Here is a 57,671-nt window from a genome sequence, read left to right on the forward strand (position 1 = left end):
TTTTGATAATTATTTAATTACCGATTTAAAAAACAAACTTAGAGATCAACATGTTGAAATAATTCTTTTCTTAACCGAAGGAACCATTTTTAAAATGGACGAATCGGCGCAAGATTACGACCGCTCAAACGATGATTTTTTCAACCTCAATTATGATGCTTTCGAGCCGATTTATATCATTGGACAATTAGAAGCAAAATGTTTAAACTGCCCTGATGAAGATAAGGATGAAGAAGAAATAAATGTAGAAAACCAAACAATCGACACGATTGTTAATTCGAACAAAGAAATTAAAGAATTGAAAATTAACAAAGACGGTATAATCATAAAAACCAATTAATTATGCTAAGAACTTTTAAACATAGTTTACTATTTTTCAGTGTCCTTTTGTTATTTTCTTGCAAAGACATAAATCATTTTACAATTGAAGGTAATGGCACTATTACTACTCAAAAAAGAGCGATAAATGAAAGTTTTAATAGTATAGAAACCAGTAACGGAATTGAAGTTATTGTCGAACAAGCAAAGAATTCATCGGTCAAAGTAGAAACGGATGAAAACCTTCAAGACCACATTGAGACTAAAGTTGAAAATGGAGTACTGGTAATAAGCCACAAAAATGGAAGTTATACTAGTTCACACAAACAAAAAGTTTATGTAACCAATCCAACTTTTGAAGAACTTTCCGCTAATAGTGCTGCCACCATTAGAACAAAAGGAAACATCAAAGGAAATAATTTAAGTTTAAATACTTCAAGTGCTGCAAAAATAGAAGCTGAACTATCCATAGACAATATAAAAGCTAATAGCAGTAGTGCAAGTATGATTATCATTAAAGGACTGGCTTTAAATCTTGATACCGAATCCTCAAGTGGTAGCACTATAAATGCCGAAGAATTACTAGCTAATAATATCGTTGCCGAAACATCTAGTGGTTCAAAAACCATTGTTCATCCGAAGGTAAATTTAGAAGCTGATGCCAGCAGCGGAAGCAAAATTGAATACAAAAACAAACCAAAACATATTGATATAAATACTAGTTCTGGTGGAAGTATTCAAGAAAATTAAGCCCGAATTAATCATTGGAAGTTATGATAATATGACACCAATGATTCCATGAGGGCTGAGCCCGATTTAGGAAATCTTCACTGTTTTTTCTAAAACATTAATTAGATTTACTTTTTAGATGCCGCAATTTCTAATACGGAATTTGAGTTAACGATTTTAGTAGTAAACAACATAAAAAGGAGCTTTACGCTCCTTTTTATGTTTATCAATTATTTAGAATTACTTTCAAAATTATTATCCTAAAAACGCTTAACAAAAGGCTTCTACGGTTTGTATTTCTTCTTTAGACATTACAATTTCTTCTTTAAAATCTAATTCCCATCTATCTAAGCCTTTGTATTTATACAACTGATTATTTTGAGTTGGATCAAGAACCATTAGATAAATCCATTTATTATCTAATAAATTTTTCAAATTTGAATTTCGATTCAAAATGTCTTGAATTCTATTTATTGGAGCGTGAATAATTACAGAAAGCCTAAGTGGTTTATGGTAAATTTGCGCATCATTCGAAAATAAAGATTGAATAGGTAATCCCATTTTTAAATCGCCTCCATTACCTTGGACTACACCAAATTTACCCGTAACATTATGGGTTATTTTAGTTCCGCCGCCAAATCTTTGATTGTCTACCGAAGAAAAGTAATAATGATTATTAATCCATTGTGTAACCACCATTGGACCTTGCATAATTCCTTCCAGCGCTTTTCCTGAAGTATCTAGTTTCCAATTGTACGAATGTAAAAAACTGCGACTTTCAAGATTCGAATTTACAGTAAGTTCTCTTGAGCCTACTACAAAAGCGGCATTTCTAGCTAAGCCCCATTCAGGTCTTGTGATACTCCAGTTGCTTGCTCTATTAAAAACTTCTGAAAGTGATGCCTTTTCTGATTCTAACCTTTCTGAAATAGCATCTAATTGCGCTTGTTTCAGATTATTTTTGATTCTTTTTAGCGCTTCACTATAAAAAGAAGGAGTATTAGCATCAAAAAGTAGAATTTCATCGGTTGTAGTATTATGCTCTGCTCCTATAAAAATGGTGTAATCTGGAATTAATATTTGGTGCTGCGCTGCCAATTGTTTTCTAACTTCTTTCGAATTAGCCAAACTAGCTAACATTCTAGCATTATGTCTACCTGGACTTGCGGCACAAGCTCCACAATCTAGACTTGAACTAAAAGGGTTGTTTGCAGAATGACTACCATGCCCTACAAATAATACTATGGGTGCAAATTGTTCCCAACCCATCAACATAAATGCCGATTTCACAATAGCAACCTTTTCATCAAGAGAAATAGTTATATCAATATCATTTTTAATGAGTTCTGGCTTAAAAATGGACTCAACACTATTATTTTCTTTTAATGAATACTGGTATTCAAATTTAGAAAACAAGGATCTTTTTACAATTTTAAAACCATACACCAAACCAGATCCCTCCACAAAACCAAAAGCTGAAGGCAACATGTTTTTCATTCTTTTCAAAAAATGATTCGAAAACTTGGCGTATTTCTTTTTCTTTTTAAAATCTTTATGAGCTTCGTTATTACCTTCTCGTACTACTTCACAAGCTGTATAGGCCGAATTCACAATTGGAGGGCAAGCTTTTCTAACAATATTGTCTTTTGGATCCAAATAATCCATGGCAATTCCAAAAAAACCAGCATAACCAAATGTCTCATAATTTCCATTTGCCTCAACATGTCTTCGTATCAATTCTGACCTAGTATCGATGCAAAAAACCATTTGAGCATCAACAACTTTAGTTTCCTTTGTCGTTTGTTCGGCTGAATTTTTGCTCAAAATTTCTTCAACTAGTTTTTTCTGTAAACTTGTCTCCCATGCTTCAAGCCACAAATATTTTAATTGAATATTTTCATCCAAACTATTTTGACTTTTATCCTCTGGTTTGATAGAAATATTTAATCTTTTACAAATCCATAATCTAACCGCCAAATAATCTTTTACACTAAGTGGAAACTCAATACTCCATTGCGTAGCGTTATCATTTCTGTATTTAATATAACCTACCCAACCAGGTAAAGCTGCGAGTTGGTTCTGAAAAATATTATTATACATTGCTTCAGGATAATCAACCAAGACCGATTTTAAAGCTTCATCACTTGTTTTAGGAATATCTTTTAATTTTAAAATACCTAATTCATCGTCATAAATAGCTAATAATCGCCAAGCAAAATAAAAGCCTTCCGATTTATAGGGCATCTCCCATTCGGCTTGTCCTTCATCTAAAAAGCTAGACAACCATTTAATCATTAAATTGTCTACTACTGCATATGAATTAGAAAGTTGCTTCTTAGCATCGGAATGTAATAACTCAAAATATTCTTCTATCTCTTTATCAAATCCATTTTCTTTTAATAGAAGTGCGAGTGTTTCTCTACAGATTTCTCCCGTTTCTAACGCTTGTTGAAAAGTACTACCTGAAGGTAAAACAGTAGCATTATAAAGTGTATTAACTTCTTTCAAAGCATTCAGAAACGATTTGTTTTCAAAACCACTTAACTGATTTGATGCTACAAAACTATATAGAGGCCAAGTCGTTCCTATAACTTTAGAAGCCTGATCGATATGTTGTTGAATATCTAAATTCATAATAATTGATTGGTTTAAATGGTTTTTCTATGAGGTTGAGACAAATTCAAAAGTTTCACATACAACCAAGGCAGCTTTTTATAAACCCCTAATTTCATAATGAAGAAACCGATAAGAAATAGTAATCCAAAAATGATTTGCGGCCATGATATTCTGGTAGGTACATCTACCATTGGCATATCCTCTAATAAATGAGTTACTCCCACATAAGTAATTGAGTATAGCCCTATCCCGAGTATAAAAAGTATTGCTGGAAATACCATTTTTTGAAAAACCGAAAAGCTTTTTTCTTTAACAATATTATAGGTAATCTGACCTACCGTTATGGCAACCACTAATGTTAAAAACAATCCACTATTTAAGGCCAAACCTTTTCCTGTCCAAGTAACAAAAAGTAAGGCTCCCATTAATCCAAAAAGAAGAACTAATATGGCTTGCAATGGTTTTATTTTTAATTGTTTAAGATCCTTTGGATTTGATTTTTGAACTTCTTCACCTGAGGACATGAACAAGTAGGCTTTATAAAATCCGTGTAAAATTAAATGGGCAACAGCTGCATTAAAAAAACCTAATCCGCATTGCATAATCATAAACCCCATCTGAGCAATGGTCGAACAAGCTAATTTTTGCTTAACATTAACTTGAATTAATTTAGTAAACTGAGCGATAACAGCCGTAAAACCACCTATAATAAACAATGTGGTCAATAAATTAGACTTAAAAAAGAGCGGAGCAAACAAGGTAAGCAATATTCCTGCTCCATTTACAAAACCAGCGTGCATTAAAGCAGAGGCTGGAGTGGGTGCAGTCATTGCAGATAACAACCATTTGTGAAAAGGATACATCGCCGATTGCACAACTGCAGCTAGAATAATACTAACTGCCGAAATGATTAAAATATATTTAGGAAAAGTAGGTATCAGCGCTACAATTTCCTCTAAGTAATATTCATTACTGTAAAAAGCCAGATTTAAAACACCGATGGTTAAAAAACAAAATCCCGTTATAAAATACTTTCTGGTATAACGCAAAGCTGCTTTCGCCTCTTTCCAATCCTTATCTATCCCAATTAGTTGCGACATTAATAAGCCCATAAGTAACCAACTGAGTAATAACACAACGATATGATTCGCTATCACAAGCATCATAACGGATAAAGTAAATACCAAACATAAAATCATGAATCGCTTTTGATACTTGAATCCTTGAAGATAATTTATAGCATACTTACTAACAATGGAGCTAAAAAAAGTTACGGTTGTCCAAATTAAAAAGCTAAAGCCATTAATTCTAAAAATATTTTCAAAATAATAGTCTTTAAAACCGTTAAAATGAATTACTAATAATGATAAACTACCTAGGAAAAGAATACTAATTATCGAAAAAATAAACTTTGGGAAAAATAAATTAGTAGTGGACTCTACCTCTTTGCTAATTGTTGAATAGATGCTATGATTAGATTTTTGATTCATCACTTATTTTTAATGCCTACTAATTTTTATTACTCGTTATCTATTGTAATTTCAACAATACTTTTAATATTTAATTGATTTACAACCCCTTTCTTTTGATTAAAAAATTGAATTAGTTTATTTTTTTGAGATTCTAATTCTTCAATTCTTTTATCAGTAGCATTAAGATCATAATCATGATTTTTTTCCCATTTTTGTAATCGAAGCTTTTTTTGAAAATTAATTTTCTCATCAATTAAATTCAAAAGAATATTAGAGGCTTCTTCACATTCAAAATCACCATTAATTAAGTCAAACTGATACTTCTCTTGTTCTTTCATTAGTAGTTCCAAATCTTGAGTTTCTAGTTTTTCCATTTTTTATTATTTTAAAATTACTATTGTGTTAAATTTTCAGGCAGCAAAATTCTAAATAAATAAGCATTAATTTTTATTTATATTTATTATACAAACCATAAATATTTTTTATATAAAGAATAATTATCTAAAAAAAAACGACCTAAAAACAATGACAATCAATCAATTAAAAACATAACACATAGAAATCGATTTAAGTTAATCTCAAAAAAAAGAGGACAAAAAAAAAGCTGTTTCGAAAAATCGAAACAGCTTTAAGCAAATTTTAAAAAAATTATTAGGCTTCTTTAGCAGCTAAATATCTTTCCGCATCTAATGCAGCCATACAACCTGTACCAGCAGCAGTAATAGCCTGACGATACACATGGTCTGCAGCATCACCTGCTACAAATACACCTGCCACATTAGTTTTAGCAGTTCCAGGCGTATTAATAATGTAACCCGTTTCATCTAAGTTTAGGTAATCTTTAAAGATATCTGTATTTGGTTTATGACCTATTGCCACAAAGAAACCTGTAGCTGGAATATCATAAACTTCCCCAGTTGTTTTATTTTTCACTTTAATCGCCTCAACTACCTGATTATCACCTAAAACTTCTACAGTATCATGGTTCATTAAAATGGTAATATTTTCCGTTTTACGTACGCGCTCTTCCATGATTTTAGAAGCTCTAAATTTCTCGCTTCTCACTAACATCGTTACTTTTTTACAAAGTTTTGATAAATAGTGCGCTTCTTCACAAGCTGAATCTCCAGCTCCAACAATTACCACTTCTTGATTTCTATAGAAAAATCCGTCACAAACAGCACAAGCAGAAACCCCACCTCCCATTTTTAAATAATGTTGTTCTGATGGTAATCCTAAATATTTAGCCGAAGCACCTGTAGAAATAATTACCGTTTCACAGTGTAATTCGATAGTATCATTAATCCAAACTTTGTGAATATCTCCAGAAAAATCAACTTTAGTAGCCCAACCATCACGGATATCCGCCCCAAAACGTTGCGCTTGCTGTTGCAACTGAATCATCATTTCAGGTCCTGTTACCCCATCAACATAACCAGGAAAATTTTCAACTTCGTTAGTTGTTGTCAATTGTCCACCTGGTTGCATTCCTTGGTATAAAACGGGATTCATATTAGCTCTTGACGCATATATTGCTGCTGTGTAACCTGCAGGTCCTGAACCTATAATAAGGCATTTAATTTTTTCAATTGTATCTGACATTTTACTATTTCTTTAAATTTTTAACAAGACAAAAATAAGTTTTTATTATTGGAATACTCCAAATAATACCATCAGTTTTTACTATTCCAAAATAGACAAACTAAAAAAGGCTGACGGAAAATTTCTTTTCTGTCAGCCTCTTGGTCGGGGTGGCAGGATTCGAACCTGCGGCCTCCTGCTCCCAAAGCAGGCGCGATAACCGGGCTACGCTACACCCCGTAACGCGGCTGCAAATATACAACACTTTTTATCTTATGCAAACATTTCATAAAAATAAATCAAAAATCTATTTTTAATAAAAAAACAGACCGTTTCGACAAATAAAAGCTCAAAATGAGGCTTTAACAAATGTTAACAAAATAGATTTTTAGAAACCATAATAAATTGTATTTTTACAGTTCAAAATTTAGATATATAAATGGGCAAAATCATTGCGATTGCTAATCAAAAAGGAGGCGTTGGAAAGACTACATCATCTGTAAATCTTGCCGCTTCCCTAGGAGTTTTAGAAAAGAAAGTATTATTAATAGATGCCGATCCTCAAGCGAATGCTAGTTCTGGTTTAGGTATTGATGTAGAAAGTGTAGAAATTGGTACTTACCAAATTCTAGAACACAGCAATACACCAAAAGAAGCAGTAGTGAAATGTTCGGCTCCAAACGTAGATGTCATTCCGGCTCACATTGACCTTGTGGCAATCGAAATCGAATTGGTAGACAAAGAAAACCGTGAATACATGCTCAAAAAAGCATTGGAAAGCGTTAAAGACGAATATGATTTTATCATAATTGACTGTGCGCCTTCACTTGGTTTACTAACTTTGAATGCATTAACAGCTGCTGATTCAGTGGTTATTCCTATCCAATGTGAGTATTTTGCCTTGGAAGGACTTGGTAAACTTCTAAATACGATTAAAAGTATCCAAAAAATCCACAATCCTGAATTAGATATTGAAGGCTTATTGCTTACTATGTACGATTCAAGATTGCGTTTATCAAACCAAGTGGTAGAAGAGGTTCAAAAACACTTCAATGATATGGTTTTTGAAACAATAATCCAACGCAATGTAAAATTAAGTGAAGCCCCAAGTTTTGGCGAAAGTATCATCAACTATGATGCAACCAGCAAAGGAGCTACTAATTATTTACACCTAGCACAGGAAATTATTAAGAAAAACGACATCCAATAATTTTTTATGACAAAAGCTATAAAAAAACAAGCCTTAGGAAGAGGATTATCTGCATTATTAAAAGACCCCGATAACGATATCAAATCTGTTGAGGACAAAAATGCCGATAAAGTTGTTGGAAATATTATTGAGCTTGAAATTGAAGCTATTGAAATAAATCCATTTCAACCTCGAAGCAATTTTAACGAAGAATCTTTAAAAGAGTTAGCTACTTCTATCAAGGAATTAGGAGTTATCCAACCTATTACTGTTAGAAAATTAGACTTTAATAAATACCAATTGATTTCTGGAGAACGTCGTTTGCGTGCTTCAAAATTAGTGGGTCTTACTACTGTACCTGCTTATATTCGTATTGCTAATGATAATGAATCTTTAGTTATGGCTTTAGTTGAAAACATTCAACGTCATGACTTAGATCCAATCGAGATTGCACTTTCGTACCAACGCTTAATGGACGAAATTCAATTAACGCAAGAGCAAATGAGTGAACGCGTAGGAAAAAAACGTTCTACGATTGCCAACTATTTACGACTTTTAAAACTAGATCCAATTATCCAAACGGGTATTCGTGATGGTTTTATTAGTATGGGTCATGGTAGAGCGATCATCAACATTGAAGATTTAGATGCTCAAACCGAAATTTATCAAAAAATTATAAGTCAGAATCTTTCCGTTCGCGACACTGAAACTTTGGTCAAAAAATATCACGAAAGTTTAAAACCAAAACCTGCAGTTAAAGAAAAGGCAGCTTCTTTTGCTATTGATGAAAGTCAAAAAAGAATTTTCAATTCCTATTTTGGGAATAATGTAGATATTAAAGTCGCCAATAATGGAAAAGGAAAAATTACAATCCCTTTCCAATCGGAACAAGATTTTAATCGAATTATCGAATTAATTAAGGGGTAGTGAGTAAATATATTTCCATAGTACTATTTCTTATCTTCTTAAGTAACACATCGGTATTAGCACAAAAAACAGCTGAAACCGCTGTTACAAAAGACACATTAAAGTCTATTGATATTGATCCTTTAACACCTGCCAAAGCGGCTTTTTATTCGGCTGTATTACCAGGTTTAGGACAAGCTTACAACAAGAAATACTGGAAAATTCCTTTGGTATATGGAGCCATAGGAACTAGTTTGTATTTTTATTTAGACAGTAATAAAAAATACCACCAATTTAGAGATGCTTATAAAAGAAGATTAGAAGGTTATACAGATGACGACTATTCCTATTTAGATGATAGCCGATTGATTGCAGGACAAAAATTTTACCAACGAAATCGAGATTTATCTTCTTTATTTGTAGTCGGTTTTTATGTCTTAAACATTATAGATGCCAATGTCGATGCGGCTTTAATGCAATTTAATGTTGACGATAAACTCTCTATAAAACCTAATGTATATCAAAACAATTTGAATTACAAAACAAATGTAGGGCTTACCCTAAACTATAATTTTTAATCAAAACAGTAAGAAGAAAACAAAACTTCTTAAAAATTTAAATACGAAGAAAAATGAAAATTGCGCTTTTAGGATACGGAAAAATGGGTCAAGTAATTGAAAGAATTGCTTTAGAAAGAGGTCATGAAATTGTTTTGAAAAAAGATGAATTCAATACCTTCGACGGACTTTCAACTGCTGATGTAGCTATTGATTTTAGCGTTCCTATGGCCGCAGTTGAAAACATTTCGGCTTGTTTTAATAATAATGTTCCTGTGGTATCGGGAACAACGGGATGGTTAGACCGTTATGACGAAATGATTGCTTTATGCAAAGAAAAAAATGGTGGTTTTATTTCAAGTTCCAACTTTAGCTTAGGGGTAAACTTATTTTTTGGTTTAAACGAATATTTAGCCAAAATGATGGCTAACATCGAAGGCTATAAGGTGACAATGGAAGAAATTCACCATATCCATAAACTAGATGCTCCTAGTGGTACTGCAATTTCATTGGCTCAAGGTGTTATTGAAAATACTAATTACAACACATGGACATTAGAAGAAGCTAAAGAAAATGAAATTCACATTGAAGCGGTTCGTACAGGCGAAGTACCAGGTACACACACTGTGACCTACGATTCAGGCATTGATAGCATCGAAATCAAACATACGGCTCACAACCGCGAAGGATTTGCTCTTGGTGCTGTAATTGCTGCTGAATGGTTAGCAGGAAAACAAGGAATCTACAGCATGAGAGATGTTCTTAATATTCAATAAGCAATCATAAATTAACTCAAATACAAAAGAATTATGGCACTATTTCAATGGTTTGTATTCTTTCTTATTATCCAAGTCGTTCATTTTTTAGGAACTTGGAAACTATACGAGGCAGCTGGAAGAAAAAAATGGGAAGCAGCAATACCAATATATAATGCTATTATCCTAATGAAAATTATCCGTCGACCTACTTGGTGGACCTTATTGCTTTTTATTCCAATCATTAATCTAATTATGTTTCCTGTAATATGGGTAGAAACACTTAGATCATTTGGAAAACGTAGTCAATTAGACACTCTTTTAGGAATAATTACTTGCGGATTATACATCTACTATGTCAATTATACTCAAAAACTAGCCTACCAAAAAGATAGAAGTTTACAACCCGCAACCAAAACTGCAGATACTATTAGTTCGCTATTATTTGCTATTATTGTGGCTACTTTTGTACACACCTATTTTGTACAACCCTACACTATTCCAACTTCTTCATTAGAAAAATCATTATTAATAGGTGATTTTCTTTTTGTGAGCAAAGTAAACTACGGAGCTCGTGTTCCCATGACTACTGTAGCTTTACCGATGGTGCATGATACTATTCCATTTCTAAAAAGAAAATCATATTTAAGCTTCCCGCAACTTCCTTATTTTAGATTACCTGGTATTGAAGATAAAATCAAACGTACTGACATCGTGGTATTTAACTGGCCGGTAGATACTGTCCATTATTTCTTTGAACCAAAAGGGAGACCAGGTGTAATAAAACCTATCGATAAGGAATCAAATTATGTAAAAAGATGTGTTGCTATCCCAGGAGATAGTTTATCTATTAAAGAAGGTATAATCTATATCAACGGAAAAGTGTTAGAACTACCTGAACGTGCTAAACCACAATTCTCCTATAAAATAGTACGAGATATCAATATTCCTATTGATATTAATGCTATTATCAAAGAACTAGATATTACAGATGGAATTAATTATGTTAGTCCACAACAAGACACTATAGGAATTGCAGCATTGACCTCTGAAAATGTAGAAAAAATTAAAAAATATCCAGGAATAAAAGCTGTCATTCGCAATATTTCAAATATTCCAGAAAATGGAGCTTACAGCGTATTCCCTCATAATGTTGACTGGAATCGAGACAATTACGGACCGATTTATATTCCTGAAAAAGGAAAAACAGTAGCTCTTACTTTAGAAAGCTTGCCGTTTTATCAAAGAATCATCACCTCATACGAAAAAGATGATAATGGAAATCCAAATGAATTAAAAGTAACTGGAAATGAAATTCGTTTGAATGGTAAAGTGGTAAATAGCTACACCTTCAAACAAAACTATTACTGGATGATGGGTGACAACCGTCATAATTCTGAAGATAGCCGTTATTGGGGTTACGTTCCTGAAGATCATATTGTAGGTAAACCTGTTTTCATCTGGATGAGTTTAGATCCTAATGGAAAAGGCTTAAACAAAGTGCGTTGGGACAGAGTTTTCACAACCGTTAGTGGCGAAGGTCAACCACAATCTCATTTCAAAATATTCTTAATCTTATTAGCTGCTTTCTTTGTGGGAGATTATTTTTGGAAGAAAAGAAAAGCAAAAACAGATATCTAATCAAACATAGATAAAACCTCATATTTTTTGCCACAGATTACTAGGATTTATACAGATTAATCTGTTCTTAATCTTTTTAATCTGTGGCAAAAAAATATAAAATGAATTCAAAAAACATAGATTTAACTATTTCACGCTGGTACAAATGAAAACCTTACTACATCCATCCTATTTCCCTTCGATTAGCCATTTTGTAGCTTTACTACAAGCCAAAAGCATCGTATTTGAAATGGAAGATAATTTTCAGAAACAAACCAATAGAAATCGCACTTATATCTATAGTCCAAATGGAATCCAACTCTTGAATATTCCAATTAAACATTCTAAGACAAGCCATCAAAAAACAAAAGACATTCAGATAGAAAACGATTTTGACTGGCAAAAACAGCATTTTAAATCCCTTGAAGCTGCTTATCGAAGTTCGCCATTTTTTGAATTTTTCGAAGATGATTTTATTCCTTTTTTCGAAAAGAAACATCGCTTTTTAATGGATATGAATTTTGAAGTTTTAGAGCTGATTTCGAAATGCATGCGAACCAAATTTAACTTTGAAACCACCACAGAATATTTTCATGAAGTAGATCAAAATACGTTGGATTATCGTTATCTGGTAAATGGAAAAAAAGACAAGTCTGTATTCGAACCTTATACTCAGGTTTTTGATGATAAGTTTGGTTTTATTAACAACCTAAGTATTCTGGATTTACTATTTAACGAAGGGAAATTCACAGTTGACTACTTAAAATCCCAGAAACTAATTCTGTAATTTATCATAAAATAGTTTATAAATTACTACTCCATCGATAACTTAGCCATTATAGGAAAGTGATCCGAATTGTCGAATTCAGGAAAAGTCTCAAATTTTTTAACTTGCATTTTTCTATCAGCAAAGATGTAATCTATTCGGGCAGGGTAATATTTAAAACGATAGGTTTGTCCAAATCCTTTTCCAGCCTCCTCAAAGGAATCTCGTAGCCTCCCCTTTATAATACGATACACATAAGAGAAAGCACTATTGTTCATATCCCCGCAAATAATAACAGGATATTCACATTCTTTTAAATTTTCTTTTAAAATTTCTGCTTGTTGCTGTTGTTGTTTAAAAGCTTTGCTAATTCGCATAAACATAGCTTGTGATTTTTCTTTATCAATCACATCAATATTATCTGAAATCTCATTGACATCAGGTGAAATTTTAATGGATTGTAAGTGCATATTGTACACTCTAATAATATCTTTTCCTCGTTTAATATCCGCATAAACAACGTTATTATTCGAATTTGGAAAAACAATTTTACCCTGATCTAATATTGGATATTTTGAAAAAATAGCCTGCCCTGTTTTAATTTGGTCACCATCCATAAATATCGTGCGATGTGGATAGACTTTTAGATCTATGTGAGCCGAATTAGAATATTCTTGAACACATAAAATATCAGGATTTTTATCATTGATAAAGGCTAAAATCGTTTCTGGAATATCAGCCTTATCTTGCCATTTAAACAAATTAAACAGCCGAACATTATAACTCATTACCACAAAGTCGTTCTCGCTTTCTGTGTATTCTTTAGTAGTGAATTTATAAAACTTATTTATAAATGTAATTCCAATTAAAAGCACTAAACCAGACAACATCATTCTTTTTTTAAATTGCAATCCCCAATACAAGAAAAAGAAAGCATTCAAAATGAAAAAAACAGGCATGAATAAGGTTACTACCGATAATAACGGAAAAATTTTAGGTGCCAAAAAGGGCAACACATAAGCGATAAAAGTAACGACTATGAGGATAATGTTTAAAACAAACATCCCTCTGTTGAACCACGAAAGATTTTTCATTTTATTTTATTTAATGTCCAAAGTCCCCACAAACTTCAAACCATTATTTACCTGATTTGAATAAAAAATCCTTCTCCTCTTTTGTTAAACTATCATAACCCGACTGACTAATTTTATCTAAAATTTCATCAATTTGTTGCTGTGTTTTATCTTTTGTAATTATTCTAGAAGTAGTGCGTTGCTCTACTGGTCTATTGTAATTTTTATGTACTTTTTTAAACGGTGTTGCTGGTGTCGTTCTAAAACCATTAGCAAAAAAATCGATGATTTTAGTAACAACAACACTCATATCGGTTCCATTTTGCAGCGTTTTAATATAAATATATCCAAATAAAGCACCAGCCAAATGTGAAATATGACCTCCCATATTATCCAAACGGAGCTGCATCAAATCTAGTATCAATAAAACGGCTGTAATATGCCATAATTTTACCCTACCTATCAATAACAATCTAACTTCCATTAAGGGCTGATAAGTAGTTACAGCCATTAAAACAGCCATTATTGCTGCCGAAGCACCAACAATAGGGGCAACTATATTCATTAGAAAATAACTAGCCATAAAAATTAGACCTGCAAATACTGCACCCAATAAATACAAACCAAAAAACTGTTTTTGTGTAAAAAAGGTTAAAAACAATTGGCTAGCAAAATTAAGCACCAACATATTAAATAAAATATGAAAAAAATCAAAATGGAAGAAAGCATAACTAATAAACGACCAAGGTTTCCACAACAAATCGGCTGGATTAGATGACAAACTAACATAAGGTAGTATCGCAATATCCACACTAAAAATTTTTAAAATCCCAGGTACAACAAAGGAAATTAAGAAACAGGCAATATTCCAATAAATCAACCTATGAGCGATTCCTCCCAATTTATATTGCTGTTTTAAGTCGTCTAAAATATTCATTCTTATTCCTTATAGTTAATAGATATGCAATAAATTAATTCCAACGGTTGCTATTAAACTGATTTTTTTTCCAATACCACATAATCAAAAACCCAAACAATGCACCACCAACATGCGCAAAATGAGCAATTCCTGCTCCTCCAAAAATTGATTGTCCAGATACACCCAAATATAAATCTATTAAAACCAAACCAGGTACAAAATATTTTGCCTTAATTGGAACAGGAATAAACATCAAAGCCAATTCTGCATTCGGGAACATAAATGCAAAAGCAACAACAATTCCGTAAATAGCACCAGAAGCACCAACTACAGTACCTGCAAAAGCTTCTATAAAATTTTGATATTCTGATGGTGATAATATAGTTTGCCAAGCTGTATTAATCTGCCCTTGATTTAATAGCTTCAATATTTCCGTTTTTTGAAAACCATTCTCTCCTAATATTTTTATAGCATCATTAAAATAATAATAATTGATTCCTGTATGCAACAAAGCCGCGCCTAAACCACAAGAAATATAAAAGAACAAAAACTTTTGACTTCCCCAAAAGTGCTCTAATGCCGAACCAAATGAAAAAAGAGCAAACATATTAAAGAAAATATGCATGAATCCTCCATGCATAAACATATGTGATAGGATTTGCCAACCATGAAAATTTTGATTTTCTGGAAAATACATTGCCAACATCTGATAAGCAGGATCTCCTACTATCAATGTTCCAACAAAAAATAGAATATTAATTATTATCAGTTGTTTTACCGTTTCGGTTACATTCATCATATTGCAAATTTTTTATCTATATCTTCCACACGCATCGTAATGAAAGTAGGTTTCTGAAAAGGAGAAACATTAGGATCTTTGCAAGCAAAAAGTCCATTAACTAAATTCTCCTGTTCTTTTATTGTTAAACTCGTTCCTGTTTTTACCGCCAAACTCTTCGCCATCGACTTAGCAATACTATCATTTTGACTAAAGCTATTCTCAGGAATTCCTTCTTGTAAATCACTTAATAATTGTTCTAAAACCATCGAAACTTCACTTTCGGTAACATTAACTGGTATTCCTGAAATCACGACATGTTCATCTGTCGTTTCTTCAAAAACAAAACCTGTATTGGCTAACGATAATTTCAATTCGGCTATTAATTCCATTTCGCTCGACGAAAAATACAAATTAAGAGGGAACAACAATTGCTGGCTCGAGGCTTGATGCACCGTCATATTAGCTAAAAATTGCTCATACAACACCCTTTGATGCGCTCGCTGTTGATCCACAATAACCATTCCTGATTTTATAGGCGAAACAATATATTTTTTATGAATTTGATATACCTGTTGTACACTGTGTTCTACGTCTTCATCATTAAACAATGAAGCCGTAACTTCTTCGCTTTCAAAAGAAATTTCGGCACTTTCTATAGGAAATGCTTCTTGCTCTTGTTTCAATCCAACATACAAACTTTCCCAACTGGCAGTTGCTGCTGGTTTTTTATAATTGGAATAAGAACTGGAACTTGAACTTCCAGAACTTGAAGCCGCATAATGCTTGTTCACCTTATCATCTGCAAAAGGATTAAATGTACTATCTACCTGAATGGTAGGTGTTACGGCATCCATATCTTTATCCTTGTAATGATAAGGAGTATCTAAATTAGCATCACGATCAAAATCTAAAACAGGAGCTACATTAAATTGCCCCAAACTATGTTTGATAGAAGCCCTTAAAATAGCATACAAAGCACTTTCGTCATCAAATTTAATTTCTGTTTTAGTGGGATGGATATTAATATCAATAGTATTCGCAGGAACGGTTAAATACAAGAAATAACTTGGCTGTGTACCTTCTTTCAATAATCCGTCATAAGCAGCCATAACCGCATGATGCAAATAGCCACTTTTTATAAATCGGTCATTGACAAAGAAAAACTGCTCTCCTCTATTTTTTTTAGCAAATTCTGGTTTGCTTACAAATCCTTGAATGGAAACAATCTCCGTATCTTCTTGTACAGGCACTAATTTTTCATTGGTTTTACCCGAAAAAACATTAACCACACGTTGTCTTAAGGTCGAAATGGGCAAATTAAACATTTCGCTTCCATTATGATAAAACGTAAAATGAATATTCGGATGTGCCAAAGCCACACGCTGAAATTCATCAATAATATGACGGTATTCCACCGTATCTGATTTCAGGAAATTGCGTCGGGCTGGTATATTGAAAAACAAATTTTTAACAGCAAATGAAGTGCCTTGTGGCAATACTGCCGATTCTTGAGAAACAAATTTACTTCCTTCGATAACAATTTGCGTTCCCAATTCTTCCTGAGCTTGTTTGGTTTTCATTTCTACATGAGCAATCGCAGCAATAGATGCTAAAGCTTCTCCACGAAAACCTTTCGTATGCAAGCTAAACAAGTCTTCAGCATGACGAATTTTTGAAGTTGCATGACGGGCAAAACACAAACGGGCGTCAGTTACATTCATTCCTACTCCATTATCAATTACCTGAACCAAAGATTTGCCAGCATCTTTGATAATCAATTTGATATCTGTTGATTTAGCATCTACTGCGTTTTCAAGTAACTCTTTCACCACCGAAGCAGGTCTTTGAACCACTTCTCCAGCAGCGATTTGGTTAGCAACATGATCAGGAAGTAATTGGATGATACTCGACATTTTCTTTGTATTCGGTTTAGCGTAATTAGCAATTCAGAAGATAACTAACACGAGCAAATTTAATAAAATTCTATCGGCTTTTACGCCTTTGCTAATCATAAATAAAACAAAAAAACCTATACTATTTTCTACAAACAGCATAGGTTTCATTATGAATTATTTAGTATTTATTCTTTTAATTCTAAAGGTGTTCCTTCCCCTAATTGAGCAGCACCAGAGGTCAATAAATTTTTATTTGCAAAATCATGTACTAATGTAGCCTGCTCACGAATATAAGCCATTTTGATGGCTGCAATTGCCGCTTCAGTTCCTTTGTTTCCATGAATTCCTCCACTTCTATCAATAGATTGTTGCATCGTATTATCGGTCAAGACGCAAAAGATAACTGGAATATCGGTTTGAACATTCAAATCTTTTATTCCTTGCGTCACCCCTTCGCACACAAAATCAAAATGCTTTGTTTGCCCTTGAATAACACATCCTATTGCGATAACAGCATCAACTTTTTGAGTTTGCAACATTTTTTTGCAACCATAAATCAACTCAAAACTTCCAGGAACATTCCATCTAATAATATTTTCAGCTGGAACTTCATTGTCTAACAAGGCATCTTCAGCCCCTTTGTACAAACCTTCTGTGATGTTGTCATTCCACTCCGAAACCACAATTCCAAAACGAAAATTCTTTGCACTAGGAAGTGAACTTTTGTCGTAAACTGATAAATTTTTATTAATCGTTGCCATATTAAATGTATTTATTAAGTCTTTCAATTTATAAATAAAAATTGGTGATTACAAGTAGTTCCTTGCAATCACCAATCCTTATATTTTTATCTATCTTATTGAGATAATCCAATCAAAGCATCTACTGAAGCTGCTTCTGGAGTATTCTCATAGTTTTCTTTAATTTGTGTAAAATATTTCAATGCTTCTTCTTTGTTTCCAATAGCTAAAGCTGTTTTACCCGCTTTCAACAAGAAACGAGGTGTAGTGAAATCATTTTTATTAGACTCAGCCGCTTTTACATAATAGTCAAAAGCTTCCTTATCTTGTTTCTTTTCAGAATAAGCATCACCAATGGCTCCTTTTGCCAAAGCATTTAAAACAATATCATCAGAGCTAAATTTGTTTAAATACTCGATAGCTTCATCAAATTTTCCTGTATTCAAATAAGCTAAACCTGCATAATAATTAGCCAAATTACCTGCTGAAGTTCCTGCGTATTCATCGGCAATTTTAACGAATCCAAATTTACCCTCAGAACCATTCAAAGCTAATTTGTATAAAGAGTCACTTGCTACTCCATTCACAGCTTGTTGAAAGTTTTGTTGTGCCACAAACATTTCACTCGCTGCTTCATCCTCTTTTGGTTCTGCAACTAATTTTTGGTATCCTAAATAACCTACTGTTAGTAAAGCAATCGCTCCTACTACACCAATAATAATTTTTTGGTTTTTAGCAACCCAGTCTTCCGTTTTTGATGCAGTTTCATCTAATTTAGAAAAAACTTCAGCAGTTGTACTGTTTTTTTCATCAATTACTACTTCTTCTACTACCTCTTTTACTTCTTTTTCTTTTGGTGCTTTATATCCTCTTTTATTGTACGTAGCCATTTATAAATAATTTAGTGAACCGCAAAAATAAAATTTTTATTCAAACCCACGCAAAAAATCCTATTTTTTATAACTAAAAGGAAAATATTTTCTATTTATTGAAATAACGGCGATTTAAGCTTGCTTTTTTTCAACAGATTAAATCAAATGGCCGATTATATCGATATTTTTCAATAATTTGCAGCCTTATTTAAGAGCAAAACTAAAACTAGTAATTCCCTCAATAGCAGCCTAGCCTACAATGTATTTAAAAAAAATTTCTTTATTCAACTATAAAAATTTTTCAGAAGCCAGTTTCGAATTCGACGGTAAAATTATTTGTTTTGTGGGTAAAAATGGTATTGGAAAAACCAATGTTCTAGACGCTATTTACCATTTGTCTTATGGCAAAAGTTACTTTAATCCGCTGGCGGTTCAAAATATCAAACACGGAGAAGAGTTTTTTGTTATTGATGCCGAATTCATCAAAAATGACCGAACCGAACAACTCGTTTGCAGCTTAAAAAAAGGACAAAAAAAAATATTAAAACGTAACGGTAAAGCCTACGAAAAATTTTCAGATCATATCGGCTTTATTCCGCTGGTAATTATATCGCCAGCCGACAGGGATTTAATCATCGAAGGCAGTGAAACCCGCCGAAAGTTCATTGATAGTATTATTTCGCAACTCGATTCTTTGTACCTCCAACAATTAATTCAATATCAAAAAGTAATGAGTCAGCGAAATGCTTTGTTGAAATACTTTGCCTTGAACCATGTTTTTGACAATGATACCTTATCGATATACAACGAACAGCTAAACGAATTTGGAAAATATATTTTCGAAAAAAGAAAAGAATTCGTAGCCGAATTTATACCTATTTTCAGTAAGCACCATCATGCGATTACAGGTTCGGAAGAATCGGTACAATTAGTCTATGAAAGTCATTTGTTTGAAAAAGATTTATTGAGCCTTTTACAAGAAAACATCAACAAAGACCGCGCTTTACACTACACCAGCACCGGAATTCATAAAGACGATTTGTCCTTTGAAATTGATAATCATCCTATTAAAAAGTTTGGTTCGCAAGGACAGCAAAAATCTTTTTTAATTGCCTTAAAATTAGCGCAGTTTGAATTTCTTAAAAAACAAAGTGGCGTAAAACCAATTTTATTATTTGATGATATTTTTGACAAACTAGACGAAACGCGCGTTGCAAAAATTGTCGAAATGGTGAATTCAGACACTTTTGGACAACTTTTCATTTCAGATACTCATCCGGAAAGAACTGAAGCCATCGTAAAATCAACGCATCAATCATATAAGATATTCAACTTATAATTTTTTTTACCACAGAGTATAAAAAGATTTTCGCAAAGTACACCAAGTTTTTCTAGCTAAGAAAAAAGGAAAAATCCATTTAAATCAATAAAATCCGTGGCAAAAAAAATCACAAACTAAAGAAAACCTATCCTTTTTGATTATTTTTGATATTATTAAAATTCAAATTCCATGAAATTCAAGCCCTTACTAACGCTCGTTATTTTATTCACCATAATTTCTTGCCAAAGTCAAACTTCAGAATCCATTAAAACAATTAAAGTCACCGCTTTCGCAAAAGAAATAAAGAGTTCAAAAAAGCCACAACTATTAGATGTACGAACTCCTACTGAATATACAGAAGGACACATTGATAACGCCTTAAACATCGATTGGCAAGGAAGTCATTTTGAACACGAAGTACAAAAGCTAGACAAAAACAAAGCTGTTTATGTGTATTGTCGAAGTGGAAAAAGAAGTTTAAAAGCATCTGAAAAACTAGCCGAATTAGGTTTTAAAAAAATCTATAATCTTGATGGCGGTTTTTTACAATGGACTTCGGAAAACCAAAAAAAATAATTTAAAAAAACTTCTCAATGCTTAGCAAAGAATCAATCCAATTCCTTGACGATTTAAGGAACAATAACAACCGTGAGTGGTTTCAAGAAAATAAAAAAAGATACGAAGCATTCAAAAAAGACTACCATCAATTGGTAGCTGCTTTTTTAGATGTAATGAAACCTATGGATCCGGCTTTGGAAATGCTTGAAATCAAAGATTGCACCTTTAGAATCAATCGTGATATTCGTTTTTCTAAAGATAAATCTCCCTACAAAGCGCATTTGGGTGTTTGGTTATCTTCGGACTCTAAAAACCTCAATCGTTCTGGTTATTATATTCATATTGAAAGAGGTGGCTGTTTTATTGCTGGTGGTTTCTACGCTCCTGAAGCTGATGATTTAAAAAAAATACGCAAAGAAATTGCGTTTTTCTATGATGATTTGGAAGCCATTTTAGCGGAACCCAATTTCAAAAAAGAATTTGGCGATTTTTCACGCAACGAAAAGTACCTACTCAAAACTCCTCCAAGAGGCTACGAAAAAGACCATCCTGCAATAGAATTTTTAAAATTGAAAAGTTTTGAAACCCTTCAAAAATTTGATATAAGCGAAGTAACTCAAAAAGATTTTGTTGCCAAAATGAGTCAGAAATTAATAGTGTTAAAACCTTTGAACGAATTCATGAATCGTGCTGTAACAGTCGACGAATAATACGGAATGAAAAAAAGAAAAATACTTTTTCTGGGAGAAAGCTACCGTGCCGATGCCATCACTTGGATGAACGGCCTTAGAGAATTTGGGAATTTTGAAATCATCATTTGGGAATTACAAACACCAAACGATACTTTTTTCAACAGAATCCTAAGAACCCTGGAATTTATTTTCGCTCCTTTTTCTATTCGAAAAAAAATCCGTCAGGAAAAGACTGATATGGTTATTGCCGAACGAACCACTAGTTATGGATTTTTGGCGGCAATTTCCGGAATGAAAGTCATAGCTATTGCCCAACAAGGCAAAACCGATTTATGGCCCGAAGGTGCTATCACTATTCCGTTTAAGAGAATTTTACAAAACTACGCCTTTCAAAAAGCTACACTTATTCATGCCTGGGGTCCAATTATGGCGGAACACATTAAAAATTCGAATGTGGATATGAAAAAAGTTTTGGTTTTACCAAAAGGAATTAATTTAAGTGTTTTTGAAAATCGAAACACTGCTAATCCTGATAAAATTCATGCGATTGTAACGCGTTCGCTACTACCAGAATACCGTCACGAAAGTATTTTACAGGCTTTTTTTATTTTAAGCCAAAGAGGAATTGATTTCACTTTAACTATTGTTGGCGATGGAAATAGACTAGAATACTTGAAAGATTTGGCTAAAAAATTACAAATCAAAGACAAGGTAACTTTCACAGGAAGAATCCCAAACAGCCAACTTCCGGAATTATTACAACAATCAAATATTTACATCAGTATGCCCATAACCGAAGGCGTTTCGGCTTCGTTATTCGAGGCCATGGCTTGCGGTTGCTACCCTATAGTTTCTAACATTGCCGGGAACCAGAGTTGGATTCGTCATCGTAAAAACGGACAACTGATTACCGTTGATGATACTGAAATGCTCGCTGATGAAATCCTATGGGCGTTTGAAAATCCAATTATTCGAAATAAAGCCGTCTTGGAAAACTGTCAATTTATCGAAACCCATACAAATTACAAAACCAACATGAAAATCATTGCTGATAAATACCATGAATTGATTGATTGATTTAAAATATAACCACAAAGTTCGCTAAGATTTTCGCAAAGAACATAAAGCTTGGCGAACTTTGCGCAAACTTTGTGCCTTTGCGGTAAAACCAAAAATTATAATTCTTACTTTTGAGCCATCAATTTACGACTTAAAAAGCACTTTCTTTTATGGAAATTCAACATAACTTTTCTTTAAAAAACTATAACACTTTTGACATTGAGGCCAAAGCCAAACAATTTGTGGCTGTTCAATCATTAGCCGAATTAAAAAGCATTTTAGAACAGCACAAAGCCGAAAAGAAATTCATTCTTGGTGGTGGGAGCAATATGTTATTGACTCAGGATATAGATGCTTTGGTGATTCATATTGATTTGAAAGGAAAAAAAGTCATCAATGAAGACGATGATTATGTGTGGATTGAAAGTCAGGCGGGCGAAAATTGGCATGAATTTGTACTTTGGAACATTGAACAAAACTATGGCGGACTAGAAAATATGTCTTTAATTCCAGGAAATGTAGGAACCACGCCTGTTCAAAACATAGGTGCTTATGGTGCCGAAATCAAAGATACTTTTGTTTCCTGTCAAGCCATAAATATTGACACTCAAGAAATGAAAAGCTTTACTAATACCGAATGTAAATTTGGTTATCGTGAAAGCATTTTTAAAAATGAAGTAAAAGGACAATACATTATCACTTCGGTGGTGTTTAAATTGACCAAACGCAATCACAAAATCAATACGTCTTACGGTGATATTTTAGGCGAATTGGCCAAAAATAACATTTCGAATCCAGGATTAAAAGACGTAAGCAATGCTGTAATTGCCATAAGACAAAGCAAATTACCCGATCCAAAAGAACTAGGAAACAGCGGTAGCTTTTTCAAAAACCCAATCGTTTTGAAAAGTGATTTTGAAAAAATCCATCAAAAATTCCCTGAAATGAAATTCTATGAAGTTTCGGCAACCGAAGTGAAGGTGCCAGCAGGTTGGTTAATTGAACAGGCCGGTTTAAAAGGCAAACGTTTTGGCGATGCAGGAATTCATAAAAACCAAGCCTTAGTGTTAGTAAATTACGGAACCGCAACAGGACAAGACATCCTAGAAGTATCCAGAATAGTGCAACGAACTGTTTTTGAAACTTTTGGCATCCAAATCGAAGCAGAAGTAAACATCATTTAAATCAAAAATTAGGGTTGAAAATTTTCTTTTAAAATTCCTATTCTACCATTTTCAAATCCTAATTCTATTTATACCTTTGCACTCTCTTGTAGCGAAGTTTCGGTACAGGAATTACTAACCCATTAAACGCTGATGCTTATACTAATTCTTTACTTTTTTATTGCTATAGTTGCTATTCAAATTGCGTATTATTTAGGTGTTTTTGGGAAATTTGCTTTTGCAAAAGCTCAAAAAATAACCCCTAAAAGAGTACCTATTTCTGTCATCGTTTGTGCCAAAAATGAAGAAGAAAATGTAGCAAAATATGTTCCGCTATTAGCCGAACAAAATTACCCTGATTATGAGATTGTTTTAATCGACGATGCTTCGAGTGATAACACATTAGAATTATTTGAAGCCTTCGAAAAACAATATTCTAACATTCGTCTCGTTAAGGTAGAAAACAACGAAGCCTTTTGGGGCAATAAAAAATACGCTTTAACCTTAGGAATCAAAGCGGCAAAGAAAGAATATTTATTGTTTACCGATGCCGATTGTTACCCAACATCAAAAGATTGGATTACTGCTATGAGTTCGCAATTTACCTTACATAAAACGATTGTTTTAGGTTATGGAGGCTATGAAAAAATAGCCAATTCCTTCCTGAACAAACTAATCCGTTTTGAAACGGTAATGACGGCTATTCAATATTTTTCTTGGGCAAAATTAGGTCATCCTTATATGGGTGTAGGTCGAAATTTGGCCTACAAAAAAGAAGAATTTTTCAAAGTAAATGGATTCATCAATCATATTCAGGTACGTTCAGGCGATGATGATTTATTCATTAACGAAGCGGCTAATGGCGGTAACACCACAGTAGCCTTTATGCCCGAAAGTTTCACTTACTCGGCACCAAAGAAAAGCTTCAAAGAATGGTTTACCCAAAAAAGAAGACACGTAGCTACTGCTAAACATTATAAAACGATTGACCAATTGCAATTGGGTTTCTTTTTCAGCACCCAATTGTTATTTATCATTTTAGCATCTGTTTTATTATCCTTCCAATTTCAATGGATTTTAGTGTTGAGTTTAGTAGGTCTTAGGTACTTATGTGCATGGATTTGCATCGGATTCGCTGCAGGAAAACTAAAAGAAAAGGACATTAAGTTTTGGTTTCCAATAGTCGAATTAGCGCTTGTTTTTACTCAACTCAACGTATTTTTTACTAATATTTTTTCAAAACCAGTCAATTGGAAATAAGTAAACAAATCGAAAAAGCAAAACAAGGAGACCAAACGGCCTTTACCTTTCTATTGAATCAATATTGGAATGAGGTGTATAGCTTTATGCTAAAACGCACCGAAAACGAAACCAATGCCGAAGACATTACCATAGAAACTTTTTCGAAAGCCTTTGACAAAATTGACACTTACAACCCTGAATTCCAATTCAACACTTGGCTGATTTCGATTGCAAAGAATGTTTATATTGACATGCTTCGCAAAAGAAAAAGCAGTCTTTTTGTAGAAATTACCGAGCAGGAAGATCAAAAAGCCTACAATATTGCCGATACTACTCCATCCAAAGAAGATGAGTTGATTACCGAGCAAAACCTGTCCCTTTTACTCCAATACATTAAGGAACTGAAACCACATTATCAGGAAGTGATTCAGTTGCGTTATTTTCAGGAAATGAGCTATCAGGAAATAGCCGATAAAATTGACGAACCGCTAAACAACGTCAAAGTAAAACTCCTTAGAGCTAAGAAACTTTTAGCCGAAATCATCAATAACCGTAGGTAGATTTGTTTTAACCCATTAAGAATTAAGATTAGTTAAGATCCTCTGTGCACTTTGCTAAAAACTTCTTTTCCTTTGCAGTTATTTATTTAAACCCATTGGGCACGAAGTTTTTAAAAAACATTAAGGAATTAAGAGATATTAAGATCTTTTGGAAATCTGTCAGGTTTTAAAAAACCCGACAGAACTGAATCATTTCAAAATACCAACACTTTTCTAAGTAAGAAAAGTTTTTATATTTGCAGAAAGACAATTTATAAAACAACACTAAGATTGAAGTTAACTTAATTTAAAAAATAAACAACAGTTTGCCAGCAATCGTTTCAGATTTTAATACTATGGATGATTTATTAAAAAAACTTAAACTTATAGACTACCTGACAACTTCTTTACAAATAAGCAAGGCTGAATTTGTTAATAGTTTAAATAAAATTACAGATGAAGGAAACACCGGAATGATGTCGGACACTTTTGATATTTTTTCTTCAAGTAAAAATGAATTTAAAGGACAAATTACCCCTCATAATTTCAAAATTAAACGCAGACGAAGATTATTTGACACCAATGGAAACTTTGCAGTTGCCAATGGAACTTTTTCAGAAAATAATGGCCAACTAACAATAGAAACAGAAATCAATGGTTTTAATAATTTCTTTATCTTCTTTTATGCTTTCTTAATTATTTTTTACTGCATTTTCATATTTGGATTTTTAATCGGTGAGGATAAAGAAGGACTTATAGCAATTCCTTTCATAATATTTCATGCTTTATTTATGTTTGGAATACCCTATTTTTTAATGAGACGTAGTGTTAAACGACTAAAATACGAATTAGAAAGAGAGTTTTTCTACTTGACTAAGCAGCAATAGAAATTACCTCTGTAGCGTATTTGCAATCCATGCCCACAACTACAATCAAATAGTTTTATACTTTCTTGAATTACTTAATGAGATTTCTCCTTCGTCGAAATGACAAGATTGAGGGTAAGACCGTTTGAAAAATGTTCTTTTACACAAACCAAAACCACCCCGTTTGTCATTCCGAAGAATGAGGAATCCCACGATGCTTTTTCCTCAAAGCAAAGCAAATTCTGTAACCAAGGCAGCTCTATATATAACACAACGATAGCATGAAAATGCTTTCCGTGCCTGCAACAATACACAATCATTAAATACTTCTATGGAACTACTTAATGAGATTGCTTCATTACTCAGGAAGACTCAATTCTGAGAAATAAAACGTAATTCTTTTAAACTCTTGATGATTGAAGACCAAACAAATCGTCCAAATGCCTGAAAAATTTAAAAATATTATCTGTACTTAATTTTTTTTCTAAGAATATAAAATTTAATGATCCACAGCCTTACACCCCTTGTACGCCGTGGATTTTTTTTACTCGTAAAACTCTCTTAAGTACATTTATTCAAATTACTTACGTATAAATACGTAATTAATTTCTAAAAACTGCGTTTTCGCAAGTTTTAATCAAAAAAAAGCAAGTAATTTTGCTTTGTAATTAAGTAAAACACTTAGAATAAGTTTTCTACTTAGACAAACAAAACAAACAAACGATTAATTTTTTTTGATATGAGTTCAATTTCAACAAATCAACCGCTTTCTAGTCTAAACATTTTTAGTGGCAAAGGTGTTCAAATGCGTACCTTCCACATTACATGGCTAACATTTTTCTTTTCCTTTTTTGCATGGTTCGGTATGGCATCACTTATGCCGATTGCTAAAGAACAATTGCACCTTACAAAAGATCAATTAGGTAACATTCAAATTGCTTCTGTTTCAGCAACCATCATCGCACGATTATTAATAGGACGTTTGGTGGATAAATTTGGACCAAGATTAACTTATACTTGGTTATTAATAATTTGTGCTGTGCCTGTTTTATTAATTGGAACTTCACAATCCTATGAAAGTTTCTTATTTTTTAGACTTGCAATTGGTGTTATTGGCGCTTCATTTGTAATCACACAATTCCATACTTCAGTAATGTTTGCTCCTTCAATTAAAGGAACTGCCAATGCTACAGCAGGTGGTTTTGGTAACGCAGGTGCTGGTTTAGCTAATATTACGATGCCACTTATTGCTTCAGGATTTGTAGGACTAGGTTTTTGTACGCAAGAGGATAGCTGGAGATATGCCATGATTGTTCCGGGAATACTATTATTGGTATTTGCTTATATCTATTTCAGATATACGAAAGACTTACCAAACGGAAACTACAAAGAACTTGGAATTGAAAATGAGACTAAAGAAAACACTTTCATGCTGGCTGTAAAAGATTACCGTACTTGGGTTTTAACTGTGGCTTATGCAGCTTGTTTTGGTGTTGAAATCACCATAGATAACTTTGCTCCTATTTATTTCACCGATACTTTTGGAGCTAGTTTAAAAACTGCTGGAATCTGTGCCGGACTTTTTGGATTGATTAATATTTTTGCTAGACCATTAGGAGGTATCGTTGCTGACAAAGTAGGTAAAAGCTATGGTTTTTCAGGTAAAAATTTATTACTAGCACTATTACTTGTTGTCGAAGGTATTGGAATTATTTTCTTCGGAATGACCAATCAATTAGGAGTAGCTATCTTCTTAATGTTTATGTTCGGAATGAGTTTAAAAATGGCAAACGGTGCTACTTACAGTCTTGTACCTTTCGTAAATCCAAAAGCGGTGGGAAGTGTAGCCGGAATTGTAGGAGCTGGTGGAAATATTGGAGCGATGTTAATTGCTTTCTTATTCAAAGCCAAAGCAGTAAAATTCTCTAAAGACGTAATCAACGAAACAGGAGTATCTCAAACTAAAGATTTAATAGATTACACCAATGCTTTTTACATCCTAGGAATTATCATTCTAATCACGGGAGTTATTGTTTTAGCTGTAAAATTTGCGGTTAAAGACAAAAAAGATGAAATCGAAGTAAAAGGCGAAGTAGTGCCTGCTGTCGCTTTTGCAAAATCAAAATAAGACCGAAAAATTTAAAATCAAATATATTCTCATTCGAATATTATGGTATAAATAAAAACAAAATCAAATCAACAAATAAAAAACGCCACAAGAGAGTTTCTTTTGTGGCGTTTTCAATTACTTTAAAATCTGAGCAGCGTGTTCTTTGGTTTTTACATTTTCAATGACCTCATCAATGATTCCGTTTTCATCAATTACAAAAGTCGTCCTGTGAATCCCATCGTACTCTTTGCCCATGAATTTTTTTGGTCCCCAAACGCCAAAGGCTTGTATAACTTCTTTCTCTTCATCGGCTAATAATGGAAAAGGGAATTCGTATTTGTCCTTGAATTTCGCTTGGGCTTTCGCCGAATCGGCACTAACGCCTAGCAACGCATAATTATTGGCTTGAAAACGCTCGTAATTATCTCTTAAATCACAAGCTTCGGCAGTACAACCCGGCGTACTTGCTTTTGGATAAAAGAAAACTACTAATTTCTTTCCTTTGTAATCTTCTAATTGATGTGGTTTCCCATCTTGGTCTACGCCAAAAAATTCGGGTGCTTTATCGCCTTTTTTTAATGTTGTCATAATTATTTTTGTTTAAACGCAAAGTTCGCAAGGCTTTCGCAAAGTTCACTTAGACTTGTTTTTCCTAATTGGTATTTTTTATATTATTTTTACAAGATATAAATTTACAATAATGAACAAACAAGAAAGGGTAACATTTGTTATAAATACGTTAAAAGAACTTTATCCTAGCATCCCTATTCCATTAGATCATAAAGACCCTTATACCCTATTGATTGCCGTTTTGCTTTCGGCACAATGCACTGATGTACGAGTAAACCAAATTACACCGCTATTATTTGCAAAGGCCGACAATCCCTATGATATGGTCAAATTATCAGTAGAAGAAATCAAGGAAATTATTCGCCCTTGTGGATTATCGCCTATGAAATCAAAAGGAATTCATGGTTTATCCCAAATTTTAATTGAAAAACACCACGGACAAGTGCCTGATAATTACGAAGACCTTGAAGCGCTTCCGGCTGTAGGTCATAAAACAGCGAGTGTAGTGATGTCACAAGGCTTTGGCTATCCTGCTTTTCCGGTAGACACACATATTCATCGCCTTATGTACCGCTGGAATTTATCCAATGGAAAAAATGTAGTACAAACCGAAAAAGATGCCAAACGCTTATTTCCGGAAGAATGTTGGAATGATTTGCATTTGCAAATGATTTGGTACGGAAGGGAATATTCCCCAGCCCGAGGCATGGATTTAGAAAAAGATATTATCACTCGAACGATTGGTCGAAAAACGAATCTGGAGGGTTATAAAAAGTAAATCTCACTAATTTTCAATTAACTAGTGAGATTTACAAAACAGCTTATACAAGCTCGATTAGATTAATTTACTATCATTTCAAAGCATTTATCCTCCACTTTTACAACGTGAAGTGCTTTGGAATAATTTAAAAGAAAAGCTATTACTTCTTTTTTGGGTTTCATGTTTGTGTTGACTTGTTTTTTTTGAGCGTAAATTTTTGCCATATTGTGCCTTTTAACATTTTCTTTCAATACAACGCCACAACAAGTCAAATATTGTCTAATTAGTCAAAATAATTTGGTGCTTATCAATTACTTTTCTCAAATTCATTAGTGCATAACGCATTCTTCCCAGTGACGTATTAATACTTACTCCTGTAACTTCAGAAATTTCTTTGAAGCTCATGTCTTTATACATTCGCATTACCAAAACTTCTTTTTGGTCCTCTGGAAGTTCTTCAATTAATTTTTGCAAATCCATTTCTACCTGATCTGCAATTAACTGATTTTCTATCGTTAAAGACTCATCCGTCATGATTGAAAAAACCGAAAACTCTTCGGTTTCTCGATACATGGGCATTTTTTTATTTTTTCTAAAATAATCTATGACCAAATTATGTGCGATTCGCATTACCCAAGGTAAAAATTTTCCTTCTTCGTTATACGAATTCGATTTTAAAGTCTTGATTACTTTAATGAAGGTATCCTGAAAAATATCATTTGAAACATCTCTATCTGATACTTTAGAATATATAAAACCATAAATTTTAGATTCGTGTCTTTTGATTAAGGTAGCTAAGGCTTCTTCGTTACCTGCCACATAATCCTTTACCAACAGAGCGTCTGGAATTTGAATATTAGCTATCATAGTAATACTTTTTAGTTATTTTAATCGGGGTATTTTATTTTCTAAAAAGTAGTTTTTTACTATAGGCGCTTTAATTTTAATTATGATTTGAATCCAAATTTAACAAATAATTGTTTTGCTTGGTAAATAAATTTAACAAAAATTAAACCAAAAATAAAGTTTTAGAATATTTTATATAATATTCTATTTTTTTTACAACATTCCAACGTAAATACTGAAAACCAAAAGCTTACCACATATAATCAGCTATTATTTATTTACTGATACACCTTGATATAATCAATTTTAAACTCCTGTGGAAAAATAGAATCATCTACTTCTGGACCACCAAAATTTCCACCAATCGCCATATTCACCAAAAAATAAAATGGCTGATTATAAGGCCAGACTGCCTCGGTCTTATTATCAGGCTGAAAACGATATACCAATTGATTATCAACATAAAAATCAATTTTATCAGGATTCCAGTCTATTGCATACAAATGAAATCCTTGTTCAATAGTCTCTATTACTGTTTTCTTGGTATTGATGGTATTACCGTGACTATCTTGTGTATGCAAGGAGGTAAAAACAGTATGAGGTTCTTTGCCCACATATTCTAGAATATCAATTTCACCACATTTAGGCCAGCCCACCTTATCGATATTAGCTCCAAGCATCCAAAATGCCGGCCAAATACCAGTACCAACTGGCAATTTAGCTCGTGCTTCAAAATAGCCATACTGAAATTCCTTTTTACCCTTAGTCGTAATTCTTGAAGAGGTATATTTTTCGTCTTCTTTTTTAGCTGTTATCACCAGAAAACCATTCTTTAGCTTTTGATTTTCGTTAGTATAAAGTTGGCGTTCATTATTACCCCAACCGCAGTTGGGGCAACCATCACCTAATTCGACATTCCAACTATTCAAATCTAATTCCTTAGCATTAAATTGTTCTTCCCAAACTATTTTTTTCCCTTTTGGCTGAGCCACAGAAAGGCTACTAATGAAAAGTATAATTAAAAATTTATTCATTTTTTAGTTGTTTACATATTGAAAATCGCTTTCCAAAGTTTGAACGGAATTTCCACCAATAAAAATTTTAAAATCTCCTGGTTCAGCCTCCCATTTGGATTGGGCTGTAAAAAATTCTATTGTTTTTTTATTGATTACAAAATTCACTTTTTTAGACTCTCCCGGCTGCAATTCAATCATTTCAAAACCTTTTAATTCTTTTACAGGTCGGGTTACAGAAGCAATTAAATCCCTAATATACATCTGAACCACTTCTTTACCCGCATATTTACCTGTATTTTTTACGGTTACGCTAGCGGTAATCTGGTCATTTCCAGAAAAAGATTTTTGGCTCAAATTCAAATCCGAATATTCAAATTGGGTATAACTTAAACCATAACCAAAGGGATACAAAGGACTGTTTTTTTCGTCAATATAATGAGACCAAAAAACACTATCAGGCTCCGTCATTGTAGGTCTGCCTGTATTTTTGTGATTATAATAAATAGGCACTTGGCCTACATTTCTTGGGAAAGTCATTGGTAGTTTTCCACTTGGATTATAATCTCCATACAACACCTGAGCAATCGCATTTCCACTTTGTGTTCCTAAATGCCAAGCTTCAACTATAGCTGGAATATGAGCATCTGCCCATGGAATTGCTAAAGGACGGCCATTATTTAATACCAAAACAATATTTGGATTTACTTTGTATACCGCTTCTAACAATTCTTGTTGCACTCCAGGTAATCCAATATCGGTTCTACTTCTACCTTCTCCAGATTGTAAACCATGTTCCCCAAAAGACATAATCACCACATCAGCAGTTTTTGCAGCTTGAATTGCTTCTTCAAAACCACTTTTGTCGGTCGTATTAATCTTGGTTTCCCAAATAAATTCGGTTCTCCCTACTGTTACATCTGCACCTTTTACATAAGTTAATTGGTTTCCTTTATAGTTTTGTAAACCTTCTAACAATGAAACTGCCGAATTATCATCGGCTGCAATACGCCAACTTCCTAATGGACTTGTTTTGTCATTAGCCAAAGCTCCAATGACAACAATTTTTTGCCCCGATTTTTTTAATGGTAATAGTTCTTTTTCATTTTTCAAAAGAACAATTGATTTTTTAGCCATTTCCAAAACACCTTCTTGAAAAGCCTGTTTTCCTAGTGTTTCTTTTTCGTAATTTTCATCGCAATACAAATAAGGATTATCAAACAAACCCAATTCAAATTTCACCTTCAATATACGTCGGGCTGCATCATCAATAAGACTTTCTTTTACTTTGCCTTCTTTTACTAAAGCTGCTAAATGTGCTACATAAGCACTCGACTCCATATCCATATCTGAACCCGCATTAATAGCAAGTTCCGCTGCATGTTTGCTATCCTTAGCGTGACCATGAGCTATCATTTCGTTGATGGAACCCCAATCAGAAACCACAAAACCATCAAATTGCCAATCGGATTTCAGGATTTTTCTTTGTAAATAAGCATTCCCTGTTGCAGGAATTCCATTTAATTCATTAAAAGAATTCATCAAAGTACGAACACCTGCATCTACAGCAGCTTTAAATGGAGGTAAAACGATATTATGCAAAGTTGATTCGCCTATATCAACGGTATTGTAATCTCTACCCGATTCAGCAAAAGCATAGGCTGCAAAATGTTTGGCACAAGCCAAAATAGTATTTCTGGCCTTTAAATCCTCTCCTTGAAAACCTTGCACACGAGCTATGGCTATTTGACTTCCTAAATAGGGATCTTCACCAGCTCCTTCCATTACGCGTCCCCATCTAGCATCACGAGAAACATCTACCATAGGGGCAAAAGTCCAGTTTAATCCCACCGAAGCAGCCTCCTCAGCAGCTATTGCAGCCGATTTTTTAATTTCTTTTAAATCCCAACTAGCTGCTTCGGCTAATGGAATTGGGCTTATCGTTTTGTATCCATGGATAACGTCAAAACCAAATAACAAAGGAATTCCTAAACGTGTTTCTTCTACGGCTATTTTTTGTAATGCTCGTACGTCTTTTACTCCTTTTACATTCAACATCGAACCAACCAAGCCATTTTTTAAATCGGCATATTTTTTGGCTGCTTGCCCTTCTTTGGGTGTTGGCCCAGTAATTTCCCAAAAACCATTGTATTGATTAAGTTGTCCAATTTTTTCTTCCAATGTCATTAATTTCAAGACAGAATCAACTCTTTTGTCTAATTGATCTTTTGAAACAAAACTTGCATTAGGCTGTACTACTTTTTGGCCACAACTCACCACGACAATGGTAATAAAAACAACGAAAACTGTTTTAATTACTCTCATCTTCCGAATATTTTAATTAAAAGGTCGATTATGAAATCGACCTTTTAAAATCATTAATTATTTGATTATTGGTACACTCTCACGTAATCTATTTCCATAGACGATTGTGTAAATGCTGGATCTATAGTACCTCCAAAAGTTCCACCCATTGCTACATTTAGAATCATAAAGAAATCTTTATTAAATGGTAGCGCTGATGTGTTAGGAACTGTGTGAAATAAAACATCATCTACAAAAATTTGTACCGAAGCTGGGCTCCACACCGTTTTATAAACATGGAACTCTGAAGAAGCATTAGTGATCGTAGTTGTATTTCCATTACCATTTCCTCCCGAATTACCTGGATAATGCAACGTACCATGAATTTTATTAGGTTCATTCCCTTTATGTTCCATAATGTCTATTTCACCACAAGCAGGCCAAGTATTAGTTGCATAATCAGCTCCTAGCATCCAAATGGCTGGCCAAGTTCCTCCACCAGAAGGCAATTTAGCTCTTACTTCAACTTTTCCATAGGTAAAATCAAATTTACCTTCTGTTTTTAATCGGGCTGAAGTATAAGATGAACCTACTTTCTTAGCAGTAATTTTAAGAGTTCCATTAGAAACAATCACATTATCAGAGCTACTAGTGTAGGTTTGCGCTTCGTTATTACCCCATCCATTATCACCTGTTCCTAAATCATAGCCCCATTTAGCTGAATCCGGAGCACCATCAGTATTAAACTCATCTGACCAAACTAAATTATTGTATTGAGGTGTTGTGTTTTGAACTGGTTTAGTGGTAACAAAAGTGTGATACCAAGCAATACCAGGGTCACTTCCCATAATAGCTCTTACTACCATTCTGTTTTCGGTAATGGATAATATTTCATACGAACTTTGTCCGATATAATAGCCCATAAAACCACCTCCTGAAATATTTAAAACCGTACCACGAGTTTGGGTTGCTGCATTTGGGTTATTCAATATCACCGATTCTGATGGACTCAAACTAACTGTTTTAGTTCCTGAAACATCAAAATTCAAACATTTATCTTCACTACCAGAACCGCCAGCTACACCAAGATAAGCAGTATTAAAAAAGGTACTTCCTCCATTGTCTAAATTAAATTTCAACTGATCTCCGTCTAATGAAAAAGTTAGTATATTTTCATACAAACAACTACTTACAGCCGCTCCAGCTTTTTCAAATGCTGCGGCTTGGTACCAAAAACCATAATAATTTTGAGTGGCATCATTATTATTAGGCCCTACTCCTAAGTGACCTACTTCGGAAGCGGCAAAATACCATTTTTTAGATGTACCTCCAGTCAATAAAGCTACCGCTTGGTCGTCACTAAAGTTACTTAGCACCTCAACATCTACCGTTGTATTAGTCGTTAAACCCGCCTTACCTGAAGCGATTACAGTTACCGTATACGTATTAACTCCTGTTTTTGTAAAACGTTTTTCATAGACACCATTAGGTGCATTTTCTGAAGTACCGTCATTAAATACAAATCGATAAGAGATTGCCTTGTCAGCCTTTACCGTAAATTTCACTTTTCCTGTTCCATCTCCAAAAGGATTGTCGGTTGATTTCCCAATCACTTCGTAGGAAACCTGTATATCAGTAGGACTTTCTAACGCACCAAAAGCATAATCATCTTTGGCGCAATTGACCATTAACAACATGGTTAAAATGGCAATTGTGTTTCTTAATATATTTTTCATCTTAAATAGTTTTAATTAAATTGTTTGATGTCATCAAAGTAATAAGTAGCACCTGTCCCGTTAACACCAAAATCAGGGAATAAAATGACTCTATCATAAACATTTGCCGTGTTGAATGCTGGTGAGCTTGTCAAATCAAATGTCAATTCTTGCCATGCATTTGTAACTGATGTTGTGGCTTCTACTTCAACAAAAACAGTAGGGTTTCCATTTCCGTCTTTTGGAGAAGTTGACACTTCCATTTTGTATAAAATCTTAGCTCCCGATTTTGGCGACCAAACTTTTACTTTCACTTTAGTTCCTTTGGTAAAATCAACTTTTGCTTCTAAATTCAAACTAGCACCTGCCCATACTTGCGCTCCGGATGGTTTTTCGATTTTCACCACTTTATTTGAAACATTTATACCTGATTTATCTGGATTAGCGATTACTGCCGCTGGAATAGCTCCAAAATCTGAGGCTCCAAAACCAGCCCAAGAATAGGTTAATGTTGTTGACTCAAAATCAAGAGGCAATTCTATTAGAGCCGCTGGTGTTTTATAGAAATAAATATTATCAATAAATACACTTCCTCCTGCCCATGGTGTGCCTACAAATTTCAATTGGAAAATATCGGCAACTGTTAAACCTTGACTTGTAAAGGCCGAAATTGGAATATCAATTGAATTCCACTGATTAGCTACTAAATTTTTAACCACAGGTTTTTCTCCATTTGTTTTACTAATCAATGAAGTTTCAATTTTTTGTAAATCAGCAGTCCAAACATCCATGTGAATGAATTCCATACCTGAAACATCAATAGTTGTTCCATCAGCTAAAGCAATTCCTTGGTAACTTAATTTTATATAATTAAGCATTTTGTCGCCATTCAAATCAAATTCGGTCCAGCTACTTCCTTGTCCTGCTTGTCCCCAATCTGGGAAATAATTCGTTCCAGCAACATTAGTATATTTTGAACCATAAATGGAAATTACATCCGTTGCTTGTCTGTTAGGTGGCGTTGGAGCCGAAGTAAACGGTTTGCTTACTACTGTTACAGTAAATTGTTGTGTGTATTCTGTTGTTTGAATCGCTGCACTTTTAGAAACAATTCGAATTGTATACACTCCAGGATTTTGATAGATATAAGAAACCGATTCTCCATTATTAACTGAAATAGGATCTGGTTTTCCTGCTTCTCCAAAATAAACATCGTAAAACAATGCAAAATCAGCAGTTGCTTTAACATTTACTTTTTTAGACACTTGTAAATCATTTTCGATAGTAACCACTAAATTTTGCGGTGCTTTGAAAGAAACTACCACTTCTTGGGTTACCTCGGTTCTTTTTCCATTAAGGGTTGTACCTACAATTTTAGCATTGTATTTTCCTTCTTTGTAAATATGATCTACTGTTTCTCCTGGATTTACATAAGCGGGTGTTGAAGTATTGTCTCCAAAATAAATTTCGAATTTAGTAACTCCTTCCCCTTTTGGTAAAAAGGTAACTTTTCCTGTATTATCCTGCGTAACGGTAGTTAAGGCCGAAATATTAGTTGGCGCTCCAAGTGCGTTCAAATCAACCAGTTCATTCTCTGTTGAACAACTAAAAATGAGAGCTGCTACAATAAGACTTGTTATATATTTTAAATTTTTCATAATTAGCATTTTTTAATAATTAGGATTTTGTTCCCAATTTCCGTTAGCAAATTGAATTTCTTCAATTGGTATAGGAAATACTTCATTTTTATTAGCTGTAAAACCAGGAATCTCCTGAGCTGCTTTTCCAGTACGAACTAAATCAAAGAAACGATGTCCTTCTCCTACCAGTTCTACTCTTCTTTCTGCCCAAATAAAATCAGTTAATGCTGCACCTGAAGCTGTAATATTATGATTTGAATCACCAAATGCGCGTTGTCTTACTTGATTTAAATATTGTCTGGCTCTATCGTCACTAATATTTCCTCTGTTTAAGGCTTCAGCTGCCATTAATAACACATCAGCATATCTAATTGATCTGTAATTATTAGGATTGGTTAAATTCAAATCACCTGCTGCTGATGAACTCCTTTTTCTAGGAATGTATTTTCTATTAAAATAACCGGTATGTTTGTAACCTTCACCATAAGTTGCTCCTGTTTTTAATGCCCAATCTTCAATATCTAAAATAGCTACATCTTTACGTTTGTCGCCTACTTCAAATGCATTTACAACTTTAGCTGTTGGCACATTAAAGCTAAACCCAGAAGTAAACAAAGTACCTGTATAATTTCGTGGCCCATTAAATCCTACCGCAACGTTTCCTTCACTACATTGTAAACAACCAAAACCAGCTCCTTCAATGTCTGTATATTGTATTTCAAAAACAGACTCTGGACCATTCTCTCCTTCGGCTTCAAAAATGGAATTGTAATCTGATACTAAAGTATATTTTTGCATACCAATTAGTGATTCTAATGCTGAAGCGGCATTGGTAAATTTATTTTGGTACAAATAAGCTTTACCCAGTAATGCTAGAGCAGCACCTTTTGTAGCTCTTCCTTGTTGTGAAGCTGTAGGATTTAAATTTTCTGAAGCATAAATTAAATCCGCTTCAATGGAAGCATACACATCGGCAACTGGTGAACGAGGAATTGATTTTTCATCACCAATTTTAAAACGGGCATCCCCTTTTAAAGGAATTGCACCAAACCATTTTACCAATTCGAAATGATAGTAAGCTCTTAAAAAACGAGCTTCTGCAATAATTTGTGTTTTTCCCTCAAAGTTGGTTTTATCTTTAAATTCCAAAATATAATTTGCTCTGTTGACACCAGCAAACATCCAATTCCAAATATCTCTAAGATTACTATTTACAGGAGTATGGATCATGTCGTCAATTTGTTGAAATCCAATAACATCGTTTTGACTTTCACCACCTGAAAGTGTATTGTCTGATGCAATTTCACCTAACATAACATTCACATAACTCGATTGAAGTGGGTCATACGCAGCGATTAAAGCGTTTTCATAATCCGTTTTTGAATTGAAATAATTTTCAGAGTCAATTGAATATGCGGGATCTCGATTTACAAACTCATCGCTACATGAAACAGTAAGCATTGAAAAGATAGCTACTACTGCAACTACTATATAAGTGTGATTTTTCATCTTGATGGGAATTAAAAATTAATATTAAGCCCTAATAAATAGGTTCTAGGTATTGGATAAAAACCATAATCGATTCCTCCTCCAATAGGGGCACCGTTAGAAGCTCCTGGATCAAATCCTTTATACTTAGTAAAAGTGTAAAGATTATTCACCGCTGCATACAAACGCAATTTGCTCATGAAAGCTTTTTCGGAAATTTTAGGATTTAAAGTATATCCTAGTTGAATATTTTGAATTCTCAAATAAGAAGCATCTTCAACAAAATAATCAGAGAAAATATTATTAGCGGTAGCACCTGTAGTTACTCTTGGAACTGAATTACTTGTTCCCTCACCAGTCCATCGGTCTAAAACGTAATTTAATCTGTTCGCATCTGAAAGCACGCGCTCATAATTTCTCACCATATCATTCCCAACCGAAGCAAATGTATACAACGCAAAATCAAGGTTTTTATAATTCATTTGTAAATTGAATCCCATTGTTGCATTAGGAATTGGATCTCCAATATTAGTACGATCACTAGTATTAATTACCCCATCATTATTTACATCTACAAATCGAATATCACCAGGTGCGGCATTAGCCCCTAATGCTATTTGAGAAGGATGTGCATCAATTTCGGATTGATTTTGAAAAATACCATCTGTTTTATATCCATAAAAATAACCTATTGGTAATCCTATTTGCATTCTAGATGGTGCAGGTTGTCCTACTCCAAAAGCCCCTCCTTCAATAAAACCTGTACCGTTGTTTACTTCTAACACTTTATTTTTCAAAAAGGTTACATTGTAGCCAACACTCATATTAAAATTATCCGAAAATGAATTTTTATAATCGATAGCAAATTCTAAACCTGAATTACGCACTGTACCAGCATTAACAGTAGGTGCAGAAGATCCTGGCGCATTATTTCCAGTAATTCCAGATACAGGAATATTAGGGATCAATAAGTCTTTACGTGTATCAATAAAATAATCAGCAACGATAGAAATTTTGTTAGAGAACAATTTCATATCCATACCCACGTCAAACTTTCTGGCTTCTTCCCATTTTAAATCAGGATTTGCAATTTGACCGATGGCTCTTCCGTTAGCTAATGCGCCATCAAAAACATAAGTTGCCTCACCTGTTAGTAAACTTACATAACCATTATTTGGAATCTGATCATTTCCTAAAGTACCATAACTCGCTCTTAATTTTAAGAAATCAATTTTTTTATTTGTTCCAAAGAAACCTTCATCAGAAATAACCCAACCTCCAGTAAATGATGGAAAATATCCCACTTTGTTACCCGGTCCAAATTTTGTTGAAGCATCACGTCTAAGCATAGCCGATAACAAATACTTGCCTTTGTAATCGTACTGCATTCTTCCAAAATAAGAAAGACGTCTTTCATCATAAGCATAGGAACTATTCGTTTTGGCTTCAAGAACTCCTGTTGTCAAAGAAATATCTGCAAAATCCCATGAATTATTAGGAACATCATATCCTGTTGCAAAAAGGCCATTACCCCATTCTTTGAAAATGGTATTCCCTAAAGTAGCCACAAAACTATGATCTTGAATTTTCTTAGTGTAGGTTGCAAAAAGGTCAAAAGAATAATTATTATCATTCACAGCTCCTTGATTAACAGAACTTCTGTTTACATCAAATACTTTTCCACCATAACTAATTTGCTTAGAAAAATCTTTAGATTTACTGTTAGAAGTATTGAATCCCATTGAACTTGATAATACAAGACCATCAACTATTTTATATTCTAATCCAAAATTTCCATTGATCTTTTTAAAGCTATAATCGTTATAAGTATTGGCAATTTGAGCTAATGGGTTGATAATTTCATTCCCTAATCCTGGTGTATTAGGAACCAGGGTAAAATTCCCATTAGTATCATAAGGACTCAAGGTAGAAGGCACATTCAAAGCGTTAAACAAAACTGAACCTAAACCATTTTCATTCAAAGACTTACGATTAAAATAAGTATAAATCACATTGGTTTTAAATTTTAAAGATTCTGAAACATCTGCATTTAACCCAATGCGTGCTGTATTTCTTAAAAATCCTGATTTATTCTCCCCCACTATTCCTTCTTGGTCAATGTGAGATCCACTTACTGAATATGTAATTTTATCACTTCCTCCAGAAATGGATAAATCGTGATTGATAACAGGCACACCCGTACTCATTACTTCATCTTGCCATTTTGTTCCTTTTCCTAAACCATTTACATTTGAATAAGGTAATGTTTTACCTCCATTAGCATAACTTTCATTAAGAAGTAATGCATATTCGGTAGCGTTAAGTAAGTTTAGTTTTTTTGATGATCCTTGGAATCCAGCATATGTATTATAAGAAACTTTAGTTTTGGCATTCTTTTTTCCAGATTTTGTTGTCACTAAAATAACCCCATTTGCACCAATAGTTCCATAAATTGCTGCTTGAGCATCTTTAAGTACGGTAATAGACTCAATATCATTAGGATTTAACAATCCTAATTCGCCCACATAACCATCAATAATGGTTGTAGGTCTATTTTCACCATTAGTAGCAATACCACGAATTCTAATATCTAGAGCAGCACCCGGAGCTCCTGATTGTGTAGTTACATTTACACCCGAAAGTGTTCCTTGTAAAGCTTGTTCAATTTTAATAGGTTTTAAAACTTCGAGTGTTTTATTATCTAAAACACTTACCGCTCCAGTAACCTCTCTCTTTTTTTGATTACCATAACCAATAACAACAACTTCATCTAGTGTTTTTGCATCTCCTTCTAGCGAAATATTCAAAGCCGAATTAGATTGTGTTACTTTATACTCTATCGTTTTGTAACCAATAAAAGTAAAAGTAACAACAGAACCTGCAGGAACTCCCTTCAAGGTAAACTTACCATCGATATCAGTGGTAGTTCCTTTGTTGCCATTTTTAACTTGAATGTTAACACCTGGAATAGACAATTCCGTGTTTTTTTCTTTCACAGTTCCTCCGATGTCAAAACTTTGGGCAAAACTCAAAGTAGAGAACATCAAAAAAACAATTAATAGATAATTTGATTTCATATGGTTGTGTTTTTTATTGTGAATGATAAAATTACTAGCTAAAATCAATAACAAATTAAAAATAACCCCTACAAAAAATATACAACAAAAATAAAAGTGGTTTTATTTGCAGATAATTCAATAAAACCCTTAAAAATCAAGAAAAGCTTAATTGTTAATTTCTCTTTAAAAACCTTAAAAAAACTACTACAAATGTTAAATGTTGTGGTGTTGTATAGTTTTTTAGCCCTTAAAAAAAGAGAGCTATACACTTAAGATATACTCAACTAGACCTTGTTCATGAGATAAATCCATTTTTTTGCGCAAACGATATCGTTTTATCTCTACACTTCTCACTGAAATATTCAATAAAGGAGCAATTTCTTTTGAAGATAAATTAAGTCGTAAATAAGCACATAATCTCAAATCATTAGCTGTTAAGGAAGGATGGGCTGCTTTCATATTTTTCAAAAAGTCCTTATCGGTTTTATTAAAAGCCTCTTGAAAAATACTCCATGAATCTTTACCCGTGATATTTTTATTAATGGTAGAAATAACTGTTTTAATGCTTCTGCTATCACTTTCATCATTGTTTTTCAAATCTTTTTGGATAAAAGCTAATAATTCATTTTTACTATGCAAACTCATAGTAGAAGCTGCCAGTTCTTTATTGATTTCATCAACGTCTTTAGATAACTGTTCGTTTTTTAATCGCATTAACTGCTGTTCGTTTTCTAATTCTTTTATCTCCAACAATAAATTATTTTCTTCTATCAATTTTTCTTTTTGACGTTGATAATACTTATTGTATTCTTTATGAATTATTCGAACAGCTATAAAACCAAGAATTAAATAAATAATAATAGCTAAATTAGTGGCATACCAAGGCTTAAGAATTGTAAATGTATAGGTTATGGTATTGTCTAATTTTGAATTGGCAAATTTTGCTTTTACTTTAAAAACATAAGTCCCTGAGGGTAAATTTTTAAAATTCACAAAAGATCTTGCGCTCCAATTACTCCAATTCTCTTGAAAACCCTCTAAAATATATTGATACTCAACATTGATATATTTATTATACTCTGGAACGGTGTAGGAAAAAGTGATATTATTTTCGTCATGTGGAAAAACACCTTTGTCAAAAATAGGATTAGCATGCACTGCACCATCAATTGTATTGGAACTAATATTTGAAATTGAAACTTTATAGTTCTCAAATGCCAGTTCATTAATGTTCATTGTATAATAACCATCAGTCGTACCAAAAAAATAAGTTGAAGGTGATAACTGAGTCAAATTTTCATACCCTAACATCGAATTAGTCAAAGATGCTGGTATAGGGATGCTATTTCGTTTTAATTTATTAACCAATTTATTCGAGACATAATAGCTAATATAATTCTTAGAAAACAACCAAATTCTATTAGAGTTATCGACAATCATTTTACCCGAAGTGTATTCATCTTTTTCAAAAACCGAACTCAAAACAGCTTCTTTACGAAATTGTTTAGTGCTATTATCTAATTTAAAAACACCTTCACGGTTTGCATAATAAATAGCATCGTTATATTGTATCAAACTTGCATTTTTTCCTTTTTTAGGATTCTTATAGGAAAACTTATCATTAAATACTTGAAGATTCGCATCGGTTTTTAATCTAAAAACACCTTTATACTCATGACTTACATAAATTTCATAATTCTTGGTCATTTCAAAATATTTTGAAGAATTATCAAATCCTTTAATTTTATTTCTAAAAAGCCATTGATTCCCTTTTTTTTCTAAAACCGATATCCCATAATAATTACCTTGAAGTAAGCGGTTTTTAGCACCAGGAACTTTACTAAATTTCCAAGTACCCGATTGCGAAAAAATATAATTTGCAATCCCTTGATCGACTATGAAAGTACCCAAATCGTGTCCACAAAACAATGTCCCATCATAAACATACAATGACCATACTTGTCCCTTAGTCCCTTTTACAAAAGTAAAATCGTCATTACTTTGATAGTCTTTATAAAACAACCCCTGATTAGTGCCCAGATATAATTTGCCTTTATACAATTGCGAAGTGTACACTGTACCTAAAGCACCTGAATCATCCACAAAAGTTTGTATAGGCGAATTAAGATTAATACAATTAATCCCATTATCAAGACCAACCCATAGATTTTTTTCTTTATCTTCAAATAAAGAGAGGGCCGTATTATTACTCAAACCTTTCTTTTGCGAAATATGATATTTCTTTTTTCCTTCTTTTGTAATTATAAAAATACCATTAGATATTGTTCCTAATGCGTAGCCACCATCAGACAACGCAACCCCACTATAAACACTCTCTTCTGAAAAATCAGCATCGATATCTGTTGGAAATCGCTTTAACTCTTTTCCTACCAAGCTAAAAAAACCTGCTTTTTGAGTCAATATCAATAATCCATCTTCTTTCTCAAATACATTAACAATCCTGTTTTTCTTCAATTCAGAATGGGCCGCAATTAATTTACTACTACCGCCTTCAATTTCAAACAATCCTTGATTGCTAGTCTGGTAATAAATAGCATTTTTTGTTCTAAAAGCTTTTACTATATAATCATTAGGAGCTATAATTTTAAAACTATTGTTTTGTGAATTGTAGATATAAATTCGATTTAAAGATTGAAAAATAACCCATTGATCATAGGATAATATGTTCCAAAATTGCTCATCTTCTAAAATTTTTGATTTTATACCTGCACTCAAAGAAGTATAACTCAAGAGTCCGTTTGATTTTCGTTTCCAATAACCAAATTCCATGTAACTTCCTGTATAAATTCGGTCTTGAATCACCTTCACTGATCGAATAATCGTTTCGTTAACAGATGGATACAATTTCCAATACGAACCATTAAATTCTAAAAGGCCTTCATTATTAGCGAAATACACAAACTGATTCTGATCTTGAGAAATCATCCAATTTTGATTTCCAGCTCCGTAAGTACCTGGAACATATTTCACAATAGGCGGTAAATCTTGTGAAAAAAGCGCAGCATTGAAGAGAATGAATAGAAATATAATTTTTGTTTTCAAGGTTAAGTCATTTTTTGGTTTACTGTAAATTTAAAACAAATCTGAATAAATGTACAACAAACTAAGATTTATAATCTCAAAAACAAATACGATTTCTTCTTCTTGAACCTTTCCGTTTTAAATTAAAATTGGCAATAAACCCTACTATATCTCCCCATAAAAATGATTACTTTTGTACAAATTGCATTTTTTATATGAAAGTTGACATTTCTAAAATAGATCCCAAGAAAAATATAATTATTAAAGGCGCCCAAGTTCATAATTTAAAAAACCTTGACGTTGTAATTCCCAGAAATAAATTAGTAGTTATTACAGGACTCTCGGGTTCAGGAAAATCAAGTTTAGCTTTCGATACTTTATATGCCGAAGGGCAGCGCCGTTATGTAGAAAGTTTATCTTCCTATGCGCGTCAATTCTTAGGCCGATTAGACAAACCAAAAGTAGAATATATCAAAGGAATTGCTCCTGCTATTGCTATTGAGCAAAAAGTAAACACAACCAATGCGCGTTCTACTGTAGGAACATCAACCGAAATATACGACTACATCAAATTATTATATGCTCGAATAGGACGAACATTTTCGCCAATATCGGGGCGTGAAGTCAAAAAAAACACTGTTAGTGACGTTATCAATGATGTAAAAAATCTGGAACTTAACAGCAAATGGTTACTTCTGGCTCCAATTCATCTGGAAGAAGGAAGAAAATTAGAAGACAAATTAAAAGTTTTATTGCAACAGGGATTTTCCAGAATTTTAGTCAATAATGAAACTCTAAGAATAGACGAAATAGACCAACATTCTTTAGACAATAAAGACGTCCTTTTAATCATCGATCGAATCGTAGTCAAGGAAGAAGAAGAATTCTTTAACCGATTGGCCGATGCGGTCCAAACTGCTTTTTATGAAGGCAAAGGAATCTGCTATTTACAGGAATTGAATGCGGATAAACGAATGGAATATTCGAATAATTTCGAATTAGATGGAATTACATTCTTAGAACCAAATTTGCATTTATTTAGTTTTAACAACCCTTATGGTGCTTGTCCTGTTTGCGAAGGTTATGGAAATATCATAGGGATTGATGCCGAATTAGTAATTCCAAACACAAGTTTATCAATATATGAAAACGCCATTTTCCCTTGGAGAGGCGAAAGCATGGGTTGGTACCGTGACCAATTAGTCAATAACGCTTACAAATTCGATTTTCCAATTCACAAACCTTATTTTCAGTTAACGGATGAACAAAAAGAACTCATTTGGACTGGAAATGAATATTTTCAAGGATTAAATGATTTTTTCCAAGAACTGGAAGATAAAAATTATAAGATACAAAATCGCGTTATGTTATCGCGATACCGAGGAAAAACCAAATGTCAGGCTTGCAAAGGGAAACGTTTACGTCCAGAAGCTTCCTATATTAAAATTAATAGCAAAACGGTTTCGGAATTAGTTGACTTACCTATTCGTCATTTAGTTGATTTTTTCAAAAGCATTGAGCTTAACAAATACGAAGCACAAATTGCCAAACGATTATTAGTTGAAATCAATAACCGATTGTCGTTTTTAAGTAATGTTGGCTTGGATTATTTGACTCTCAATCGAAATTCAGCTACCCTTTCTGGAGGAGAATCGCAACGAATTAACTTAGCCACTTCATTAGGGAGCAGCTTGGTAGGTTCCATGTATATTTTGGACGAACCCAGTATTGGTTTACACCCAAAAGACAGTGAACGTTTAATTAAAGTTTTGTTGTCGTTACGTGATTTAGGCAATACGGTTATTGTCGTAGAACATGATGAAGATATCATGAAAGCGGCCGACATGATTATTGATATTGGTCCTGAAGCAGGAACTTTTGGAGGAAATTTAGTTGCACAAGGGAGTTTTGACGAAATTTTGAAGTCGACTTCTTTAACTTCTAAATACTTAAATGGTGATTTAGAAATTTCCGTTCCTAAAAAACGTCGACCTTTCAAAAATTTCATCGAAATAAAAGGAGCGAGAGAAAATAACTTACAAAATATTGATGTCCAATTTCCGCTAGATGTACTTTCGGTGATAACGGGAGTTTCAGGAAGTGGAAAAAGTACTTTGGTTAAAAAAATTCTTTTCCCAGCTTTACAAAAAAAATTAGATCATGCTGGGGAAAAAGCAGGACAATTTAGTGAAATGACTGGTTCTTTTTCGCATATCAAACACATTGAATATGTCGATCAAAATCCAATTGGAAGAAGTTCTCGATCGAATCCAGTAACCTACATCAAGGCCTATGATGATATTCGTGAATTATTTGCAAAGGAAAAATTATCTAAAGTAAGAGGTTACCAAGCCAAACATTTTTCTTTTAATGTCGATGGTGGACGATGCGAAACGTGTAGCGGTGAAGGAACAATTAATGTAGAAATGGTTTTTATGGCTGATGTACAATTACCCTGTGAAACCTGTAACGGCAAACGCTTTAAAAAAGAAGTTTTAGAAGTTGCTTACGAAGGCAAAAACATCAATGATATTTTGACAATGACTATTGATGATGCAGTACACTTTTTTGGCGAACACAAGCAAAATAAAATCTCGCAAAAATTAAAACCTTTACAGGATGTGGGTCTTGGTTATGTACAATTAGGTCAATCCTCTTCAACGCTATCGGGTGGAGAAGCCCAACGTATCAAACTGGCTTCTTTCTTAGTTAAAGGCGCAACTAAAGACAAGGCTTTATTTGTATTTGACGAACCTACGACTGGATTACATTTTCATGACATCAAAAAACTTTTAGCTTCCTTTGATGCATTAATTGAAAAAGGACATTCTCTTTTAGTTATTGAACACAATCTCGATTTAATAAAATGCGCCGATTGGATTATTGATCTGGGACCTGAAGGAGGAGAAAATGGCGGACAGCTATTAGCGGTAGGAACTCCTGAAGAAATCATTAAAAACAAAAAATCTATTACAGCTCAATATCTGAAAGACAAACTGTAAAATTTTATATTTTTTTTAATACACTTTCTTGAAAGTCTTTTCTAATTTTGCAACTAATTTTTTTTTAAATTAATTATAAATTTTAGATTTAAAAAGCTAAATCAATTTACTTTTAAAAGAGGCTATATTTAAAGCTAGTTTAAAGAAACAAATAGTAAACACAAAGACATTTGTGTAAAAATAATACCCAAATACCGCCCCAAAGCAGGTAATAGATTAGCAATACAATGATACTTAGCCAAAACGAAACTCAAAAAGAAAATTTAATTAAACTTATTGATGAATTAAAAGATTATGCCATCATCCTCTTAGATTACGAAGGAAATATCCAAAACTGGAATACCGGAGCTGAAAGAATTAAAGGATATTCATCAGAAGAAATTATAGGTAAAAATTTCAGATTGTTTTACACAAAGGAAGACAAAGAAAACTACAAACCTGATTTACTAATCAGAAGGGCCAAAATTGAAGGTGTCGCAAATGACGAAGGCTGGAGGGTTAGAAAAGACGGAAGCCGATTTTGGGGTAGCATTACCATAAACGCAATTCATGATGACGAAGGTAATGTTACAGGATATGGCAAAGTTACACGAGACCTTACTGCTAAAAAACACGCAGAAGAACAACTACAAAAGCATTTTATTGAAATTGAAAATAAAAATAAAGAGTTAGAACAATTCGCTTATATTGCTTCACACGACTTACAAGAACCTTTAAGATCGCTCACTAACTTTTCAGAACTTATAAAAAGTGAATACCAAGGAAAAGTAGATGAAAACCTTGATATCTATACTGAATTTATCTACGGAGCCTCCTCTAGAATGCGCGATCTTGTAAAAGGGTTATTAGACTACACCCGAATTGGAAAAGAAAAAGAATTACAAGAAATAGATTGTAACAAAATAATTTCTGATGTGCTCATTGATATGAACTTCCTGATCAAGGATAAAAAAGCAACAATCACTATAGACAAACTACCCCAAGTACAAGGATACGGAACAGAGTTAAGATTACTTTTTCAAAATTTAATTGGTAATGCGTTAAAATATGTAAAAACAGATATTACTCCCTCAATTCATATATCTGTAAAAAACCAAGAAAAAAATTGGACTTTTTCTATTCGAGATAATGGTATTGGAATAGATAAAAATTATCAAGAAAAAATATTCCAAATTTTCAAACGATTACACAATCGAAATGAATATGAAGGTACTGGAATTGGATTAGCACACTGCAAAAAAATAGTAGAACTTCATGGTGGAATCATTTGGGTTGAATCAGAAGGAAATAATGGTTCAACATTTTATTTTACTATTCCAAAAATATAATTATTACTATGAAGAAAAAATTAAATTGTATTCTATTAATTGATGACGATGCGGCAACCAATTTTATTAATCGCAGAGTGATTGAAAAAGCAGACATTACTGAAAACATTTTTACCGCTTTGAACGGAAAAGAAGCAATTAATTTCCTAACCAACAAAGGAAATCATCAAAAAGAGGAAGATGCTGTATATCCTCAACCTAATTTAATTCTTCTAGATATTAATATGCCTATTATGGATGGATGGGAATTTCTAGAAGCGTACGAAAAATTAGACGAAAATCAAAAAAGCAAAATAATTATTGTAATGCTTACCACTTCATTTAATCCTGACGATAAGACGAGAGCCGAAAAAATTGAAACAATATCGGGATTTAAAAACAAACCTTTAAGCGCTGAAATTCTTAACGATCTAATTAAAACTCATTTTCCAGAATATATTTAAAGTTTTAACCCTCAAAAAAAAACTCTTTAGATTTACTAAAGAGTTTTTTTAACTACAACTATATTCTAATTGTAGCATTCTTCTTCAAAAAGTTTTCCATCTTCATCTATCGCGATGATTATCTTCTTTTCTTTTTTTGCTTTGTACGATTTATAAATCCAAGGAATCGACCACAAACCAAAAGTAGCACAGGATATCCAAAAATTCAAATTGTGATTAACTTTACTAGGTTTTTTCGAAAGCACAACAAATGGTAACTTGTTATTAACCTCTTCAACCACAAAACCTTTCTTAACTTTTTGATCTAAAACACGAGATAACAATTTTGAGTTCTCATTTAAAATAACTGTATTGCTTTCCATAATTAGAGGATTAAATTAAAAAATTAAGTTTTAAATTAATAATACAAAACTTACCGCAAAAATAATGCCTTTATGATAAAAAATCAATACCCACTTTTGGTGATTAACATTTAAAAAAACATACTTCTTACTATTTTCTAAATAATTTTTTAACAACACCATCCAAGGCTTCGTTGATTTGTGTAGAAATAAGCAGTTTATAATTCAAATAAACATAAACTACACTAACAATAACCGACTTTAAGAGTATCGCAATAATACCATTTACAGGAAAATCCCAAAAATAAAAAACTCCAAATAAAACAAGAGTCAAAACAAGAGAATAAAAACTTTCTTTAGTAAAAGGATATAAATCCAATCTTTTCTGGACGAAAATTAATTTGGCCAGACTATACAAAATAACAGATAAAAGTATTGCTATTGCCGAGCCTAATATTCCATACAGTGGAATAAAAATCATATTAAGTCCTACGGTTAATAATACGAGAACTACTCCTAAAAACAATACTGTTTTATAGTATTTTGTATTAAAAATAATAGCCAAATTATTTCCTAAAATTAAATCAATGTATTTAGAAAATCCTACTAAGAAAACAACCCATAATCCACCACTGTATTCTTCAGGAATCATTTCATACAATTTGTTAATGTTCACAAAAATACAAAGCATTACATAGCCACCTACGATTTGTAAATTGATAGATGTTTTTTTATACAAATCATCCAACTCATCGTGCTTTTCCTCGTGCATTAATTTAGCCGTAATGGGATAAGTAATTTGGTACATGGCCTTACTAGGAACTGAAATCACCAATGCAATATAAGTCGCAACAGAATAATAAGCGATATTTTCAATTTTAATGTACTGGTTCAACATCAATTTATCGATATCCAATAACAATGTAGCCACTCCACCCGATAAAATAATATAAAAAGTGTACTCGGCAATGGCTTTAACATTATGAGGGATAGCTAATTGAAAATGAGGTTTTTTTAAGTAAAAAGCATAAAACATAGTTATTATACAAGCCAAAAAATAGGTAAAAGCTGTAATATAAATAAACTGTAGCGGACTAATATAATCGTAATACACACCCACTAAAGTAAGTAACGACAAAAAGCGCAAACCTACTTCTTTGATAAAATTTCCAAAAACAGAATGCATATGAACCCTTGCCCAGGCGTAAAATATCTCAAAATAAGCCATACAAATTCCAATGAACGGAATAAACCATAAAAATTCTTTAACAATAGGATTTACCTTCGATAAATAATTGGATATATCTCCGTAAAAGAATAAAAAAAGAAGCAACAAAGGAATAGATAACACTAAAGGTAGTAAGACTACAAACGACAAAAATGTAGACTCTTCTTTTTCATTCTGACATTGAGAAAAGAATTTCACCAAAGTATTCTGCATACCAAAAGCTAGTAAAGGCATAATGATAGCCGACGCCGATAAAAGATAAGTGGTTAATGCATAATAAGTACTTCCTAAAAAATGAGGATAAAAATAGATGGTATTGATTCCTCCTATGGCAAAACCAATATAAGTAACTATAGTATTTTTTAAAGACTGATTTAAAACAAGCCCCATATTTTTTTTAGGATTTAAGAAGTAATGAAGTAAGCTCCTGTGTCAAGTTCTTTCTCGAATATTTTTGTAAACCTACTCCATGAGATTGCAATTTACCCTCTAAAAATTGGGTGTAATATCCAAAAATTACCTTTTTTAATTTTTCCTTTTCAGAATAATCAAAAAACACTCCAGTGTTAGTCCCTGTGATAATCTCATCAAAATCCGAACCTTTTGGCCCTAGGGCAATAATAGGACGATTTGAAACCATATATTCAAATAATTTACCTGGTAGGATACTCTTAGTCTCTTCGGAATCTATTTCTATCAGCAATAAAACTTGAGATTTTCTTTGCTGAACAATAGCTTCTTCATGGGATACATAACCTACATTATTCAAATAATCATTCAAATCAAATGCAGTAATACTTTCCAAAACTTCTTGACTAACTGCTCCTATCAATTTGATTTCTAAATGTGATTTGAATTCAGGAATTTCAGCTATTAATTCTACTAAAGCTTGCCATAAAATTTTTGGATTTCTAGCTGAAAGAAATGAACCTATGTGCGCCAAACTAAATCGTGTATCAAGAGGTTGTTTTTCGACATTCTCTACATCATAACCATTCGTAATTACTTCAATTGGTTTAGTAGTCAAGGCTTCAAACTCCTTCTTAGTAGTCTTACTGGTAACGATAATAGTATCGGCAGTATTTAAAACTTCCGATTCTAATTGTTTGTGTTTGTGAGCCGCAAAATCTGACAAACGCAAGGATTTATGATAACCTATCGTTGTCCATGGATCTCTAAAATCGGCAAACCATTTCAGATTTAATTTATTTTTTAATTCTAACCCTATTAAATGTAAGCTATGTGGTGGTCCTGAAGTTACAATAGTATCAATATTATGCTCCAAAATGTATTTTTCCAAATAAGCCACAGATGGTTTTACCCAAAAAAAACGAGCGTCAGGAATGAATAAATTACCACGAATCCACAACAATAGTTTGTCTAAAAAAGATTGTTTTTTTTGATTCGGAATAATACCCGAATTCATTTTCTTGGTTTTATTCTTTGACAAAAAAGAAGCCAATTGATAGGGTTCAAATATTTTTTGTTTTAATATTATCACCTTGTCCGATACATCCTTTACTAAATTTTCATCTACAATAGGATAGGTTGGATTCTCAGGAATGTAAACAATGGGTTGGATACCAAAATCGGGTAAATATTTCACAAACTTTAACCAGCGCTGTACTCCTGGCCCTCCTGCTGGTGGCCAATAATACGTGATAATAAGAACTTTTTTTGGTTCCAATACTCTAACTTTTATTTTTTTAAAGAGAAAAAGGCATTTACAATTTTAAATCTTCTTTTTTCGCTCGTAATAAATTCCAGCTGCAAAAAAGATTAACATTGTCACACTACTTACGAGTGTAATTGTACTTCCTGTTTCAATTACTTCAGGTTCAAATTTAAATTCAACCGTATGAGATCCTTTAGGAAGCATCATAGCTCTTAGCACATAATTAACTGGGAAATGTTCTGTTTTAACGCCATCAACATAGGCATTCCATCCGTATGGATAGTATATTTCGGAAAAAACAGCCAATCCTTCATTTTTACTCTCTGAAAAATATTTAATATAATTCGGTTTGTAAACTCGCAATTGAATCGTACCTGTTGTATCTAAATTATGTTTCAAACTTGCGTTTTTAAACTTAGATCTATTAGCTTGAATATTGAAAACCGCCACTTTCTTAGTATTAATATTATCCAAGGCTTTCATTTCAGCATTAGCATTATTAACTAATTTAACATCATTAACAAACCATGCGTTTCCATTAGCGTCAGGATTTACAGTTGGAAATTCCTTACCCTCCTTATCTGTTTGAATTACATATTTTACATTCAACATGTTTAAAATTTCCATATTGTTTTTGGTAATTTGGTAATCAAACAATTGTTGCATTCTACGAGGTTTTGCAGCATGATAACCTCCAATTGATTTATGAAAATACGAAGCTCTAGCACTCGAAAAATTCCCGTTAATTTCAAACACACGGTAATGTGCGGTATCTCTTAAAATTTGAGCGTCAGAAGCTGTTTCTTGAAAAGGCATATCCACTTCCCTACTACTCACAAAATCCTTATCTGAAACGTATTTTCTATCTACTAAGAACAAATCAGATACCATGATTAATCCAATCAAAATGATAGCTGTTTTTTGAGCCCATTTTTCTTTAAATAGCATCCATAATACTCCAGCAGTTAAAATGATAAAGAATCCTGAACGCAACAAATCGGCGCTGTACATTGTTTTTCGATCACTCTTAATGGCATCTACAAAACCAGGACCATAACTTTGAGCCATGTAACTATCTCCAGCCCCAGAAAAACTAAACATTCCTTTGCATAAAAATAAAATTACAATAGTCCCCAAACCTATAGCTGCCGACTGCCATAATCCTTCCCATTGCTTTGCTTTATCAGCCTTGCAAAAAGAATGTAACCCCATAACAGCCAAGACAGGAAAGCATAACTCTAATACAACTTGAATTGACGAAACCGCTCTAAACTTGTTATACATCGGTACGTAATCAATAAAGAAATCAGTTAAAACTGGAAAATTTTTACCCCAAGAAAGCAATAATGCAACTCCCGCTCCTGTAGCAAAAACATACTTTATTTTTCTTTCGTCTATCAGTAAGCCCAATATAGCTAAGAAGAAAACTACCGCACCTATATATGCAGGAGCAGCCACAATAGGCTGGTCACCCCAATAAGTAGGCATCCCTTGTTTAGCATAATCAATAGCTTGGGCTTCCGTAATATATTGCCCTTCGGAAATTTGTTGTTGTTGAAGAAACTGAACCATTGCTGATTCTTTGCTTAAGCTTTCATTATTAGAACCTCCAAAAAGACGAGGTGCTATCAAATTGAAACTTTCGGCAATACCGTAACTATATTCGGTAATATAATCACGTGTCATGGCACTGGTATCCGTATTTTTAGAACCATCAGGATTAAAAGTCAATTCGCTTTTCCCACGAGTACTAAACTTTGCATATTCTGCAGTAGCCATTAAATTAGTGGCGTTAACTCCAATAGCTAAAATTCCTGCTATTGCTAATACGCCTACAGAAGTTAAAAGCGCTTTATATTCTTTTACTTTTATAAATTGGAATGTATAATAGGCCGAAAGAATCAATAACAAAATCAACAAATAATAGGTCATTTGAAAGTGATTCGCATTGATTTCTAAAGCCGTTGCAATCATTGTAAGCAATCCACCAGCAATATATCTCTTATTATAAACCCAAATAAAACCTGCAACTACCAATGGCATATAAGCAATTGCATGTGCCTTAGCATTGTGTCCTACTCCTAAAATAATGATTAAATATGTTGAAAATCCAAAAGCAATTGCTCCAAAAAAAGCTTTTAAAGGATCCGTTTTTAAAACTAAAAGCAGTCCATAAAATCCCAAGAAATACAAAAATAAATAATCAGCTGGACGCGGTAAAAAACGTAAAAAATGATCAATTGCTCCAATAAAATCATATGGATATTTAGCCCCTAATTGATAAGTTGGCATTCCGCCAAAAGCAGAATTAGTCCAATATGGCTCCGCATTTTCAATGGCTCGAAAATCATTTTGCTCTTTAGCCATACCGGTATATTGAGCAATATCCGATTGAAAAATTTGTTTCCCTTGAAGTACAGGATAAAAATAAATTAGAGAAACTAGAACAAAACCAAGAATGGCAATAGCGTGCGGATAAAACTTATTTATTATTTTCAATTTTCGAGAATTTTATTAAAATATGAATCGTATGTGGGACAAATTTAATCTATTTCTTCGTAATCCACATAATCTCCTACTTTTTTAGTCTCTCGTGGTTTTTTCACATTATCTGTATTATAAATAATGGTTTCACCATCATTCTTTCTTTGCCAAGTATCCTGATATTGATACTGGCGCTGTTGTTGCTGATGCATATTCTCACTTGCTTTCTCTACCACTTTTTTGATTACGACTGGCAAAAACAATTTTGCCAAAAATCTAAAAATGTAATAGAAAGATATAATGATAAATAATGTTCTTAAAAATCCTGAAAAAGACGCAAGTTGCATAATCAAATGTTTTTTTAGCAAATTTAACAAATACTAGATTCAAAAATGGATTATCATTCTTAAATAAATAATAAAATATAGTACTTTTGGAAAGCTTAATACTTATAAAATCCAAATCACCATGCCTAAATTCAAAATTTTATTAGTTACAGCTATTAGCCTAGTTACAAATTATAACTTCGCACAACATACCGACGAAATCAATTCGAACAGACCTGGTGAATCCATGTCAGCTTACGCAGTCGGTAAATCAGTAATCCAAGTAGAAACAGGTATTTACGGCATTAATGAAAACCATCGTTTATTAGGCTATGATGCCAATGGTTATGGACTAGATCTTGATTTACGCTATGGGTTTTTGATGGAAAAACTAGAAGTAATTGCAAATATTCAATATCAAAAACAAGATTTTGTTTCCGCCTTTGACCAATACTCAAAATCCAATTTAAAACAAACAGTTTTGGGTGCTAAATACCTTCTTTATGACCCTTTCAAAAATTATGAAAAAAAAATAAATGTATACAGCTGGAAAGCGAATCATTCCTTTGACTGGCATCAATTAATTCCTGCTGTATCTGTTTATGCTGGAGCAAATTTTACGATGAAAGACAATCCGTACTCATTTTCTCCAGAAGCTATAATTTCACCAAAGGTAATGTTAATAACCCAAAATCACCTAGGTGATGGTTCATGGGTTTTTGTGACAAATATTATCGCTGATTACCTCACTACAGACTATCCTAGCTACGGATATATCATTACGCTAACAAAAGGTATAAGTAAAAAATGGTCTGGGTTTATTGAAAATCAGGGTTACAAAAGCGATTTTTACAGCGATGCCATTTTTCGAGGTGGCGCAGCCTTTTTACTAGGCAAAAACATGCAAATTGATGCTTCAATAAGCCATAATCTAATTAAAGATACTCCAACCGTATTTTATGGAGGAGTAGGATTTTCATGGCGATACGATGCAGGATACAAAGAAGTCAAAGTCGATTTAGACGACAGCCCATCAAAACCGAGATCCGTAAGAAAAGCAGCCCGAAAAGATCAAAAACGAAGAGACGCTATACAATAAATGATAAAAATTAAAGATGATAACAATAAAAGAAGCTAAAACTAAAAAAGAACTGACCGAATACATAAAATTCCCTTTTTCGTTATACAAAGACAATGAATTTTGGGTTCCACCAATAATAGCTGACGAATTAGCCTCTTTTGACAAAACTAAAAATCCCGCTTTTGAAAATGCCGAAGCTTATTTTTACATTGCATACAAAGACGGAACAATTGCAGGACGCATAACAGCAATCATAAATTGGGCAGAAGTTAATGACCAACAAAAAAGAAAAGTTCGTTTTGGTTGGTTTGACGTCATCAACGATATCGAGGTAACAAAAGCCTTACTAGAAAAAGTATACGAATTAGGAAGAAAACATAATCTGGAATACGTAGAAGGCCCTATGGGTTTTTCAAACCTTGACAAAGTAGGCGTTCTTACTGAAGGCTTTGACCAACTAGGAACTATGATTACATGGTACAATCATCCGTATTATGCTACTCATTTTGAACAACTAGGTTATGTTGTAGAAAAAGAATATATTGAGAGTAAATTTCCATTTTCAAATGTAAATCCAGAATTTTTCCAAAAAGCAAACGAATTAGTAAAAAAGAGATATCAGTTAACTCCATTAAACTTCAAATCTACAAAAGAAGTAATGCCTTATGTAGATAAAATGTTTGATCTTTTCAATGAAAGCTATTCTAAATTATCTTCATTTGTTGCGATTTCTGATGTACAAAAAGAATATTTCAAAAAGAAATACATCAGTTTTATTAATCCTGAATACATTAAATTTATTGAAGACAAGGACAAAAATATAATCGCTTTTGGAATTGTAATGCCTTCTTTTTCTAGAGCTTTACAAAAAGCAAATGGCAAACTATTTCCTTTTGGTATATTTCATTTATTGAAAGCTAAAAAACAAAGCAAAGACATGATCTTTTACTTAATTGGCATCCATCCTGAATACCAAAACAAAGCAGT

48 protein-coding genes and 1 tRNA gene (2 of these 49 cut by a window edge) are annotated in these 57,671 nt (G+C 33.1%); 23 read left to right on the forward strand and 26 right to left on the reverse strand.

All coding sequences use genetic code 11. The features are described 5' to 3' along the window. Positions 1-340: the final stretch of a PspC domain-containing protein gene (locus ACFPTQ_RS12890; RefSeq protein WP_379777939.1), read on the forward strand. The gene continues 1,352 nt to the left of window position 1, outside the view; 340 of the gene's 1,692 nt are visible here — the last part of the coding sequence; the start codon falls outside the window, past its left edge; its stop codon occupies positions 338-340. Between the two features lie 2 nt (positions 341-342). Then, positions 343-1,068: a head GIN domain-containing protein gene (locus ACFPTQ_RS12895; RefSeq protein ID WP_379777940.1), complete on the forward strand. Its 726-nt coding sequence runs from the start codon at positions 343-345 to the stop codon at positions 1,066-1,068. Positions 1,069-1,317: 249 nt separating this feature from the next. Here ACFPTQ_RS12895 and ACFPTQ_RS12900 read toward each other — a convergent pair whose 3' ends face one another. The 5 genes from ACFPTQ_RS12900 to ACFPTQ_RS12920 all read right to left on the reverse strand — a co-directional run bounded on the left by ACFPTQ_RS12900 (position 1,318) and on the right by ACFPTQ_RS12920 (position 6,956). Continuing rightward, a complete protein-coding gene (locus tag ACFPTQ_RS12900) occupies positions 1,318-3,681 on the reverse strand; it encodes a DUF2309 domain-containing protein (protein WP_379777941.1) in 2,364 nt (787 codons plus the stop codon). A 14-nt stretch (positions 3,682-3,695) separates the two neighbouring features. Further along, a complete protein-coding gene (locus ACFPTQ_RS12905) occupies positions 3,696-5,153 on the reverse strand; it encodes a proton-conducting transporter membrane subunit (protein WP_379777942.1) in 1,458 nt (485 codons plus the stop codon). Positions 5,154-5,182: 29 nt separating this feature from the next. Continuing rightward, positions 5,183-5,509, reverse strand: coding sequence for a hypothetical protein (locus ACFPTQ_RS12910; protein ID WP_379777943.1), 327 nt, complete (start codon positions 5,507-5,509; stop codon positions 5,183-5,185). Between the two features lie 277 nt (positions 5,510-5,786). Further along, positions 5,787-6,737: a thioredoxin-disulfide reductase gene (gene trxB, locus ACFPTQ_RS12915; RefSeq protein ID WP_278036079.1), complete on the reverse strand. Its 951-nt coding sequence runs from the start codon at positions 6,735-6,737 to the stop codon at positions 5,787-5,789. Positions 6,738-6,878: 141 nt separating this feature from the next. Continuing rightward, positions 6,879-6,956 (reverse strand) — tRNA-Pro (locus ACFPTQ_RS12920). 199 nt (positions 6,957-7,155) lie between these two features. On the opposite strand from ACFPTQ_RS12920, the gene ACFPTQ_RS12925 reads away from it, so the two are divergent. The 6 genes from ACFPTQ_RS12925 (at position 7,156) to ACFPTQ_RS12950 (ending at position 12,530) form a co-directional block, all read left to right on the forward strand. Then, positions 7,156-7,926, forward strand: a complete 771-nt coding sequence (locus tag ACFPTQ_RS12925) for a ParA family protein (RefSeq protein WP_379777944.1) — start codon at positions 7,156-7,158, stop codon at positions 7,924-7,926. Positions 7,927-7,932: 6 nt separating this feature from the next. Beyond that, complete coding sequence (locus tag ACFPTQ_RS12930; protein WP_379777945.1) at positions 7,933-8,832, forward strand: ParB/RepB/Spo0J family partition protein; 900 nt, start codon at positions 7,933-7,935, stop codon at positions 8,830-8,832. Then, the gene (locus tag ACFPTQ_RS12935; protein WP_379777946.1) at positions 8,832-9,389 is read left to right on the forward strand and encodes a DUF5683 domain-containing protein; all 558 of its coding nucleotides are present in this window, start codon (positions 8,832-8,834) and stop codon (positions 9,387-9,389) included. Before ACFPTQ_RS12930 ends, ACFPTQ_RS12935 begins: the two co-directional genes overlap by 1 nt. Positions 9,390-9,442: 53 nt before the next feature. Then, positions 9,443-10,144 carry a 4-hydroxy-tetrahydrodipicolinate reductase gene (dapB, locus tag ACFPTQ_RS12940; protein WP_379777947.1) on the forward strand — a complete coding sequence of 234 codons (702 nt, stop codon included), beginning with the start codon at positions 9,443-9,445 and terminating at the stop codon, positions 10,142-10,144. A 33-nt stretch (positions 10,145-10,177) separates the two neighbouring features. Then, on the forward strand, positions 10,178-11,764 hold the full coding sequence (gene lepB / locus ACFPTQ_RS12945; RefSeq protein WP_379777948.1) for a signal peptidase I: 1,587 nt from the start codon (positions 10,178-10,180) through the stop codon (positions 11,762-11,764). Between the two features lie 145 nt (positions 11,765-11,909). After that, positions 11,910-12,530 carry a WbqC family protein gene (locus ACFPTQ_RS12950; protein ID WP_379777949.1) on the forward strand — a complete coding sequence of 207 codons (621 nt, stop codon included), beginning with the start codon at positions 11,910-11,912 and terminating at the stop codon, positions 12,528-12,530. Between the two features lie 26 nt (positions 12,531-12,556). On the opposite strand, the gene ACFPTQ_RS12955 is transcribed toward ACFPTQ_RS12950, so the two are convergent. The 6 genes from ACFPTQ_RS12955 to ACFPTQ_RS12980 all read right to left on the reverse strand — a co-directional run bounded on the left by ACFPTQ_RS12955 (position 12,557) and on the right by ACFPTQ_RS12980 (position 18,807). Then, complete coding sequence (locus ACFPTQ_RS12955; protein WP_379777950.1) at positions 12,557-13,603, reverse strand: endonuclease/exonuclease/phosphatase family protein; 1,047 nt, start codon at positions 13,601-13,603, stop codon at positions 12,557-12,559. Between the two features lie 43 nt (positions 13,604-13,646). Beyond that, the gene (locus ACFPTQ_RS12960) at positions 13,647-14,519 is read right to left on the reverse strand and encodes a rhomboid family intramembrane serine protease (RefSeq protein ID WP_379777951.1); all 873 of its coding nucleotides are present in this window, start codon (positions 14,517-14,519) and stop codon (positions 13,647-13,649) included. 34 nt (positions 14,520-14,553) lie between these two features. Then, entirely contained in the window at positions 14,554-15,300 is a 747-nt protein-coding gene (locus ACFPTQ_RS12965; protein WP_379777952.1) for a rhomboid family intramembrane serine protease, read from the reverse strand. Then, positions 15,297-17,195, reverse strand: a complete 1,899-nt coding sequence (gene mutL / locus ACFPTQ_RS12970; protein ID WP_379777953.1) for a DNA mismatch repair endonuclease MutL — start codon at positions 17,193-17,195, stop codon at positions 15,297-15,299. Before mutL ends, ACFPTQ_RS12965 begins: the two co-directional genes overlap by 4 nt. Before the next feature lie 167 nt (positions 17,196-17,362). Next, positions 17,363-17,938: a 6,7-dimethyl-8-ribityllumazine synthase gene (gene ribH, locus ACFPTQ_RS12975; protein WP_379777954.1), complete on the reverse strand. Its 576-nt coding sequence runs from the start codon at positions 17,936-17,938 to the stop codon at positions 17,363-17,365. 95 nt (positions 17,939-18,033) lie between these two features. After that, entirely contained in the window at positions 18,034-18,807 is a 774-nt protein-coding gene (locus ACFPTQ_RS12980) for a tetratricopeptide repeat protein (protein ID WP_278036088.1), read from the reverse strand. Positions 18,808-19,048: 241 nt separating this feature from the next. Here ACFPTQ_RS12980 and recF point away from each other — a divergent pair, with 241 nt between their 5' ends. The 9 genes from recF to ACFPTQ_RS13025 all read left to right on the forward strand — a co-directional run bounded on the left by recF (position 19,049) and on the right by ACFPTQ_RS13025 (position 28,357). Beyond that, positions 19,049-20,128 (forward strand): DNA replication/repair protein RecF, encoded by a 1,080-nt coding sequence (gene recF / locus ACFPTQ_RS12985; RefSeq protein ID WP_379777955.1) that lies wholly within the window; start codon positions 19,049-19,051, stop codon positions 20,126-20,128. 171 nt (positions 20,129-20,299) lie between these two features. After that, positions 20,300-20,686, forward strand: coding sequence for a rhodanese-like domain-containing protein (locus tag ACFPTQ_RS12990; protein ID WP_379777956.1), 387 nt, complete (start codon positions 20,300-20,302; stop codon positions 20,684-20,686). Between the two features lie 17 nt (positions 20,687-20,703). Continuing rightward, on the forward strand, positions 20,704-21,378 hold the full coding sequence (locus ACFPTQ_RS12995; RefSeq protein WP_379777957.1) for a DUF2461 domain-containing protein: 675 nt from the start codon (positions 20,704-20,706) through the stop codon (positions 21,376-21,378). A 6-nt stretch (positions 21,379-21,384) separates the two neighbouring features. Then, positions 21,385-22,437, forward strand: coding sequence for a glycosyltransferase (locus ACFPTQ_RS13000; RefSeq protein ID WP_379777958.1), 1,053 nt, complete (start codon positions 21,385-21,387; stop codon positions 22,435-22,437). 152 nt (positions 22,438-22,589) lie between these two features. Continuing rightward, positions 22,590-23,603, forward strand: a complete 1,014-nt coding sequence (murB, locus tag ACFPTQ_RS13005; protein WP_379777959.1) for a UDP-N-acetylmuramate dehydrogenase — start codon at positions 22,590-22,592, stop codon at positions 23,601-23,603. A gap of 132 nt (positions 23,604-23,735) precedes the next feature. After that, positions 23,736-24,842: a glycosyltransferase gene (locus ACFPTQ_RS13010; RefSeq protein ID WP_379777960.1), complete on the forward strand. Its 1,107-nt coding sequence runs from the start codon at positions 23,736-23,738 to the stop codon at positions 24,840-24,842. After that, positions 24,833-25,384, forward strand: a complete 552-nt coding sequence (locus tag ACFPTQ_RS13015) for an RNA polymerase sigma factor (RefSeq protein ID WP_278036094.1) — start codon at positions 24,833-24,835, stop codon at positions 25,382-25,384. Before ACFPTQ_RS13010 ends, ACFPTQ_RS13015 begins: the two co-directional genes overlap by 10 nt. A 335-nt stretch (positions 25,385-25,719) precedes the next feature. After that, a complete protein-coding gene (locus ACFPTQ_RS13020; RefSeq protein WP_379777961.1) occupies positions 25,720-26,250 on the forward strand; it encodes a hypothetical protein in 531 nt (176 codons plus the stop codon). Positions 26,251-26,968: 718 nt separating this feature from the next. Next, on the forward strand, positions 26,969-28,357 hold the full coding sequence (locus tag ACFPTQ_RS13025; RefSeq protein WP_379777962.1) for an MFS transporter: 1,389 nt from the start codon (positions 26,969-26,971) through the stop codon (positions 28,355-28,357). A gap of 117 nt (positions 28,358-28,474) precedes the next feature. Here the strand turns inward: ACFPTQ_RS13025 and bcp are convergent, their stop codons facing one another. Beyond that, positions 28,475-28,927 carry a thioredoxin-dependent thiol peroxidase gene (gene bcp / locus ACFPTQ_RS13030; RefSeq protein WP_278036096.1) on the reverse strand — a complete coding sequence of 151 codons (453 nt, stop codon included), beginning with the start codon at positions 28,925-28,927 and terminating at the stop codon, positions 28,475-28,477. A 112-nt stretch (positions 28,928-29,039) separates the two neighbouring features. Between bcp and ACFPTQ_RS13035 the strand changes: the two genes are divergently transcribed. Further along, positions 29,040-29,687: an endonuclease III domain-containing protein gene (locus tag ACFPTQ_RS13035; RefSeq protein WP_379777963.1), complete on the forward strand. Its 648-nt coding sequence runs from the start codon at positions 29,040-29,042 to the stop codon at positions 29,685-29,687. A 62-nt stretch (positions 29,688-29,749) separates the two neighbouring features. On the opposite strand, the gene ACFPTQ_RS13040 is transcribed toward ACFPTQ_RS13035, so the two are convergent. The 9 genes from ACFPTQ_RS13040 to ACFPTQ_RS13080 all read right to left on the reverse strand — a co-directional run bounded on the left by ACFPTQ_RS13040 (position 29,750) and on the right by ACFPTQ_RS13080 (position 44,797). Further along, a complete protein-coding gene (locus tag ACFPTQ_RS13040; protein ID WP_379777964.1) occupies positions 29,750-29,893 on the reverse strand; it encodes a hypothetical protein in 144 nt (47 codons plus the stop codon). 55 nt (positions 29,894-29,948) lie between these two features. Then, on the reverse strand, positions 29,949-30,533 hold the full coding sequence (locus tag ACFPTQ_RS13045) for an RNA polymerase sigma factor (RefSeq protein WP_379777987.1): 585 nt from the start codon (positions 30,531-30,533) through the stop codon (positions 29,949-29,951). 260 nt (positions 30,534-30,793) lie between these two features. Continuing rightward, positions 30,794-31,549 (reverse strand): glycoside hydrolase family 16 protein, encoded by a 756-nt coding sequence (locus ACFPTQ_RS13050; RefSeq protein WP_379777965.1) that lies wholly within the window; start codon positions 31,547-31,549, stop codon positions 30,794-30,796. Positions 31,550-31,552: 3 nt separating this feature from the next. Continuing rightward, positions 31,553-33,853, reverse strand: a complete 2,301-nt coding sequence (gene bglX / locus ACFPTQ_RS13055) for a beta-glucosidase BglX (protein ID WP_379777966.1) — start codon at positions 33,851-33,853, stop codon at positions 31,553-31,555. Positions 33,854-33,918: 65 nt separating this feature from the next. Beyond that, entirely contained in the window at positions 33,919-35,568 is a 1,650-nt protein-coding gene (locus ACFPTQ_RS13060) for a glycoside hydrolase family 16 protein (protein WP_379777967.1), read from the reverse strand. A gap of 11 nt (positions 35,569-35,579) precedes the next feature. Beyond that, a complete protein-coding gene (locus ACFPTQ_RS13065) occupies positions 35,580-37,205 on the reverse strand; it encodes a hypothetical protein (protein WP_379777968.1) in 1,626 nt (541 codons plus the stop codon). A gap of 12 nt (positions 37,206-37,217) precedes the next feature. Next, positions 37,218-38,696 (reverse strand): RagB/SusD family nutrient uptake outer membrane protein, encoded by a 1,479-nt coding sequence (locus ACFPTQ_RS13070; protein ID WP_379777969.1) that lies wholly within the window; start codon positions 38,694-38,696, stop codon positions 37,218-37,220. 11 nt (positions 38,697-38,707) lie between these two features. Then, positions 38,708-41,752, reverse strand: coding sequence for a SusC/RagA family TonB-linked outer membrane protein (locus ACFPTQ_RS13075; RefSeq protein ID WP_379777970.1), 3,045 nt, complete (start codon positions 41,750-41,752; stop codon positions 38,708-38,710). Between the two features lie 243 nt (positions 41,753-41,995). After that, positions 41,996-44,797: a helix-turn-helix and ligand-binding sensor domain-containing protein gene (locus ACFPTQ_RS13080; protein WP_379777971.1), complete on the reverse strand. Its 2,802-nt coding sequence runs from the start codon at positions 44,795-44,797 to the stop codon at positions 41,996-41,998. 194 nt (positions 44,798-44,991) lie between these two features. Between ACFPTQ_RS13080 and uvrA the strand changes: the two genes are divergently transcribed. From uvrA to ACFPTQ_RS13095, 3 genes are all read left to right on the forward strand, one after another. Continuing rightward, positions 44,992-47,778, forward strand: a complete 2,787-nt coding sequence (uvrA, locus tag ACFPTQ_RS13085; protein WP_379777972.1) for an excinuclease ABC subunit UvrA — start codon at positions 44,992-44,994, stop codon at positions 47,776-47,778. A 227-nt stretch (positions 47,779-48,005) separates the two neighbouring features. Next, entirely contained in the window at positions 48,006-49,106 is a 1,101-nt protein-coding gene (locus ACFPTQ_RS13090; RefSeq protein ID WP_379777973.1) for a sensor histidine kinase, read from the forward strand. A gap of 8 nt (positions 49,107-49,114) precedes the next feature. Next, complete coding sequence (locus ACFPTQ_RS13095) at positions 49,115-49,549, forward strand: response regulator (protein ID WP_379777974.1); 435 nt, start codon at positions 49,115-49,117, stop codon at positions 49,547-49,549. A 65-nt stretch (positions 49,550-49,614) separates the two neighbouring features. Here ACFPTQ_RS13095 and ACFPTQ_RS13100 read toward each other — a convergent pair whose 3' ends face one another. The 5 genes from ACFPTQ_RS13100 to ACFPTQ_RS13120 form a co-directional block, all read right to left on the reverse strand. Then, positions 49,615-49,911 (reverse strand): hypothetical protein, encoded by a 297-nt coding sequence (locus ACFPTQ_RS13100; protein ID WP_379777975.1) that lies wholly within the window; start codon positions 49,909-49,911, stop codon positions 49,615-49,617. 130 nt (positions 49,912-50,041) lie between these two features. After that, the gene (locus ACFPTQ_RS13105) at positions 50,042-51,508 is read right to left on the reverse strand and encodes a polysaccharide biosynthesis C-terminal domain-containing protein (RefSeq protein WP_379777976.1); all 1,467 of its coding nucleotides are present in this window, start codon (positions 51,506-51,508) and stop codon (positions 50,042-50,044) included. A 7-nt stretch (positions 51,509-51,515) separates the two neighbouring features. Beyond that, positions 51,516-52,805 carry a glycosyltransferase family 4 protein gene (locus tag ACFPTQ_RS13110; protein WP_379777977.1) on the reverse strand — a complete coding sequence of 430 codons (1,290 nt, stop codon included), beginning with the start codon at positions 52,803-52,805 and terminating at the stop codon, positions 51,516-51,518. Positions 52,806-52,850: 45 nt separating this feature from the next. Continuing rightward, complete coding sequence (locus tag ACFPTQ_RS13115; RefSeq protein ID WP_379777978.1) at positions 52,851-55,292, reverse strand: YfhO family protein; 2,442 nt, start codon at positions 55,290-55,292, stop codon at positions 52,851-52,853. A gap of 44 nt (positions 55,293-55,336) precedes the next feature. After that, positions 55,337-55,624: a DUF4834 family protein gene (locus ACFPTQ_RS13120; protein ID WP_379777979.1), complete on the reverse strand. Its 288-nt coding sequence runs from the start codon at positions 55,622-55,624 to the stop codon at positions 55,337-55,339. Positions 55,625-55,745: 121 nt separating this feature from the next. Here ACFPTQ_RS13120 and ACFPTQ_RS13125 point away from each other — a divergent pair, with 121 nt between their 5' ends. Continuing rightward, the gene (locus ACFPTQ_RS13125; RefSeq protein ID WP_379777980.1) at positions 55,746-56,702 is read left to right on the forward strand and encodes a transporter; all 957 of its coding nucleotides are present in this window, start codon (positions 55,746-55,748) and stop codon (positions 56,700-56,702) included. Between the two features lie 16 nt (positions 56,703-56,718). Further along, on the forward strand, positions 56,719-57,671 hold the 5' portion of the coding sequence (locus ACFPTQ_RS13130; RefSeq protein WP_379777981.1) for a GTP cyclohydrolase. The gene runs 166 nt beyond the window's last position; the window shows 953 of its 1,119 coding nt (coding positions 1-953); its start codon is at positions 56,719-56,721; the stop codon falls past the right edge of the window.

This window comes from Flavobacterium sp. GCM10022190 (genome assembly GCF_042656445.1).
GTDB classification, from domain to species: domain Bacteria; phylum Bacteroidota; class Bacteroidia; order Flavobacteriales; family Flavobacteriaceae; genus Flavobacterium; species Flavobacterium nitratireducens.

Excerpts from the sequence above, each read along its gene's own strand:
- ACFPTQ_RS13095 (WP_379777974.1), top strand. The coding sequence starts at position 49,115 with ATGAAGAAAAAATTAAATTGTATTCTATTAATTGATGACGATGCGGCA.
- ACFPTQ_RS13070 (WP_379777969.1), bottom strand. The coding sequence starts at position 38,696 with ATGAAAAATCACACTTATATAGTAGTTGCAGTAGTAGCTATCTTTTCA.
- ACFPTQ_RS12980 (WP_278036088.1), bottom strand. The coding sequence starts at position 18,807 with ATGGCTACGTACAATAAAAGAGGATATAAAGCACCAAAAGAAAAAGAA.
- ACFPTQ_RS12895 (WP_379777940.1), top strand. The coding sequence starts at position 343 with ATGCTAAGAACTTTTAAACATAGTTTACTATTTTTCAGTGTCCTTTTG.
- lepB (WP_379777948.1), top strand. The coding sequence starts at position 10,178 with ATGGCACTATTTCAATGGTTTGTATTCTTTCTTATTATCCAAGTCGTT.
- ACFPTQ_RS12995 (WP_379777957.1), top strand. The coding sequence starts at position 20,704 with ATGCTTAGCAAAGAATCAATCCAATTCCTTGACGATTTAAGGAACAAT.
- ACFPTQ_RS12960 (WP_379777951.1), bottom strand. The coding sequence starts at position 14,519 with ATGAATATTTTAGACGACTTAAAACAGCAATATAAATTGGGAGGAATC.
- bglX (WP_379777966.1), bottom strand. The coding sequence starts at position 33,853 with ATGAGAGTAATTAAAACAGTTTTCGTTGTTTTTATTACCATTGTCGTG.
- ACFPTQ_RS13125 (WP_379777980.1), top strand. The coding sequence starts at position 55,746 with ATGCCTAAATTCAAAATTTTATTAGTTACAGCTATTAGCCTAGTTACA.
- ACFPTQ_RS13120 (WP_379777979.1), bottom strand. The coding sequence starts at position 55,624 with ATGCAACTTGCGTCTTTTTCAGGATTTTTAAGAACATTATTTATCATT.
- trxB (WP_278036079.1), bottom strand. The coding sequence starts at position 6,737 with ATGTCAGATACAATTGAAAAAATTAAATGCCTTATTATAGGTTCAGGA.
- ACFPTQ_RS12965 (WP_379777952.1), bottom strand. The coding sequence starts at position 15,300 with ATGATGAATGTAACCGAAACGGTAAAACAACTGATAATAATTAATATT.
- ACFPTQ_RS13065 (WP_379777968.1), bottom strand. The coding sequence starts at position 37,205 with ATGAAAAATTTAAAATATATAACAAGTCTTATTGTAGCAGCTCTCATT.
- ACFPTQ_RS12990 (WP_379777956.1), top strand. The coding sequence starts at position 20,300 with ATGAAATTCAAGCCCTTACTAACGCTCGTTATTTTATTCACCATAATT.
- bcp (WP_278036096.1), bottom strand. The coding sequence starts at position 28,927 with ATGACAACATTAAAAAAAGGCGATAAAGCACCCGAATTTTTTGGCGTA.
- ACFPTQ_RS12950 (WP_379777949.1), top strand. The coding sequence starts at position 11,910 with ATGAAAACCTTACTACATCCATCCTATTTCCCTTCGATTAGCCATTTT.
- ACFPTQ_RS12930 (WP_379777945.1), top strand. The coding sequence starts at position 7,933 with ATGACAAAAGCTATAAAAAAACAAGCCTTAGGAAGAGGATTATCTGCA.
- mutL (WP_379777953.1), bottom strand. The coding sequence starts at position 17,195 with ATGTCGAGTATCATCCAATTACTTCCTGATCATGTTGCTAACCAAATC.
- ACFPTQ_RS13020 (WP_379777961.1), top strand. The coding sequence starts at position 25,720 with ATGGATGATTTATTAAAAAAACTTAAACTTATAGACTACCTGACAACT.
- ACFPTQ_RS13010 (WP_379777960.1), top strand. The coding sequence starts at position 23,736 with ATGCTTATACTAATTCTTTACTTTTTTATTGCTATAGTTGCTATTCAA.
- uvrA (WP_379777972.1), top strand. The coding sequence starts at position 44,992 with ATGAAAGTTGACATTTCTAAAATAGATCCCAAGAAAAATATAATTATT.
- ACFPTQ_RS13075 (WP_379777970.1), bottom strand. The coding sequence starts at position 41,752 with ATGAAATCAAATTATCTATTAATTGTTTTTTTGATGTTCTCTACTTTG.
- ACFPTQ_RS13040 (WP_379777964.1), bottom strand. The coding sequence starts at position 29,893 with ATGGCAAAAATTTACGCTCAAAAAAAACAAGTCAACACAAACATGAAA.
- ACFPTQ_RS12910 (WP_379777943.1), bottom strand. The coding sequence starts at position 5,509 with ATGGAAAAACTAGAAACTCAAGATTTGGAACTACTAATGAAAGAACAA.
- dapB (WP_379777947.1), top strand. The coding sequence starts at position 9,443 with ATGAAAATTGCGCTTTTAGGATACGGAAAAATGGGTCAAGTAATTGAA.
- ACFPTQ_RS13105 (WP_379777976.1), bottom strand. The coding sequence starts at position 51,508 with ATGGGGCTTGTTTTAAATCAGTCTTTAAAAAATACTATAGTTACTTAT.
- ACFPTQ_RS12925 (WP_379777944.1), top strand. The coding sequence starts at position 7,156 with ATGGGCAAAATCATTGCGATTGCTAATCAAAAAGGAGGCGTTGGAAAG.
- ACFPTQ_RS13000 (WP_379777958.1), top strand. The coding sequence starts at position 21,385 with ATGAAAAAAAGAAAAATACTTTTTCTGGGAGAAAGCTACCGTGCCGAT.
- recF (WP_379777955.1), top strand. The coding sequence starts at position 19,049 with ATGTATTTAAAAAAAATTTCTTTATTCAACTATAAAAATTTTTCAGAA.
- murB (WP_379777959.1), top strand. The coding sequence starts at position 22,590 with ATGGAAATTCAACATAACTTTTCTTTAAAAAACTATAACACTTTTGAC.
- ACFPTQ_RS13060 (WP_379777967.1), bottom strand. The coding sequence starts at position 35,568 with ATGAAAAATATATTAAGAAACACAATTGCCATTTTAACCATGTTGTTA.
- ACFPTQ_RS13050 (WP_379777965.1), bottom strand. The coding sequence starts at position 31,549 with ATGAATAAATTTTTAATTATACTTTTCATTAGTAGCCTTTCTGTGGCT.
- ACFPTQ_RS12900 (WP_379777941.1), bottom strand. The coding sequence starts at position 3,681 with ATGAATTTAGATATTCAACAACATATCGATCAGGCTTCTAAAGTTATA.
- ACFPTQ_RS12955 (WP_379777950.1), bottom strand. The coding sequence starts at position 13,603 with ATGAAAAATCTTTCGTGGTTCAACAGAGGGATGTTTGTTTTAAACATT.
- ACFPTQ_RS13025 (WP_379777962.1), top strand. The coding sequence starts at position 26,969 with ATGAGTTCAATTTCAACAAATCAACCGCTTTCTAGTCTAAACATTTTT.
- ACFPTQ_RS13035 (WP_379777963.1), top strand. The coding sequence starts at position 29,040 with ATGAACAAACAAGAAAGGGTAACATTTGTTATAAATACGTTAAAAGAA.
- ribH (WP_379777954.1), bottom strand. The coding sequence starts at position 17,938 with ATGGCAACGATTAATAAAAATTTATCAGTTTACGACAAAAGTTCACTT.
- ACFPTQ_RS13100 (WP_379777975.1), bottom strand. The coding sequence starts at position 49,911 with ATGGAAAGCAATACAGTTATTTTAAATGAGAACTCAAAATTGTTATCT.
- ACFPTQ_RS13090 (WP_379777973.1), top strand. The coding sequence starts at position 48,006 with ATGATACTTAGCCAAAACGAAACTCAAAAAGAAAATTTAATTAAACTT.
- ACFPTQ_RS12905 (WP_379777942.1), bottom strand. The coding sequence starts at position 5,153 with ATGAATCAAAAATCTAATCATAGCATCTATTCAACAATTAGCAAAGAG.